This window comes from Mycobacterium intermedium (assembly GCF_002086275.1).
GTDB lineage: Bacteria > Actinomycetota > Actinomycetes > Mycobacteriales > Mycobacteriaceae > Mycobacterium > Mycobacterium intermedium.
Genome location: NZ_MVHT01000055.1, coordinates 1 through 43,926, shown reverse-complemented (window position 1 = coordinate 43,926; position 43,926 = coordinate 1). Strand labels below are relative to the sequence as shown.

Here is a 43,926-nt window from a genome sequence, read left to right as displayed (position 1 = left end):
GTCCTGGCCCGCCGGCCGCGCCGGCGGCTAGCGCATCGGTGGCTGCGCTGCCGGCCGCGCCGTGGCCACCGGCTCCGCCCGCACCGCCGTGACCTATCAGCAGGCCGCCGTTGCCGCCGCGCCCACCGTCCGCGCCGGATTGGCCAGGGCTGCCGCCGTCGCCGCCAGCCCCGCCGGCTCCGCCATTGCCGGCCAGCAGCCCCGCGTCGCCGCCCGCGCCTCCGGCACCGAACGTGCCCCCGGCTCCGCCGTGACCGCCGTTGCCGAACAGCCAGCCGCTCACCCCGCCGTCGCCGCCGTTGCCGCGGTTGCCGCCGTTGCCACCGTTTCCGCCGTCGCCGTACAGGAACCCGCCGTGGCCGCCCTCACCGCCTGCCCCGAAGCCGTCACCGGCGCCCCCCGCGCCGCCGGTGCCGAACAACCCCGCAGCTCCGCCGTGGCCGCCGTTACCGCCGGTGCCGCCGTCTCCTCCGGAACCGCCCCGGCCGAATAACCATCCGCCGGCTCCGCCGTTCCCGCCGGGCGCACCGCTACCGCCGGACCCGCCGGCGCCGCCGTTGCCGATCAACCCGGCGGCTCCGCCGCTGCCCCCGCGCTTGCCTGCCGCGTTAGGGGAGTTGTCCTGGGAGTAGCCCTTGCCGCCATTGCCGTAAAGCAGCCCACCGGGCCCGCCGTCGGGGTGTTCGGCGGTCCCGTCAGCTCCGTTCCCGATCATCGGGCGCCCCAGCAGCTTCTCGCTGCGGTCGTTGAGCGCGGCGACCACGATGGCTTCGGTGTCGGCGTATGCAGCTGCGGCGGCGTTCAATTGCGCGACGAAGTCGCGGTGAAACGCCGCGGCTTGGGCGCTGATCGCTTGATAGGCCCCGGCATAGTCGCCGAACAACCTCGAGATCGTGATCGAGACCTCGTCGGCCGCCGCGGGCAGAACCTGTGTCGTCGCGCCGGACGCCGCCGCACCGGCAGCCTCCACCGCCCGCTGGATCCCGGCGAGTTCCGTTGCCGCGTTTGCAAGGATCTCGGGACTTGCGACCACGAAAGACGACATACCGGCCTCCAACGACGAGGCCAGCACGACCTCATGACGAAACTTCTGACCGTCGCGAATCGTCGGTCCCCGGAGGTGTGGCGAGCCCCGTAGTCGACTACCTCACCCCGACCCCTCGACGCACCGGCGACTACCTCATTTCGGCTCGGCGTCGGCGCTCGACACAATGTTTTGAATGCTTCACAAAATCGCGCAAATGTGGGAATTGGCAACTACATTCGTCGTGTGATGGTCAGCCGTCCCATAGTCGGTCGGGGCACCGAACTTCGGGCGATCGCCGATGCGCTGGCCGCAGAAGACTGTCGCGGCGTGTTGCTGGTCGGCGATGCGGGGGTGGGCAAAACCAGGCTTGCCGAGGAAGCGGCCGACGCAGCCGAAAACCTGGGGTGGGTCGTCCATCGGGTCGTGGCAAGTGCCTCCGCGCAGCCGATCCCATTGGGCGCCTTCACCAAGTGGTCATGCCGGAAACGGGACGATCCGCACGCCGCCGCCCGCCGGGTGGTCGCGGCGATGACTGACGTCGGCGCCGCGGACCGGGTACTGGTCAGCATCGACGACGCGCACCTGCTGGACAATTTGTCAGCCTTCGTCGTGTACAGCCTTCTGCAATGTTCCAACGTCAAAGTGCTTGTCACCGTGCGGGGCAACGCCCGCGCGCCCGATTCGGTGATGAACCCGTGGAAGGAAGGGATCCTGCGCCGGATCGACTTGTCGCCACTGTCGCAATCCGCGAGCGTGGACGTGATCCGAGGCGCACTGTCCGGTGAGGTAAGCGGCGCTAGTGCCGAGCAATTGTGGGATTTGACCCGCGGCAACGCCGCGTATCTGACGCAGGTGATCGATCACGAACGCGCAATGGGAAACCTGGTCGAGCGCGACGGCGTGTGGAGTTTGCATGCGGCGCCGACGGTTTCGCCCGCCATGCGAGACCTGGTGGAAATGCAATTCGGTGTTCTCGACGAGTCGATTGAGGCGGTCCTCGATCTGATAGCCGTCGCCGGATCGATCAACCGGTCCTTGCTCAATTCGTTCACCGACCCCGAAGCGTCCGCTGAAGCCGAGCGCCTTGGACTGATCTGCGCAGACGAAGCAACGCCGGACGTTATCCGGGTGGCTCATCCGCTGTATTCCGCTATTCGGCTGGCCCAGTGCGGCGAGCTGCGGCGAAGTCGGCTGCGCGGTCGCCTCGCCGAGGCGATGGCCAGCCCGCACAACATGGCCCCGGTCGATCCCGTGCAGCTCGGCTGGCTCTGGCTGGAGTCGGATCTGCCGCCGAACGTCGAAATCTTGGTGAACGCCGCGGAGGGCGCGCTTGCCCAGCTCGACGTCGAGTTCGCCGAACGCTGCTTGCGCGCCGCGGTCGACGCCGGCGGGGGCATCGGGGCGAAACTCCGGCACGCCTACTCCCTGTTTCTGCTTGGCCAAAAGGGCGATGCCGTAGCCGAACTGAGCCGCATCCAGCCCGTCGAGCTGCGCGGCAATGACTTCCTCGACGATTTCAGCCTGATGGCGATGAATCTGCTGTTCGGGTTCGCCGAGCCGGATGAAGTTCTCCGCCTGGTCGAGCAGGCATTGCAGGGTTCGACGGGAGTCCGCGTACACCAACTCAATACGCTGCTCGGGCTGCATCTCGGCTTCACCGCGAACCCGACCGGCGCACTCGAGGCGTTGACCCGCGCCGATCCCGGCGAACTGGACAACTACGGTGCCGTCGTCTGCCTCGGCATGCGGACGTTCGCCCATGGCGAGCGCGGCCAGTTAAGCCAGGCGTGCAGGGAGGCGGCGCGGTGCTGGGAAATGCTGGACGACGTACCCGACGCGTTCAACATCGCCAACCTCGCCAAGCTGCACACCCACGTGCTGGTGCTCGCGGGCGACCTCGCCGAGGCCACCGAGGTGGCAGAACAGGCCTACCGCCGGTCTGCCGAGATGGCGCCGATCGCACGCAGGTTCTGCTCCGCCAACCTGGGGGCGGTGGCGTTGGCCGCCGGCGATCTCATGACGGCTCGGCAGCGTCTGCATCCCGGCCAGCTTGATCTGGGGCAATTCGGGCTGATCATGGGCCACACGTATCGGTACCAGTCGCACTACACCGCGGCTCTGGCGCGATCGGGGAACATCGATGAGGCTGTGCGCTCGCTGGAAACGGCGGCCGAAGTCCGTCGTCCCCACCTGCTGTATATCGAGATCATCTACCTGCTCGCACAAGCCTGGGTTGCCGCCGCGCAGGGTCAGGCCGAGCGTGCGCGTGAGATCGCCGCGCAGGCCGCATCATTCGCCCGTGCGCACGGCATGCTCGCGAGCGAAGTCCTATGCCTGCAGACCTCGGTCCAGTTCTGCGACACCACCGTTGGGGAGCGCCTCGCGGAGTTGGCCACCCTGGTCGAAGGGCCGCGCGCGCCGATCGCGGCCCGGTACGCCAAAGCGCTCGCCGACGACGCCGCCACCGAACTCGAAGCCGTGTCCGCCGACTTCGAGACGATGGGTGATCTGCTTGCGGCTGCCGATGCCGCCGCCCATGCCTCGTCGGCTTATCGACTGGCCGATCGTCGTGGCAGCGCCTTGAGCGCCGGTGCTCGCGCCGAGAGCCTGGCCAAGCAGTGTGGTGGCGCGACCAGTCTGGCACTCGCAGGCGCCCGATTCGCCTATCCGTTCAGCCACCGGCAGCGCGAGATTGCATTGTTGGTGGCCAAGGGACTGACCAACCGGGAGATCGGTGAGGCGTTATCGCTGTCCGTCCGCACGGTAGAAGGACACATCTACCGCGCTACCTTCAAGGCCGGACTGTGCAGTCGCGCCGAATTGGCGAAACTGGTGCAGCAGTTCGATGGGTGATGGACGAGTGATGTCGGCCCTGCTAGTCGACCTACTAGACGGTATGAGGGCTGGGGCCTCACGCACATGTGGTCAAAAGAAGCGGCGGCCACGGCGACGGTCGCGGCGCCGCTTCACCTTGCCCCTTGACAAACTGACGTACATATCAGTCGCGCACCGCGGCCAGCACGCCGTCACCCAACGGCACCAGCGCCGGAGTCAGTTGCTCGTCCTCCGCGATGATTCGGGCCGCTTCGCGCACGGCAAGAACCTCAGCGTCGCGGGCCGACGGGTCACCCGCCCGCCCGCCGAGGGCGGCCCGGTGCACCACGACGACTCCGCCGGAGCGCAACAGGCGCACGGCCTGGACGACGTACTCGGGCTGATCGATCGGGTCGGCGTCGATGAAGACCAGGTCGTACGACTCGTCGGCCAGCCTGGTCAGCACCTCCTGGGCGCGCCCGCTGATCAACCGCGTGCGCGACGGCCCTATGCCCGCCTCGAGGAAGGCCTGCTTGGCCAGTCGGATGTACTCGGGCTCGATATCGATCGTGGTCAGCACACCGTCTTCGCGCATGCCGGAGAGCAACCACAGGCCGCTGACGCCGGCACCGGTGCCCACCTCAGCGACGGCTTTGCCGCCGCTGAGCTTGGCCAGCAGGCTGAGCAGGGCGCCCACCGCCGGGGTTACCGCCCCCGCGCCGATGTCGACGGCGCGCTCGCGGGCGCTCGCCAGGATCGCGTCCTCAGATATCGACCCTTCGGCATGCGCGGAGATCGCATCGGCTCGACTGGGGGACCGAGTGGGCGTTTCCTGGCCCTGGGTGTCGTCGCCCGGGGTGTCGTCGCTGCTGGCCATGTCCGCAGCGTATGCCAAGTTGCGGTGCAGTCAGGCAGAATGCGCCCACCGACACGCCCGACGCCGGAGACGCGACAAAGGTCACATCGGCACTAGATAAGCGTGAAAAAACCCTGGGCAGGGTACGTAACAGTATGGTTTCTCAGCTAAACCTCAGTTTGCTCATACGTCTCGCACACTCCGGTAAGTGACGGTAATGCGTATGGATCGCGGAGGACGCTGGGCCGGGAATACCGATTGGCAGCGTCGCGTTGCCGAAACTGACGAAATATCAACCCTTGGACGCAAGGCGAACTCGGAGGAATCGATCATCACCACCTTGAGCCCGACCACTATGTCTCACCCACAAGAGTTTCGGGACGACGAGTGGGTGGAGCCCGTTGACGGATTGCAGGGAACCGCGATTTTCGACGCGACCGGCGACAAGTCGGCGATGCCGTCGTGGGATGAACTCGTGCGCCAGCACGCCGACCGGGTGTACCGGCTGGCTTACCGGCTGTCCGGAAACCAGCAGGACGCCGAGGACCTGACCCAGGAGACGTTCATTCGAGTGTTCCGGTCCGTCCAGAACTACCAGCCCGGAACGTTCGAAGGCTGGCTGCACCGGATCACCACCAACCTGTTCCTTGACATGGTTCGCCGGCGTGCGCGTATCCGGATGGAAGCGCTGCCCGAGGACTACGACAGGGTGCCCGCCGACGACCCGGACCCCGAGCAGATCTACCACGACTCGCGGCTCGGCCCGGACTTGCAGGCGGCGCTGGATTCACTGCCGCCGGAGTTTCGCGCCGCGGTCGTGCTGTGCGACATCGAAGGTCTGTCCTACGAGGAGATCGGGGCCACCCTAGGCGTCAAGCTCGGCACCGTGCGCAGCCGTATTCACCGTGGACGCCAGGCGTTGCGCGACTACCTCGCCGCTCACCCTGAGCACAACGAATTCGCCCGGCCCACGGTAAACGTCGCTTAAGACCGCAAAGGGGCCCGATCCATCAGTTCGGCTACCACATGGTTGCCAGAAGGTCCCAAATCCTAGGGTTTTAGTTGCTGAACATGGTTATCAGGCACCGCTCCGCGCTACATTCGAAGTCTGAGGGTTTGATAAGGCCCCTGCAGACGGGGAAGGAGCGGGTGATGGTCGAACGGGGACATGTGTTTCGGCGCGCGTTCTCGTGGCTTCCCTCGCAATTCGCCTCGCAGAGCGATGCGCCGGTAGGGGCGCCGCGGAAATTCCGGTCCACCGAGCACCTGTCCATCGAGGCCATCGCCGCCTTTGTTGACGGCGAACTGCGGATGAACGCACACTTGCGGGCCGCCCATCACCTCTCGTTGTGTCCGCAATGCGCGGCCGAGGTCGACGATCACACGCGCGCACGTGACGCGCTGCGCGATTCGCACCCGATCCGGATCCCGAGCACGCTGCTCGGCTTGCTGTCAGAGATTCCGCACTCACCGATCGATGAAGCGACGCCCATTGCCGGCCAGTTCGCCGAGCGCGACGCTCGTGACGAGCGGAAACGTCGCTAGCAACCAGGCATTGCCGCGAACACGTGGATACTAGGGTGGACACGGGATGCGGCGTGCTGCTCAGCGCCGCGCACCCGGCCGAATCCCAAATGGCTCAGAAGAGGATCACGTGACGTCCGACCAAGGCAACAACATCGGCCAAGACGGCAACCCTCGCCTGGCGCCGCGTCCGATCTTCCGGCCCCCCGTCGATCCGGCATCTCGTCAGGTGTTCGGGCGCCCGCCGGGCTTGCAGGGCTCTTTCGTCGCGGAACGGGTGCGACCCCCGAAGTTTCAGCACCAGAGTGAGTTCAGGCCGCAGGAAAAGCCGGCCGACCCGGTGCTGGAAGAGGCATTCGGCCGCCCTTACGACGGCGTCGAATCGCTGCAGCGCCATCCCATCGACGCGGCCGCGTTGGCGGCCGAAAAGGACGGCGAGCAGGACGAGCCCGACGACCCCTGGCGCGATCCTGGGGCCGCGGCCGCGTTGGGGAGCCCGGCAGTAACGCCGCCCCCGCCGCGGACCGCCCCGGGCTACACGGGCAAGCTGGGCGTGCGAGACGTGCTGTTCGGGGGCAAGGTCTCCTACCTCGCCCTGGCCGTTCTGTTGTTGATCGCATTGCTGATCGGCGCCGTCGGCGGGGTCATCGGCCGCAAAACCGCGGAGGTCGTCGAAGCCTTCACCACATCGAAGGTGACCCTGTCCACCTCCAACAACCCCGAGGGGCCGGCCGGCCGGTTCACCAAGGTGGCGGCCGCGATCGCCGACTCCGTGGTGACGATCGAGGCAAAAAGCGACCAGGAGGGCATGCAGGGTTCCGGCGTCGTCATCGACGGCCGCGGCTACATCGTCACCAACAACCACGTGATCTCCGAGGCAGCCAACAACCCCAGCCAGTTCAAGATTTCGGTCGTGTTCAACGACGGTAAGGAAGTGCCCGCCAGCCTGGTCGGCCGTGATCCCAAGACCGACCTGGCGGTACTCAAGGTCGACAACGTCAACAACCTGAGCGTGGCCCGGCTGGGCAATTCCGACAAGGTGCGGGTGGGCGACGAGGTGATCGCCGCCGGAGCGCCGCTGGGCCTGCGCAGCACGGTGACGCACGGCATCATCAGCGCGCTGCACCGTCCCGTGCCGCTGTCGGGGGAGGGCTCCGACACCGACACCGTCATCGACGCCCTGCAGACCGACGCCTCGATCAACCACGGCAACTCGGGTGGTCCGCTGATCGACATGGACTCCCAGGTCATCGGCATCAACACGGCCGGCAAGTCGCTGTCCGACAGCGCCAGCGGGCTGGGCTTCGCGATCCCCGTCAACGAGATGAAGGTGGTTGCGGAGACCCTGATCAAGGACGGCAAGATCCTGCACCCGACGCTGGGCATCAGCACCCGCTCGGTGAGCAATGCGATCGCCTCGGGTGCACAGGTGGCCAACGTCAAGGCCGGTGGTCCCGCGCAGAAGGGCGGAGTCCTGGAGAACGACGTGATCGTCAAGATCGGCGGCCGTACGGGCGCCGACTCCGACGAAGCGGTCGTCGCCGTGCGACAGCTGACCATCGGGCAGGACGCGCAGATCGAGGTCGTGCGCGAAGGACGTCACGTCACGCTGACCGTCAAACCCGAACCGGATACGAGCTAGTGATGAGCGCGGCGCAGCCGGGCGCAGCGGGTCATCACAAACTGATCTGATGTTCGCCAACATCGGCTGGGGAGAGATGCTCGTCCTGGTGGTGGTCGGGCTGGTCGTGCTTGGGCCGGAACGGCTTCCCGGGGCCATCCGCTGGACGGCAGGTGCTTTGCGGCAGGCGCGCGACTACCTCAGCGGCATGACCAGCCAACTGCGTGAGGACATCGGCCCCGAATTCGACGACCTGCGGGGCCAGCTCAGTGAGCTGCAGAAGCTGCGCGGCATGACACCACGCGCCGCGCTCACCAAGCATCTGCTCGACGGCGACGACTCGATCTTCACGGGTAACTTCGACCGGCCAACGAACTCCGCGCCCTCGCCGGTCGGGGAACCCAGGAAGCCTGCGGACGCGCCCGGACCTAACGGGCCGACCACTCGAGCCGCGCGACCCGACGATGCCACCGACGCCGACCAGACGACACAGGTCCCGTTCGACACCGACGCGACCTGACGCAACCGACCGGCGCGACAACGGCGGGTCAGTGCCGCGTCGGGTCCAGCCCCAGCGACATGCCCGCCAGGCCGCGTCGTCGTGACGACAACGTGTCGGCAATGCGGCGCAGTTCTTTGCCCACCGGCGAGTCGGGCGCGCTCAACACCTGCGGTACGCCCGCGTCGCCCGCGGCCACCAGCGCAGGGTCCAGCGGGATCTGACCCAACAACGGCACCTCGGCGCCCACCGCGCGGGATAGCCGTTCGGCGACCTGCTTGCCACCGCCCTCGCCGAATACCTGCAGCGTGGTGCCGTCCGGCAGCGTGAGGCCGGACATGTTCTCCACGACGCCGGCGATGCGCTGGCGGGTTTGGATGGCGATGCTGCCGGCGCGTTCGGCGACCTCGGCGGCGGCCGCCTGCGGGGTGGTCACGACCAGGATCTCGGCGTTGGGCAGTAACTGGGCCAGGGAGATGGCGACGTCGCCGGTGCCTGGCGGCAAGTCGAGCAACAATACGTCCAGGTCGCCCCAGTAGACGTCGGCCAGGAACTGCTGCAGCGCTCGGTGCAACATCGGCCCGCGCCAGACCACCGGCGCGTTGCCCTCAGTGAACTGCGCGATCGAGATGACTTTCACGTCATGCGCGACCGGCGGCAGGATCATCGACTCGACCTGGGTGGGTCGGTCGGTCGTGCCCATCATCCGCGGGATCGAGTGGCCGTGGATGTCGGCGTCCAGCACGCCGACGGCCAAGCCGCGTGCGGCCATCGCAGCGGCCAGGTTGACGGTGACCGTCGACTTGCCCACCCCGCCTTTGCCGGAAGCGACCGCGTACACCCGGGTCAGCGAATTCGGCTGGGCGAACGGGATCACGGGTTCGGCGGCATCCCCGCGCAGCTGCTTGCGCAACTCGGTGCGCTGCTCGTCGCTCATCACGTCGAGACTGACTCGTACCGCGCCGGTACCCGGAACGTCGGCGACCGCCTGGGTGACGCGCTCGCTGATCTCAGCCTTCTTCGGACAGGCGGCGGTGGTCAGGTAGATCCCGACGTGCACATCCCCTCCGGGTGCGACGTCGATGCTCTTGACCATCCCGAGTTCGGTGATCGGACGCCGTAGTTCGGGGTCAATCACCTTGGCCAACGCGCTGCGAATCGCGTTGGGAAGGTCAGCTACGGCGTCACTGTGGGTTCCAGACATCACCGCCGAGTGTAGGCGGCTCGGCTAGGGGAGCAGGCGTCTGGTTGGTCAGCTCACCGGAGCCAGCGCCGGCTCACCGGGCGCGGGCGGGACCGGTGCCGGTGCCCGCGGGGCGGGGTTGGCCGGGTTCGGCGGTGCCGCCGGGGCCGGCGGCGCGGCAGGCGCCGGGGCCGCCGGAGGCGGAGCGAACGGGTCCGGGAACGGCGGTGCGACGTTCGGCGGCGGCGGCGCGATGACGATGCCGCCGTTGGGGGGCGGCGGGGCGCCCGGCCCCGCCGCCGGCGCCTCAGCAGGAGTCTGCGAGCGGATACAGATCAGCGTGCAGCCGGGCTGCGGCGTCACGGGCTGTGGAGTGGGCGTCTGCTGCATCCACGGAGGCTGCTGCATCCACGGAGGCTGCTGCATCCATGGCGGCGCCTGCTGCATCCACGGCCACTGCGCCATGCTCGCCGTGTCGGGCGGCCCGAATTCGATCAACGGAGCGCGTTGGGCGAACGGATCGTAGTTGGCGCCGGGTCCTTTGACGGCAAACGGCAGATTCGGGCCCAGGCCCTCCCCCTCGCCGTGCTCGAGGTGTGCGTCGCCGATCGGCGGTGGCGGTCCGGTGATCGGCGGCAGGTCCACCGGCACCACGCCCGTCGCGTACGCCGCGGCCCAGCCCAGCACGTTCTGGGCGTAGGACATCGAGTTGTTGTAACGCAGGATCGCGGCCATGACCTGGCTCGGGTCCCGCAGGTTCAACCCGCCGCTGCACAGATACTGGGCGGCGGCCAAGGTCGAGTCGAACAAGTTCTGCGGGTCGGGCACCCCGTCACCGTCGCCGTCGGCGGCGTACCGAGCCCAGGTGCCGGGCAGGAACTGCATCGGCCCCAGCGCACGGGCGTAGGTGACCGTGTTGCCGACATTGCTCTGAACGATGACCTCGTTGCCGGGCAGCGAACCGTCCAGCGCAGGACCATAGATCGGGTTGATGGCGGTGCCACGGGAATCGGTGGCGCCCCCGTTGGCATGCATCGACTCGATGCGTCCGATCCCGGCGAGCAGGTTCCAGCTCACTCCGCACTCTGGGGCCGCGCTGGCCATCTTCTGCTCGGCATTGCGGTACGCCGATAGTGCCATGACCGGAATGCCCAGTGTGCCAGGAGAATTCACGATCCGCGGCGGCGGCGGTGCGGAGCTCGCGGCGACCGCGACGTGGAAGCTGGCGGGCGGGCGGGCGATGGCGACGACGGTCGGTCCGCTCATATCGATGCGCGGGGCGGGGGCACTTCCGGTGGCAACCGCGGCCACATTGTTGATCGCCGTCCGCGCCGTTGCCGGAAGCCGCGGGTGCAACGAGGGCGCGGCACCGGCGACGGCGCCGGCAAAGACCAACGGAGTAATGACGGCCACGCCGAATGCTGGTGATCGCGTAACGCGAGTAGTGCCTTGCCGCACCGCAGCAGCGGCCGGACGGGCACCCCAGCGACCCCCTATGCGCACCTGGCCGTCCTAGTTGCTTCGTCGGTTGTTTCGTCGGAACTACAACGCTTCTTAGCTTCGTGAACTAGATCACCATACATAACTCTCGTAACGGGAGTTGCGCAATGGTCGGACTCTTTCTCAGCCCGATTTCTTAGCACGCCGCGTGATCTCGTCGGCCACCACCCGCGCTGGCGCATCGTCAGATTCGGCGGGCTGCAGTTCTGCCAGCAAGGCCCGCAGGCTGTCCAGCTCGTGCCGCAGGTAGTCCCGGGTGGTCACCTCGCCGATGGCCAGGCGCAGCGCCGCCAGCTCACGCGCCAGATATTCGGTATCGGCCTTGGTCTGCGCAGCGCGTTGCCGATCGTCTTCCAGCGCAACACGGTCGCGGTTCTCCTGACGGTTCTGTGCCAGCAGAATCAGCGGCGCGGCGTAGGAAGCCTGCGTGGAAAAAGCCAGATTGAGCAGGATGAACGGATACGGGTCCCAGCGCAAGCTCACCGCGAACACGTTCAGCAAGATCCAGACCGTCACAAAGATGGTCTGCACCAGTAGGTATCGGCCGGTGCCAAAGAACCGTGCGATGGACTCCGTCGTGCGTCCCACCGCATCGGCATCGAAGCGCGGAGTGAACGTGCGCGAGGTGCGCGGCGTGTACAGGCCCCGCGACGGCGCCTTGCTCACAGCGAACCTCCGGATCTCGCGGGCCTGCCCGCGGGGTCGAGTTGCTGTACGTCCACCCGCCAATCCTGGGGCAGCAGGTGATCGAGCAGGTCGTCGACCGTGACCGCACCCAAGAGGTGCTTTTCGGCGTCGACGACCGGCCCGCAGACCAGGTTGTATGCGGCGAAGTAGCGGGTGACGGCCTGTAGGGGCGTCTCCGGGTCCAAGGTGAACAGATCGGTGTCGACCAAGGCACCGACCAGTTCGCCGGGTGGCTCACGCAGGAGTCGCTGCAGCGGCACACAACCCAGGTAGCGTCCCGTCGGAGTGTCTGTCGGCGGACGCGCCACGAACGCCATCGACGACAACGCTGGGGTCAGATCGGGATCGCGCATCCGGGCCAGTGCTTCGGCAACCGACGTGTCTGGCGTCATCACCACCGGCTCGGACGTCATCAACCCACCCGCGGTGTCGGGGGAGTGCTTCAACAGCCGTCGCACCGGGTCGGATTCGTCGGGATCCATTTCGGTGAGCAGCGTTTCGGCGTCGGTGGGACTCATCGCTCCCAGTAGGTCGGCGGCATCGTCGGGATCCATCTCTTCCAGCACGTCGGCGGCGCGTTCGGTGCCCAGTTGCGACAGCACTTCCGCCTGGTCCTTCTCGGGGAGCTCCTGCAGGATGTCGGCCAGGCGTTCGTCGTCGAGCGCCTGGAAAACCTCGTAGCGGCGTTTCGACGGCAGCCCGCGGATGACGTCGGCGACGTCGACCGCACGCCGACCCTCGAACTGATGCAGCAGCTGGGCCACGTCTTGGCCCGGCATCGCCAAGGCCGACGGGGTCAAGCCCTGCACGTGGTGCCAGTCGACGACGTGCACCGGGCCGCGTCGCCCCAATCGGCGCTGGCTGCGGACGGCCACGCGGGTCACCACCCAGTCGCGGGTTCGGGTCTGCTCGATGCCCAGGTCGGTGATGACGAGGTCGACGTTCGCCAGTTCCGGCAGTTCGGGGTCGGTGACCCGGACCGGGGTATCGAGCACTTGGCCCAGCGCCAGCACCTCACCCGGGCGCTGCTCGAAGTGGCGCAGGGAGACCTTGCCGGTGTTGAGGGTCACCGCCTGGGGCTCGATGGCCGTGACCCGCAGGATCGGGATGAAGATGCTGCGACGGGTCGCAAGATCGACCACCAGCCCCAGCACCCGTGGCTGCTGTCGAACGATGCTGATACTGATCACGACATCGCGGACGCGGCCGAAGGATTCGCCGTAGGGGCCCAGCACCATCATGCGCGAGAGCCGCGCGACGTACACCCTGTTGACCGATGCCATGGTTATTCAGCGTAGGAGCGCCGCTCGGGCTTGGCTTGTCGAGCCTGTCCTAATCGCTGCCCAAGGAGCCGTCGTCAGCGACTGTTCGCCGCGATCGCCGCCACGCCGATGATGAAAAGGAGCACCAGCAGCCCCAGCGTCACCGCACTGGTCCAGATGCCCGCGAGGGCCAAGCCGCGGCCCGGCTGTTGGGACTGCTTGATCTGATTCAGCGCGACGATGCCGAGCACGAGCGCGACGACGGGGATCAGGAAGCCGATGTAGCAGAAGACGCTGAATGGAATCCCGATCACCACACCGGCGATCGCGGTGACCAGCGACGCGATCGCCATGCCGTTGTTGCCCGATGACGGCCCGGAGTAATACGGATTGCCCGCGGGCCCGCCCGGATACTGCGGGTAGCCGGCGCCCGGATACAACGGCGGCGGGGGCGGTGCCGCCGGATACGGTGCCGCCGGATACGGAGCTGCCGGGTAGTCGGGTGTGGGTGCGCCGTACGGCTGCTGACCGAATTGCCCGTAGCTCGGTTGTGGTGGGCTTTGTGGTGGCGGGTAGCCGGCGCCCGGTGGGTTGGGCGGATATGGCGTCGGCCCCGACTGGTAGCTCGGTGGCGGCGGTGGCTGTGAGGTTGGCGCCAGCCAGGTAGCGTCCGGATCCTGCTCTCCCCCGGACGGAGGTGGCCAGGGCGAGCCGTCATCGCGGGGAGCCGTCATGAACTCAACCTAGCCTATGGACGGCCGCGCAGTACTTCATGATTTGATTGCCCGCACGCTGCCCGATCGGTCCTTGGCCAGCACCAATACGGCCCAGCGGGGTCGCTCGCAGCGGTTCGCAGCGAGCGAACGGGTGCTGGCCTTGACTGGACGTGAAACTATGTTCCAGGCAGAGGAGAATGAGGATCGATGAGTAGCCCATTCCAACCCGGGCAGGGTTCCGGTGCATCGTCCACACGCGGCGCGGCAGGTCGCCGCGCCGTGCCCAGTTTGCCCACCCCGCCCAAGGGTTGGCCGGTCGGGTCCTATCCCACGTATGCCGAGGCGCAGCGCGCCGTCGACTATCTGTCCGACCAGGACTTCCCGGTCCAGCAGGTGACCATCGTCGGCGTCGACCTCATGCAAGTGGAGCGCGTCACCGGCCGGCTGACCTGGGGGAAAGTGCTCGGTGGCGGGGTGCTCAGCGGCGCGTGGCTGGGTCTGTTCATCGGTTTGTTGCTTGGTTTCTTCAGTACCAACCCGTGGGGTGCTCTGATCACCGGCCTGGTTGCCGGGGTGTTCTTCGGGCTCATCACCTCCGCGGTTCCCTATGCCATGGCGCGGGGCACCCGGGATTTCAGTTCGACGATGCAACTGGTGGCCGGCCGCTACGACGTTCTCTGCGATCCCCAGAACGCGGAGAAGGCGCGGGATCTGCTGGCGCGCCTGGCGATCTGACGCGGGAAAGCTCACGAGGGCCGCTGCGTTGGTGGGTCGTGTGCGCAGGCTGGGTGCTGCTGCGCTGATGCTGGCGGCTGCGGTCCTGGGGGCGGGTTGCGGGTCGAGCAACCGCGGGACGGTGATCACCCTCTATACGCCGGCTACGGACGGCTCGACATTCACCGCGATCGCTCAGCGCTGTACGGAGCAGGCCAACGGCCGCTATGCCATCCAGCAGATCAGCCTGCCCCGCTCGCCCGACGTGCAGCGGTTACAACTGGCCCGCCGGCTGACCGGCAACGACGACACCCTCGACGTGATGGGCCTCGACGTGGTCTGGACGGCCGAATTCGCCGAGGCGGGCTGGGTGTTGCCGCTCTCGGACGACCCGGCCGGCCTGGCCGTCGCCGACGCCACCGCCGACACCCTGCCCGGCCCGCTCAAGACGGCGACGTGGGGCGGGAAGCTGTATGCCGCTCCCGTCATCACCAACACCCAATTGCTGTGGTTCCGGCGTGATTTGATTCCCGAACCGCCGGACAACTGGGACGCCATGGTCGCCGAGGCGGCCAGCTTGCATGCCGCCGGCCGGCCCAGCGGGATCGCCGCGCAAGCCAACCCGGGTGAGGGTCTGGTCGTCTGGTTCAACACCGTGCTGAACAGCGTGGGCGGTCAGGTGCTTTCCGACGACGGCAAACGGGTCACCCTGACCGACACCCCCGGGCATCGGGCGGCGACCGTCGCTGCGCTGCGCGTGCTGAAAGCGGTGGCCACTGCGCCCGGAGCCGACCCGTCCATCAGTCGCGCGGAGGAGGGAACCACTCGGCTGGCGTTCGAACAGGGTAGGGCGGCCATGGAGGTCAACTGGCCGTATGTGTTCGCTTCCATGTTGGAGAACGCGGTCAAAGGCGGGGTGCCGTTCTTGCCGCTCAACCGGATTCCCGAACTGGCCCGCAGCGTCAACAACGTCGGCACCTTCGTGCCCACCGACGAGCAGTTCCGCATCGCCTACGAAGCCAGCCAGAAGATGTTCGGATTCGCGCCGTACCCCGGGGTGGTGGCCGGTCACCCGGCCAGGGTGACGCTGGGCGGGCTGAACTTGGCGGTCGCCAAGACCACCCGGCACAAGGCCGAGGCGTTCGAGGCCATCCGGTGCCTGCGCGACCCGCGAAACCAGAAGTACCTCTCCATCGAGGGCGGCCTGCCCGCGGTCCGGGCGTCGCTGTACTCCGACCCGCAATTCCAGGCCAAGTACCCGATGTACGACATCATTCGTCGGCAACTGACCGATGCCGCGGTGCGTCCGGTCACCCCGGCCTATCAGGCGGTGTCCCTGCGGCTGTCCAGGGCGCTGAGCCCCGTCACCAAGATTGACCCGGAGCGCACCGCCGACGAACTCAGTGTCCAGGTGCAGAAGGCCATCGACGGCAAGGGCCTGTTGCCGTGATCGCTTCCTCCGCTGACACCGCTCCCACCGGGAACCGCCGGGGCGAACGGCGATTGGCCTTGGCCCTGGTGGCGCCGGCCGCGACATTGATGCTTGCGGTGACTGCCTATCCGATCTGCTACGCGGTGTGGCTGAGCCTGCAGCGCAACAATTTCGCCACCCCGCATGACACCAAGTTCATCGGCCTGGACAACTACCACACCGTCCTGACCGACCGCTATTGGTGGACGGCGCTGGCGGTGACCCTGGCGATCACGGTGGCCTCGGTTTCGGTGGAGTTTGTGCTGGGCCTGTCGCTGGCCCTGGTGATGCACCGGACGCTGGTGGGCAAGGGGTTCGTGCGCACGGCGGTGCTGATCCCGTACGGCATCGTCACGGTGGTCGCCTCATACAGCTGGTACTACGCCTGGACGCCGGGGACCGGCTACCTGGCCAATTTGCTGCCGCAGGGGAGTGCGCCACTGACCCAACAGATCCCATCCCTGGGGATCGTGGTGCTCGCCGAGGTCTGGAAGACGACGCCGTTCATGGCGCTGCTGCTGCTGGCCGGTCTGGCGCTGGTCCCGCAGGACCTGCTGAACGCGGCGCAGGTGGACGGTGCGGGTCCCTGGCGGCGGCTGACGAGGGTCATCCTGCCGATCATCAAGCCGGCCGTGGTGGTGGCATTACTCTTCCGCACCCTGGACGCGTTCCGCATCTTCGACAACATCTATGTGCTGACCGCGGGGGAGAACGACACTGGTTCGGTGTCGATCCTGGGCTACGACAACCTGTTCAAGGGTTTCAACGTCGGTTTGGGATCGGCGATCAGCGTACTGATATTTGGCTGCGTGGCACTGATTGCGATCGTCTACATCACGTTGTTCGGCGCCGCAGTTCCGGGGAGTGACGTCGATGCGCGCTGAATCGGTTGATGCGCGGCGCAGGACGTTCTGGGTTGTCGTCGATACCTTGGTGGTGTTGTACGCGTTGCTGCCGGTGCTGTGGATTTTCAGCCTCTCGTTGAAACCGACCTCAACGGTCAAGGACGGCAAGCTGATTCCGTCATCGGTGACCCTGGACAACTACCGCGGCATCTTCCGGGGCGATATCTTCAGCTCGGCGCTGATCAATTCCATCGGAATCGGATTGACCACCACCGTGATCGCGGTGGTGCTCGGCGCCATGGCCGCCTATGCGATTGCCCGGCTGGACTTTCCAGGTAAGCGGCTGCTCATCGGGATGACACTGCTGATCACCATGTTCCCAGCGATCTCGTTGGTGACGCCGTTGTTCAACATCGAGCGTGCGGTCGGGCTGTTCGACACCTGGCCTGGGTTGATCCTGCCGTACATCACCTTTGCGTTGCCGCTGGCTATCTACACGCTGTCGGCGTTCTTCCGGGAAATCCCTTGGGATTTGGAAAAGGCGGCCAAGATGGACGGCGCGACGCCCGGTCAGGCCTTCCGCAAGGTGATCGCCCCGCTGGCGGCTCCGGGACTGGTGACCGCCGCGATCCTGGTGTTCATCTTCGCGTGGAATGACCTGCTGCTCGCACTGTCGCTGACCGCCACCAAGGCAGCGATCACCGCGCCGGTGGCGATCGTCAACTTCACCGGCAGTTCGCAGTTCGAGGAGCCGACGGGATCGATCGCGGCCGGCGCGATCGTGATCACGGTCCCGATCATTGTCTTTGTCCTGATTTTTCAACGACGCATAGTCGCCGGGCTGACCTCTGGCGCTGTGAAGGGATAGCGCGATGGCCGAAATTGTGTTGGAGCATGTGACCAAGAGTTACCCCGACGGTCACATAGCGGTACGTGACCTCAACCTCACCATCAACGACGGTGAGTTCATGATCCTGGTGGGGCCCTCCGGCTGCGGCAAGACTACGACGCTGAATATGATTGCCGGGCTTGAAGATATCTCGTCGGGCGAATTGCGGATCGGCGGTGAACGGGTGAACGAGAAGGCGCCCAAGGACCGCGACATCGCGATGGTCTTCCAGTCCTACGCCCTGTACCCGCACATGACGGTCCGGCAGAACATCGCGTTCCCGCTGACCCTGGCGAAGATGAAGAAGGCGGACATCGCGCGCAAGGTGGAGGAGACCGCCAAAACCCTTGACCTGACGGACCTGCTGGACCGACGGCCCGCGCAGTTGTCCGGCGGGCAACGACAGCGCGTCGCGATGGGCCGCGCGATCGTGCGCCATCCCAAGGCCTTCCTGATGGACGAGCCGCTGTCGAACCTGGACGCCAAGCTGCGGGTGCAGATGCGCGGCGAGATCGCCCGTCTGCAACGCAGGCTGGGCACCACCACCGTATACGTGACCCACGACCAGACCGAGGCGATGACGCTGGGCGACCGCGTGGTGGTGATGCACGGCGGCGTCGCGCAGCAGATCGGCACTCCCACCGAGCTTTACGAACGTCCGGCCAACCTGTTCGTGGCGGGCTTCATCGGATCGCCGGCCATGAACTTCTTCCCCGCAACGTTGACGTCGGTCGGGCTGACGCTGCCGTTCGGCGAGGTGACGTTGGCCCCGGAGGTCCGGTCGGTGATGGAGGCGCACCCGAAACCGGCGAACGTCATCGTCGGCGTGCGGCCCGAGCACATCGGCGATGCCGCACTGGTCGACGGGTACCAACGCATCCGGTCGCTGTCCTTCGAGGTCACCGTGGATATGGTCGAATCGTTGGGCTCGGACAAGTACGTGTACTTCAGCAATGCAAGCTATGACGCACACGCGGCGCAGTTGGACGAGCTGGCGGCCGAATCGGAGGCCAGCGAACACGAGTTCGTGGCGCGGGTGCCCGCGGAGTCCAAGGCGGCGATCGGGAAGTCGATCGAGCTCGCTTTCGACACCACCAAGCTCACCGTGTTCGACGCCGATTCCGGGGTCAACCTGACCAGGCCGACGCCGTGACGCAAGTCCTGCAGCAGGTGCGCTCGTACTTGCAATCCCACTTCGCTACCGAGCCCGCCTCGGCCAGCGTGACATTTCTGGGCGCCGATCCCATCGAGGTGCTCCGGTTCCGCTCCGCCGCAGCGGGTTTGGTGCATTACGTATCGTTGGGCTGCTCGCGGCATCCGATGGTCGACCCTACTGCGCTGCTCGCCGACCAGGTGCAGGGTCCACGCGCCGAAGTGGTGTTGTCGCTGCGTGACCCGCAGCCGGCTCGGCCCGTCAAGGGGCTGGCGCGCAGCCTCGCGGTGTTGGCTGCGACGCCGGTGGTCGACGGCGTCGTGCTGGTCGCCGACGCGCTGATCGACCTCGGCTCGCCGCTGTGGGTGCAGGCGCCGTTCACGGCGGTGTTGTTGGGCCGCAGCGACATCGCGGATTTGCCGCTGCAACCGCCGCGCGACCCGGTACAATTCCTGTCGGCAACGCCCATCACCGCGACCGAGGCGGCCTGGGTGCGACTCAAGGGGGCCGAGGCGATGCGCCAGGCCTGGCAGGATGACGGTGTGGACGTGCTCGACCCCAATCGCCGTGCCGCACAACCGCGTTGAGGCCGTCGCCCGATACCCGCGAGCATGCAACCACCTGACAGGCCGAACGCAGAAACCGCCTGATTGAGATCGAAAACGCAGTGCCTATGGCGTGTTCGTTCGCGACAACTCTGCGATTTCTTATTGCGTCACCCGTTTGCTCATTGCAAAGATGTTGGCCACGTCCGAGGGTCTGGTGGAGCGAGAGGCGGAAGCCCGCACAGTATCGGAATTTCTCGCACAGGCTCAGACCGACCCGGCGGGTCTCGTCGTGGAGGGCGAGGCAGGTATCGGCAAGACCGTGCTGGCGCTTGAGGCCGTCAGCCAAGCGGCGGCTCGTGGTTTTCAGGTGTTGTTGACGCGAGGATCACCAGCCGAGGTGAGCTACGCGTACGCCGCGGTTGCTGACTTGTTGAGTGGAATTGGCGATGACGCTCTGGCGGGACTGCCGAAGATCCAGTGCATGGCGCTGACGCGGGCGCGGTCAGGTGAAGTCTCAAGCGGTCCAGGCACCGACGAACGACTTGTTGCTGCCGCTTTTTCTGCGTTGATTGAACACCTCAGTGGCAAGGAACCGGTACTGCTCGTGATTGACGACGCGCAGTGGCTGGACCCCTCTAGCAGAGCTGTTATCGGTTTCACGGTCCGTCGACTGAGTGGGCGGGTCGGGATGTTCATTACGATCCGCACGGGCGACCCCGACTCGTCCGACATGCAATGGCTGCAGTTCCGGCGACCGGATGCTGTTCTGCGAGTACGGTTGCGGCCACTCACCCTGGGCGGCGTACATACGCTGGTCGCGAGGCGTCTGGGCCGAACATTGCCCCGGCCCAACATTGTCCGTATCCACGAAATCTCTGGCGGCAACCCGTTTTTCGCGATGGAACTCGCTGTCGCCACAGCCGAGGACGCTTCAGCGGCCACGGTCGTACTCCCCGACAGCCTGGCTTCCTTAGTGCACCGCCGCATCGGACAGGCCGACCCCGCCACGAACGCGATATTGCTGGCTGCGGCCTGCTTGGCGGCACCGACCGTGGAGTTGCTCGCCGCCGCCACCGGCATGATCGTGACTCGAATCGTCGAAATGCTCGAACCCATGGAAGATCTGGGCGTCATCGAAATCAGCGCTGACAAGGTGCGCTTCACCCATCCGCTGTACGCCACGGGCGTGTACACAGGCGCGACACCCGCCCGTCGGCGAGCCATGCACCGAACTCTTGCCACGATCATCGAACAACCTGAACTTAAGGCGCGACACTTGGCGCTGGCCGCCACCTCCGCTGACCCCGCCACCGTCGCCGCGCTGGACGCCGCGGCGGAGGCTACCGCCGCCCAAGGAGCGCCGGTCGCGGCCGCAGAGCTTTTAGAGTTGGCGATGAAGTTGGGCGGCGACGAGCCGGCGCGCCGATTACGCACCGCCGAGCACCACTTCCGTTCGGGCAACACCGTTCGCGCCGACGCTGCCCTCGACGATGCGACGCTTCGCCAGCTCGAAGGCTTCGCCCGCACCCAAGCGCTGATCGTGCGTGCCGGCATCCGCATCTACACCAGTAGCCACCTGGAAGCAGCCGATCTGCTTGCGCAGGCGGCCAAGGACGCCAAAGGTATACCGGCGATGCTGGCGGCGATCCTGGTGTTCCTGTCGCACGCCCAGCTGAACGCCGGGCAGTACCACGCGGCCCTGGACAGTGCAGAGCAAGCCGTGACGCAGGCCGAGGAATGGGGACATCCGGGGTATGTCAGTCAAGCCCTCGCGGCGCGAACCTACGCCCGCTTCCACTGTGGCCACGGCGTGGACGAACACAGCCTGCGACGCAGCCTAGAGCTTCAGGACCATGCCGCGGACATGGTGGTTCCGCTGAGCGCTGACGCAATCAGCGCCATGATCCGGGCTTGGTCCGGCCAACTCGACGAGGCGCATGCGCTGATGCAGCAAGTCCGCACACGTTGCACTGAGCGGGGTGCTGACACGGAGATGCTGTGGGTGGAAATAAACAGCACATTGATTGCCATCTGGCGCGGGCATTTCGCCGAGGCGGCAAATGCGGCCGACGAAGCGGTGCAACGCGCTCAGCAACTCGGCGGCGACCCCGTAATGGCCGTGGCGTTCACCGTTCGTACTGCAGTAGCCGCCTACGCCGGAAGGGAAGAAGACGCCCGCGCCGACGCCGCAGTTGCTATCGCACTTGCGCAGAAAAGCAAGTCCGCTGTGGAAGTCCAGCGCCCTATCGAAACTTTGGCGTTCCTGGAAATTTCCGGTGGCCGCCACGCAGAGGCATTGGCCATCATGCAACCTCGTCTGGAGGGGTGGAACGAACTGCCCGGAACAGAATTTGTGACTGCGGCTTTCATTCCGTACGCGGTGGAGGCGCTGACGGCACTTGGCCGCCATGAGGAAGCCGAACCGCTCCTCGCAACGCTAGAAGAAAACGGTCGCCGACTCGACCGGCCATGGATGTTAACCACCGCCGCGCGTGGGCGCGCGCAGGTCTTCGCCGCGCGGGGCGACCTCGACGCCGCTGAAGTGGCTGCCGAACGAGCAATGGCGCACCACGATCGACTTCCGATGCCGTTTGAACGAGCCTGGACCCAGCTACTGCTGGGCGGCTTGCAACGGCGTAAGCGTCGAATCCGATCGGCCGCAACGAATTTGCGCGCAGCCCTAGAGGCCTTCGAGCAACTCGGCACGCCACTGTGGGCCGCACGAGCACAAGCGGAACTTGTTCGCCTCGAACAGTCTCGCGGTAGCGGCACGGGATTGACTGTGTCTGAGCAGCGAGTGGCCGACCTAGCGGCGGGCGGCTTGTCGAACAAGGAGATCGCGGCCGAGCTGTTCATTTCGGCCAAGACCGTCGAGATGAACCTCAGCAGGGTGTACCGCAAACTGGGCATCCGGTCACGCGGCGGATTGTCGGCAGCGTTGGTTGAGGCCAAACTCCAGGGAAATCCCTGATTCACCGTGGCGGCTGTGACGCTACGGTCGGTTCGATGATTGATGACGTTGCGGCCTCGTGCTTTCTGGTGGAGTGGTACCAGGGAGAGCCGATTGCGCTGTCCGCCAACGCTGTTGCCGAACGTCTTCGTCGCGCAGCGGCTGTCTCCGCGGAACATTTGGCTCAGGTCACGTTGATGATGGTGGTGGCGGTCCCCAACGACCACACTTTGTTCGCGGTGTTTGCTGCCTCGAGCGCTGCCGCGGTGATTCACGCCTGTCAGCACACCGGTTGGCCCGTCGACCGGATCAGCAGCGACGTGCATCCCTGGCTCACGTCGGGACACGCATAGGGCAGTTGGCCGATCGGCCGGCGGTCAACAAATTAGAGCCAGCCGCGTCGGCGGAAGCTGGCGTACAGGACCAGGCAGATCACGACCATGAAGCTGACCACCGCCGGGTAGCCCCACCTCGAGTCCAGCTCGGGCATGAAGTGAAAATTCATCCCGTAGATTCCCGCCACCATGGTGGGTACGGCGATGATGCCGGCCCAGGCCGAAATCTTGCGCATGTCCATGTTCTGCTGCGCTCCGACGCGGGCCAAGGCGGCCTGCACCAGCGAGTTGAGCATCTCGTCGTAGGCGACTATCTGCTCCGCGGCCTGCGTCTGATGGTCGGCGACGTCGCGCAGGTAGCGCCGTAGTTCCTTCGATATCAGGTCCTTGTTGTCCAGCTGCATGCGCTGGAAGGCGTTCGACAGCGGGGCGACGCAGCGACGCAGCTCGACAACTTCACGCTTGAGCATGTAGATCGGCTCGACATCCACGTTGCGGCCAGGCGCGAATGCCACCACCTCGATGCTGTCGATGTCGTCCTCCATCAGGCTGGTCACCTCGAGGTAGTGGTCCACCACGTAGTCGGCGATCGCGTGCATCACCGCAAACGGCCCCAGTCGCAGGTGCTCCGGGTTGGCGTCCATGCGTTTGCGCACCTCGTGCAGCCCCCCGTGTTCACCATGGCGGACCGTGACCACAAAACCCTTCCCGACGAAGATCATGATCTCCCCGGTTTCGACGATCTCGCGGGCCAGCACCACCGATTCGTGCGGGACGTAGTTGACCGTCTTCAACACCAGGACCAGGGTCTCGTCGTAGCGCTCGAGTTTGGGCCGCTGATGAGCATGCACGGCGTCCTCTACGGCCAGCGGGTGCAGCCCGTAAACGTCGGCCACTTCCTGCATCTGAGCCTCGTCGGGTTCGTGCAGCCCGACCCAGACGAACGCATTCGGCTGGGTCGGTGCGAGTTCGCGGACTTTGGCCAGCGCCTCCTCGGGCGTGTACTTGCCGGGCAGGCGATGGCCGTCGACGTAGACGCCGCAATCGACCAGCGTCTTGGCCGGCGAATTGGGAACGGGTTGCACCTGCGCCGTCCGAGTCCGAGCGACCGGTCGCAGTGCTTCGGGTAAGGCATCAAACCCTGGGAACACATCGACCTCCTAACACAGCTCAGGTTGGCCGGGCGGTGCTCCATGGTACGCGCCGCGGCCGTGACGACGGCTGACGAGTTTTGGACCGGAGGACTCGGTTCGGCGGGCGTGCGATAGTTTCGACCCGAACGAATGTTTCTGACTTTCCAAGAGGAGCAAACCGACGTGAGCGCAAGTCCCCTCAAGGTCGCCGTCACCGGTGCCGCCGGCCAGATCGGCTACAGCCTGCTGTTCCGTCTCGCCAGCGGTTCGCTGCTGGGTCCGGACCGCCCGATCGAGCTGCGACTCCTCGAGATCGAGCCGGCGCTGAAGGCGCTCGAAGGTGTCGTGATGGAACTCGACGACTGCGCCTTCCCGCTGCTGGCAGGCGTCGAGATCGGCGCCGACGCCAACAAGATCTTCGACGGCGTCAACCTGGCCCTGCTCGTCGGTGCCCGTCCCCGCACCAAGGGGATGGAGCGCGGCGACCTGCTCGAGGCCAACGGCGCCATCTTCACCGCCCAGGGCAAGGCGCTGAACTCCGTCGCCGCCGACGACGTCCGCATCGGCGTCACCGGCAACCCGGCCAACACCAACGCGCTGATCGCGCTGAGCAACGCCCCCGACATCCCCAAGGAGCGGTTCTCCGCGTTGACCCGCCTCGACCACAACCGGGCGATCTCGCAGCTGGCCAAGAAGACCGGTGCCAAGGTCACCGACATCAAGAAGGTGACCATCTGGGGCAACCACTCGGCCACCCAGTACCCCGACATCTTCCACGCCGAGATCGGCGGCAAGAACGCGGCCGAGGTCGTCAACGACCAGGACTGGATTGAAAACGACTTCATCCCGACGGTCGCCAAGCGCGGCGCCGCGATCATCGAGGCGCGTGGTGCTTCGTCGGCCGCGTCGGCCGCCTCGGCCACCGTCGACGCCGCCCGCGACTGGCTGCTGGGCAGCCCAGAGGGCGACTGGGTGTCGATGGCCGTTTACTCCGACGGGTCCTACGGTGTCCCCGAGGGAATCGTGTCGTCCTTCCCGGTGACCACCAAGGACGGCAACTGGTCGATCGTGCAGGGTCTGGACATCGACGAGTTCTCCCGCGGCCGCATCGACGCGAGCACCGCCGAACTTGTCGACGAGCGCAATGCGGTCACCGAGCTTAAGCTGATCTGAATTAGGTCGACTAATCGGTTATCAGTACCCTAGGGGCCGTGTCGGAAACGCTCGAGCGATCCCAGGTTGTTGTTACCGATGAAGAAATCTTTGAGGCGCACGAAGGCGGCAAGCTCTGCGTAGGCCTCACGACGCCGCTTGACACCCAGCGCGCACTGTCGATCGCCTACACCCCGGGCGTAGCCCAGGTCAGCCGGGCGATCGCGGCGGACCACAATTTGGCGGCCCGCTACACGTGGGCGAACCGGCTGGTGGCCGTCGTCAGCGACGGCAGCGCGGTACTGGGCCTGGGTGACATCGGGCCCGCCGCCTCACTGCCCGTCATGGAGGGCAAGTGCGCGCTGTTCAAAGAGTTCGGTGGACTGAACGCGATCCCGGTCGTGCTCGACACGAAGGATCCCGACGAGATCGTCGAAACGCTGGTACGGCTGCGCCCGACGTTCGGCGCCGTCAACCTCGAAGACATCGCCGCGCCGCGCTGCTTCGAGATCGAGCGCCGGGTAATCGAGGCGCTGGACTGCCCGGTCATGCACGACGACCAGCACGGCACGGCGGTCGTGGTGCTGGCGGCGTTGATGGGTGCCACCACCGCGCTCGGTCGCGACATGTCGTCGTTGCGAGTGGTGGTGTCGGGCGCCGGCGCCGCAGGCGTGGCGTGCACGAACCTGCTGCTGGCCTCGGGTGTCTCGGACATCACCGTGCTCGATTCGCGCGGGATTCTGCACACCGGGCGCACGGACATGAACGCCGTCAAGGTCGACCTGGCCAGCCGCACCAACCCTCGCGGTGTGGTCGGCAGCGCGGCCGAGGCGCTGGCCGGCGCGGACGTCTTCCTCGGGGTGTCGGGTGGCGTCGTCCCCGAAGAGTTCATTGCCGCGATGGCACCCGGCGGGATCGTGTTCGCCCTGTCCAACCCCGACCCGGAGATTCATCCCCAGGTAGCGGCCAAGTACGCGGCCGTGGTGGCGACGGGTCGCAGCGACTTTCCCAATCAGATCAACAACGTGCTCGCCTTCCCCGGCATCTTCCGCGGAGCACTGGATGTCGGGGCACGCCGGATCACCGAAAAGATGTTGGTCGCGGCGGCCGAGGCGATCTTCTCCGTGGTGCGCGAGGACCTCGCGCCCGACCGGATCGTTCCGAGCCCGCTGGACCTGCGTGTCTGTGAGGCGGTGGCCATGGCGGTCGCCGTGGCCGCATCCTCAGACGACTAAGTGTGAGCATCGCCAGGCTGGCTGCGCCGCTGTTGGCGCTGCTGCTGGTCGTGACCGGATGTTTCGGGCAGCACGGCGGTCACTCCGCACCGCCCGGACCGGAGTTGGTGGTCGGGTCTAAGGCCGACCCCGAGTCGAGGCTCCTGGCCAGCTTGTACGTGTCGGCGCTGCGGTCGTACGGCTTCCCGGCGCGCGCCGAAACCGCCGACGACCCGATGGCCAAGCTGGACTCCGGCGAGTTCACCGTCGTCCCGGCCTTCACCGGTCAGGTGTTGCATTCCCTGCAACCGGACGACTCGGCACTGTCGGACAAGCAGGTCTACCAGGCGATGAACGCGGCCCTGCCCGAGGGGGTCGCATCGGGGGACTACACCACGGCCGCCGAGGACAAGCCGGCGTTGGTGGTGACGCCGGCCACCGGGCAGGCGTGGGGCGGCCAGGATCTCAGCGCCGACCTCGCCCTGGTGCAGCGGCACTGTGACGGGCTGACCGTGGGCATCGTCAAGGGCGGCCACGCCCCCGCGGCGGTGGGCAGCTGCAAGATGCCGCGTCCGCGTGAATTCCCCAATGGCGCAGCGCTTTTCGCTTCGCTACGGTCCAACGAGCTGACCGCGGCGTGGACCACCACCGCCAACCCGGACATTCCCGGGGACCTGGTGGTGCTGGCCGACGGCAGCAAGAACGCCCTGATCCGCGCCGAGAACGTGGTGCCGCTGTATCGCCGAAACGCCTTGACCGCGCGACAACTGCTGGCGATCAACGAAGTGGCCGGCGTGCTGGACACCGAGGCCCTGACCGACCTCTGGCGCAAGGTGGCCGGGGGTGCGGATCCGCAGGCGGTGGCCGACGGGTGGCTCGGGGAACATCCGCTGGGCCGTTAGGTGCGGTCTGCGCTCAGGGCTTCATCGGGACGACTCGACTGACGAACAACTCGGTGATCCGCTGGTATCCCGAACCGGTGACGCGCACCATCAAATCCAGGACCTTGGCATCCGGACCGACAAGCACGCGCGCCTTGTTCTTGCGCACCGCACCCAGGATGATCCGGGCGGCCCGCTTCGGGCTGGTGTTGGCCAGTCGCTTGTCGAACAGCTCGGCGAGGGCGTCGCGGTCGAGTCCCTCGGCCACGGTGGCGTTGCGAGCGATGGCGGTCTTGATGCCGCCCGGGTGCACGGTGGTGACCCCAACCGGGTGGCCGTGCAGCCTCATCTCCTGACGCAACGCCTCGGTGTAGCCGCGCACGGCGAACTTGGCCGAGTTGTAGGCGGAGTAGCCGGGCACCGAGAACAGGCCGAAGATGCTGGAGATGTTGATGACGTGGCCGTCGCCGGAGGCGATCAGGTAGGGCAGAAAGGCTTTGGTGCCGTTCACCACGCCCCAGAAGTCGATGTCCATGACCCGCTCGATGTCTTTGAACTGCTCGACCTCGACGTCACCGGTGTGGCCGATGCCGGCGTTGTTGTAGATCTGATTCACCTGGCCGAAGTGCTCATTGACCTCGTCGGCGTACAGCAGGAAGCGCTCACGTTCGGTGACGTCGATTCGATCGGCCTTGACCGGCGCGCCGATGGCCTTCAGCTTCGCCTCGGTCTCCGCCAACCCTTCGGTGTCGACGTCGCAGATGGCCAGCTTGGCGCCCGAGCGACCCAACTCGATGGCCAGTGCCCGTCCAATACCCGATCCGGCACCCGTCACCACGGCTACCTTGCCGGCGAAACCCTCCATGAACGCCCCTCCCTAGTTTCGGCTCAGCGTCGAGGTTAGCCGGTACCGGCGGTCTCGGGTACCCGGCCTAGGGATGTGATGGCGGGGTCACGCGGCGCAACACGGATAGAAACAGCGCCTGGTAGCCCGAACCCGTCAACCGGATGACGGCGTCCAAGACCTTGGCGTCGGCTCCGACCAGAACCCGAGCCTTGTTTTTACGTACCGCGTCCAGGATGATCCGGGCGGCTCGCTCCGGGCTGGTGCGGGCCATCCGCGTGTCGAACGCCTTGGCCATCTCCTCGGCGTCGAGGCCTTCGGCGGCGGTGGCATTGCGCGCGATCGCGGTCTTGATGCCGCCCGGGTGCACGCAGGTAACCCCTACCGGATGGCCGGCGGTGATCATCTCCTGCCGGAGCGCCTCGGTGAAGCCGCGCACGGCGAACTTGGCCGCGTTGTATGCCGCCTGCCCCGGCACCGAGAACAAGCCGAAGACGCTGGAGACGTTGACGACGTGTCCGTCCCCGGACTCGATCAAGTACGGCAGGAACGCCTTGGTGCCGTTCAACACGCCGCCCCAGTCGACGTCCATCACCCGATCGATGTCCTTGAAGTGGCAGATCTCGATGTCGCCGCTGTGTGCGATGCCTGCGTTGTTGTAGATCTGGTTCACCTTGCCGAAGTGCTGGTTCACCGCGTCGGCGTAGGCGACGAAGGACTCGCGCTCGGCGACGTTGAGTCGGTCCGCCTTGACGTGCACACCGATGGCCTTGAGCTTCTCCTCGGTCTCCGCCAGTCCTTCGGTGTCGATGTCGCTGATGGCGAGCTTGGCGCCGGAGCGCCCCAGCTCGATGGCCAGCGCCCGTCCGATACCCGAACCGGCGCCGGTCACCACCGCGACCTTCCCGGCGAAACCCTCCATGAAGCACTCTCCCCTTGTCTCGGCTCTCGTCTTGGGATCGAGATCGAGGCTATCCGCTCCCAGTTTGTGGGCCTTCCGTACCTGCGTATCTCCGTCGCGAGCGCGCGCAAAATGCCGGCCCGCGCGGCGTGTCGACGTGCAAACACGCACGCTCGCGGATCGGGGGCTGAGCGTCAGGCGAACGCCTTGTCCAGGATCTCCTGCTGCTCGACGGCGTGCACCTTGGACGAACCCGAGGACGGCGCCGACATCGCCCGGCGCGAGATCCGCTTGATCCCGGTGAGCTTCTCGGGCAGCACCTCGGGCAACGTCAGGCCCAGTGACGGCCAAGCGCCCTGGTTGGCCGGCTCCTCCTGCACCCAGAAGTACTCCTCGGCGTTCTCGTAGCGGTCCAGCGTCGCTTCGAGCCGGCGCCTGGGCAGCGGTGCGAGTTGCTCGAGCCGCACGATCGCGATGTCGTCGCGCTTCTCCTTGGCCTTGCGCGCCGCCAACTCGTAGTAGATCTTGCCGCAGGTGAGCAGGATCCGGGTGACCTTGCTGCGGTCGCCCACGCCTTCCTCGTAGGTGGGCTCCTCCAACACCGAGCGGAACTTCATCTCGGTGAATTCCCGGATGTCGCTGACCGCGGCTTTGTTCCGCAGCATCGACTTCGGCGTGAACACGACCAGCGGGCGCATGACGCCGTCCATCGCGTGCCGACGCAGCAGGTGGAAGTAGTTCGCCGGCGTCGACGGCACCGCGATCGTCATCGATCCCTCGGCCCACAGCTGCAGGAAGCGTTCGATCCGGCCGGAGGTGTGGTCGGGGCCCTGCCCTTCGTGCCCGTGCGGCAGCAGCAACACCACCGTGGACAGCTGGCCCCACTTGGCCTCGCCGGAGCTGATGAACTCGTCGATGATCGACTGCGCGCCGTTGACGAAGTCGCCGAACTGCGCCTCCCACAACACCACGGCGTCCGGGTTGCCCACGGTGTAGCCGTACTCGAAGCCGAGGACCGCGAACTCGGACAGCGGCGAGTCGTACACCAGGAACTTGCCCCCGGTGGGGGTGCCGTCTTTGTTGGTCGCCAGCAGCTGCAGCGGGGTGAACTCCTCGCCGGTGTTGCGGTCGATGATCACCGAGTGCCGCTGGGAGAACGTGCCGCGGCGACTGTCTTGCCCCGACAGCCGCACCAACTTGCCTTCGGCCACCAGCGAGCCCAGTGCCAGTAGCTCGCCGAACGCCCAGTCGATCTTGCCCTCGTAGGCCATTTCCCGGCGCTTTTCCAGCACCGGCAGCACCCGCGGGTGCGGGGTGAATCCCTCCGGCAACGCCATGAACGCGTCGCCGATGCGGGCCAACAGCGACTTGTCCACCGACGTGTCCAGCCCGGCCGGGATCATCTGGTCGGCCTCCACCGACGCGCTCGGCTGCACGCCGTGTTTTTCCAGGTCACGGACTTCGTTGAAGACCCGTTCCAGCTGACCCTGGTAGTCACGCAGCGCGTCTTCGGCTTCCTTGATCGAGATGTCGCCACGGCCGATCAGCGCTTCGGTGTAGCTCTTGCGGACGCCGCGCTTGAGGTCGACGACGTCGTACATGTACGGGTTCGTCATCGACGGGTCGTCGCCCTCGTTGTGCCCGCGGCGGCGGTAGCACAGCATGTCGATGACGACGTCCTTCTTGAACCGCTGGCGGAAGTCCACCGCCAGCTGCGCCACCCACACGCACGCCTCGGGGTCGTCGCCGTTGACGTGGAAGATGGGCGCGCCGATCGTCTTGGCGACGTCGGTGCAGTACTCGGTGGAGCGCGAGAACTCCGGCGCCGTCGTGAAGCCGATCTGGTTGTTGACGATGATGTGGATGGTGCCGCCCACGCGGTAACCCGGCAGGTTCGTCAGGTTCAGCGTCTCGGCGACGACGCCCTGGCCGGCGAAGGCCGCGTCACCGTGCAGCATCAGCGGCACCACCGAGAAGGCCTTCTGGTCGTCGGTGTCGGTGTCGCCGTGGTTGAGCAGATCCTGCTTGGCCCGGACCAGACCCTCGAGGACTGGGTCGACGGCCTCCAGGTGCGACGGGTTGGCGGTCAGCGACACCTGAATCTCGTTGTCGCCGAACATCTGTAGGTACGTGCCCGTGGCACCGAGGTGGTACTTGACGTCACCGGAACCGTGGGCCTGCGACGGGTTCAGATTGCCCTCGAACTCGCTGAAGATCTGCGAGTAGGGCTTGCCGACGATGTTGGCCAGCACGTTGAGGCGACCGCGGTGCGGCATGGCGATGACCACCTCGTCGAGGCCGTGCTCGGCGCACTGGTCGATCGCGGCGTCCATCATCGGGATGACGCTCTCGGCTCCTTCCAGCGAGAACCGCTTCTGCCCAACGTATTTGGTCTGCAGGAAGGTTTCGAACGCCTCGGCGGCGTTGAGCCGGCTCAGAATGTACTTCTGTTGCGCCACAGTCGGTTTGACGTGCTTTTGCTCGACTCGCTCTTCCAGCCAGCGCGTTTGTTCCGGGTCGAGGATGTGCGTGTACTCCACGCCGACATGGCGGCAGTACGCGTCGCGCAGCAGGCCCAGCACGTCGCGCAGCTTCTTGTACTGCGCACCGGCGAACCCGTTGACCTTGAACACGCGGTCGAGATCCCACAGCGTCAGGCCGTGGGTCAGCACCTCGAGGTCGGGGTGGCTGCGGAAACGCGTCTTGTCCAGCCGCAGCGGGTCGGTGTCGGCCATCAGGTGGCCGCGGTTGCGGTACGCCGCGATCAACTCCATGACGCGGGCGTTTTTGTCGACGATCGAGTCCGGGTTGTCCTGACTCCACCGCACCGGCATGTAGGGGATGCTCAACTCGCGGAAGATCTCGTCCCAGAAATCGTCCGAGAGCAGCATCTCGTGGATCGCGCGCAGGAAGTCGCCCGATTCCGCGCCCTGGATGATGCGGTGGTCGTAGGTCGAGGTCAGGGTGATCAGCTTGCCGATGCCCAGTTCGGCGATGCGTTCCTCGCTGGCGCCCTGGAACTCGGCCGGGTACTCCATGGCGCCGACGCCGATGATCGCGCCCTGGCCGGCCATCAGTCGCGGCACCGAGTGCACGGTGCCGATGGTGCCTGGGTTGGTCAGCGAAATCGTCACGCCGCTGAAGTCTTCGGCGGTCAGTTTGCCGTCCCGCGCCCGTCGCACGATGTCCTCGTACGCCGAGACGAACTCGGCGAAACGCAGTTCTTCGCAGCCCTTGATGCCGGCCACCACCAACGAGCGTTTGCCGTCCTTGCCCGGCAGATCGATGGCCAGACCCAGGTTGGTGTGCGCCGGGGTGACCGCGGTCGGCTTGCCGTCGACCTCGGCGTAGTGCCGGTTCATGTTGGGGAACTGCTTGACCGCCTGCACCAGTGCGTACCCCAGCAGGTGCGTGAACGAGATCTTGCCGCCGCGGGTCCGCTTGAGCTGGTTGTTGATGACGATGCGGTTGTCGATCAGCAGTTTGGCGGGAATGGCCCGGACGCTGGTGGCCGTCGGCACGTCCAGCGATGCGGACATGTTCTTGACGACGGCTGCCGCGGCGCCACGCAGCACCTGCACCTGGTCACCCTCGCCGGGTTGAGGACCGGCGGGCTTGGCCGGAGCCGCCGCGGGCGCGGGGGAGCCGTTGCCCGCCGCGGGAGTGGCGGCCGGCTTGGTGGGTGCGGGCGCGGGTTCTGCCGCTTTGGGCTGCGCCGGCGGGGTCGCGGGCTTGGCGGGGGCATCCTGGCCCCCGTCATGCACCGTCTCGGGGTTGTAGTCAACCAAGAATTCGTGCCAGCTGGGATCCACCGAAGAGGGGTCGTCGCGGAACTTGCGGTACATCTCCTCGACCAGCCATTCGTTTTGTCCGAATGGTGAACTTATGTTGGCCACGGCCGCTGTTCGCCTCGATTCCTTTGTCTTGCAAGCGCTTTGCCGGCAACCCTGCCCGACACCTGCAACTTTTTGCCGTCCGGTTGGCGGTCGACCTCGCACCTCGCCAACCGGTGCAGATTACCGCCCCATAAAGGCTAACTCTTTGCTGACCATCCGCTAGTGAGTCCGGCAGAAGCCAGCCCGCTTTACGGCCGGGCGTGGCTAGCCCGCATCCCGCACGGGTGGCAGCAGGTGCAGCGTCACCGGCCAGCGCGCCGGCGGGTTACCGAAGGCCGACCGCGCGTTGCGCACCAACTTCTTGCCGATCATCCGGTTGCCGATGGCGCCGATGATCGCGCCGATGCCGACCGGCATCAGCTTGCCGAACATGAGCGCCCCGCGCTTCAGCGTGAATCGCTTGACGAAGTACTTGAACATCCGCGTGTTCAACTTCGAGATCGCCGGCAGCGGCAGCGAGGCCATGCTTTCCGACACCCAGCCGCCAGTGGTACGCCCGGGACCGATCAGTTCTGACACGGCGGTCTTGCTGTTGTCGCCGACCAGGACGGCCAGGATGAGCGCGCGCCGCCGGTCCCGGTGGTCGAGGGGAATGTCATACACCGACGCCAGCGCCAACACGAACAGTGCGGTGGCCTCGAGGAACACCGCGGTTTCGCCGGCGGCCGCAGAGAGGGCGGCGATGGTGCCGATACCGGGGAAGGTCGCCGCAGCGCCCACGGCGGCACCGCTGGCCGTCACGACGGACAGGAACCGCTTCTCGAGTTTGCTCACGATCTCGGCCGGGCCGGCACCCGGGTGGGCGCGCCGCAACCGGGCCACATAGGCCTCCGCCGCCGGACCTTGGATGTGCGAGCTGCGTTCGATGATTTGAGCCAGTGCGCGGGTAGACGCTTTGGGCTTGCCCGTGAGGCCATTCTGCTGAGAGTCGAGCTCAGGCTTCTTGGTTCGACCGATCATGTTGCCTCTCTTCAGAACGTCGTCCTACCAGGCTAGCGTCCGCTGCCGGTATCGCGGGCTCATTGGCATTTACCCGCTAGGTCGACGAGCGACCGGCACGCCCGGCCGGGATAATGCAAGGCTGGGCCTGATGCCCTCCCAATACCCGTTCTCAATGCCCGTTCAACGGGAGCCGAATCGAGGTGTGGACATGACCGCGGCGACGAGTCGGACTCTCGGGGGCAGCTACCCCGGTGATCCCTGGCACGCGCTGTGGGCGATGATGCTCGGCTTCTTCATGATCATGCTGGATGCGACGGTCGTCGCCATCGCAAACCCGACCATCATGGTGCAGCTGAATATCGGTTACGACACCGTGATCTGGGTGACCAGCGCCTACCTGCTGGGGTACGCGGTGGTTCTGCTGGTCGCCGGCCGTCTCGGCGACCGATTCGGTCCGAAGAATCTGTATCTGCTTGGCCTGTTGGTGTTCATGGTCGCCTCGGCGGGATGTGGTTTGGCCAACAGTGCGGCCATGCTCATTGCCGCTCGCACTGTTCAAGGTGTGGGTGCCGGACTGCTCACACCGCAGACGCTGTCGGCGATCACCCGGATCTTCCCCGTGCAGCGCCGCGGTACGGCGATGAGCGCTTGGGGTGCGACCGCAGGCGTCGCCACCTTGATGGGCCCGCTGGCCGGTGGCGTACTGGTGGACACCCTGGGCTGGGAGTGGATCTTCTTCGTCAACCTCCCTCTTGGCGTCGCCGCCCTGGCATTGGCGGCCTGGCTGGTCCCGGAGTTGCCGGTCGACGAGCGACGCTTCGACCTCATCGGCGTCGGGTTGTCCGGGGCGGGCCTGTTTCTCCTGGTGTTCGGGCTGCAGCAAGGCCAGTCCGCGCACTGGCAACCCTGGATCTGGGCGGTGCTCGTCGCGGGCGTGGGGTTCATGTGGGCATTTATCTATTGGCAGTCCATCAACCGGAGGGACGCGCTGGTCCCGCTACGGATCTTCCGCGACCGCGACTTCAGCCTGTGCAACATCGGAGTGGCCGTCACCGCGTTCGCGTCGACGGCGATGATGCTGCCGCTCATGTTCTATGCGCAGGCGGTGTGTGGCCTGTCACCCACCCGATCGGCGGTGCTGCTCGCGCCGTTGGCGATCGTCAGCGGTGTGTTGTCCCCGTTCGCCGGCAGGATCATCGACAGGGCCCATCCGCTGCCCGTGCTCGGCTTCGGCTTTTCGGTGCTGGCCATCTCCATGACATGGCTTTCGATCGAGATGCACCCGAGCACGCCGATCTGGCGACTGGTGTTACCGCTGTGCGTCATGGGTGCCGGGATGGCGTTCGTGTGGTCGCCGCTCGCCGCCACTGCCACCCGCAAGCTGCCGACCGAACTGTCCGGCGCCAGTTCGGGTGTCTACAACACCACCAGGCAGCTGGGTGCGGTGCTGGGTAGCGCAGGTATGGCCGCGTTCATGACATCGCGGATCGGTTCCGAGATGCCGCCCTCCTTCTTGGCGGGATTAGCTGGGTCCGGCTCCGGCGACGCCGGCGTACTCGAGGACGAGGGCGTCGGCCTGCAACTGCCCGACTTTGCTCGCGAGCCATTTGCCGACGCGATGTCGCAGTCGATGCTGCTGCCCGCGTTCATCGCCCTGTTCGGGATCGTCGCCGCGCTGTTCCTGGTCGGCATCGCCGGCTCGATGCACTCCGACGAGCCGCCTTACGACGAAGACCCGCATGACGACTACCAATACGACGACGACTTCGACGACGACGAATACGTCGAGTACATCCTTCGTCGCGAACCGGATGACCAGCCGGCACCGCGAGTCCCACAGCGGGTGCCCTCGGAAGCCGCTGTCGACGGCGTCGACCCGCAACCGTTGGTGGCCCCGGGGCGACGAGCGCGTGCCGCAACCCCGTACGCCCGTTCTGAAGCGCCGATCGGCTCCGGGAGGGACGGCTTTCAGACGACCCACGCTCGTCGTTCGTTCGGCCGCTAGGACGGCTGCCGCCTTAGGGGAACGTTATGCCGTGTGTAGGCGGTCGACACGTTTGGCGGAACCGGTACCGGCGGAGTCGCCGACAACGGCCAGAACGGAACCGACGGCCAAGTCGGCGGCACGCCCGCCCGGCACCAACGGCGGAACCGGGGACAATTTCCCGACGCGGTAACCGTTTTGCCTAGCCTAGGTCCGGCTAGCCGTGGGTCAACGCGAGGAACGCGCCCAGGTCCACCAGACCGGCGGGCGTGGCCGGCAGGTACTGGGTCAGCAGTTCCGAGCGCACGATCACGGCCGCGAACTGTGCCCTGCTGATGGCGACGTTCAGCCGGTTCCTGTTGAGCAAAAAAGCGATCCCGCGCGGCACGTCATCGATGGATGAGGCCGTCATCGAGATGAAGACTATCGGCGCCTGCCCGCCCTGGAATTTGTCGACGGTGCCGACCCGCACCTTGGCCAGGCCGGCCTCGGCCAATCGGTGGCGCAACAGCGCTACCTGCGCGTTGTACGGTGCCAGCACCAGCACGTCGGCGGGCTCCAACCGGCGGGGACCATGCTCATCGGTCCACAAGCTGCCTTTCAGGCGCCGAATCTCGTCGACGATCGCGTCGGACTCTTCGGGACTTTCCACCGAATTGCCTTGGTGGCGAACAGAAAGCACCCGCAGGCCGGGTTCGCATCCGGCAAGGCGACGCGCGCCGGTGCACTCGTCATGGGAGTGCAGCCTGCCCCCATACGACAACGCCGACACCGCAGCGCAAACCGCAGGGTGCATGCGATAGGAGCGGTCGAGGAAGTAGCCACGCTCGTCGGGCAGGGTGGGCTGGCCGTCGACCAGCCAGTCGAGTGCGGACCTGTCGACGGGTTCGGGGTGGGTGCCCTGGCTGACTTGCGGTAGTTGCTGAGGGTCCCCGAGCAACAACAGGTTTGCGGCCGCCGGGGCCACGGCAATCGTGTTGGCGAGGCAGAATTGGCCGGCCTCGTCGATGACGAGCAGATCCAGACTGCCCGGGGGCACCCGGTTGCTGTTCGCGAAATCCCATGCCGTGCCGCCGATCACGCAACCGGCATTATCGGCGATGAATGTCGGGTAGGCGTTTTCACTGATCTCTTGCCAGCGTGGGTCATCGCTGCCGGAGCGCTTCTTGGCCACTTGCTGCGGGTCCAGGCCGGCGTCGATCACGCAGCCCAGCAGATTCTCGACCGTGGCGTGTGACTGCGCGACCACACCGATCCGCCAGCCGTGCGCGGTGACCAGGTGCGTGATCGCCCGAGCGGCGGTGTAGGTCTTGCCCGTTCCGGGCGGGCCGTGCACCGCCAGGTAAGACGAGTCGAGATCCAGCACCGCCTCGGTAATGTTGGCGACGATGTCCCCACCGCGCGGCAGTGCCGCGCCGCTGCGAGTGCGCGGCGCGCGGCGCAACAACACGTCCATCAGCGCGGTCTCGGGTAGCTGCGGCAAACCTTCGGCGACGCCCGCGGCCGTCGACTCGATGGATGCGCGCAACGCCCCCGTCGGCACCGGAGGCCCGGGCGTCAGAGCGAACGGAGTCTGGTGAAATATGTTGCCGTCAGCGCCCGTTCGCTCGAGAATGACGACCTCGGTGGGCACGACGGGGTCGTCGACTTCAACGACGACGGCCTTCGCCGCCGCCCGGCGGTCGGGGTCGTCCGTCATGCCGGGCGGAGCCGGAGGTTCGTACAGGGCGTAGACCTTCGTCTTCAGGTCACCGCGCGCCAGCTCACCGGTGAGCCGCAGGCGGCGCTGTTGCTTGCGCGCACGGGGAGGCGTGTGCCAGTCGGCGACGACGGCGAATTCGCTGACGAGAAAAACGTCGGTGTTGTCCGACCATTCTTCCGCGGGATAGTTCAGCCGGTCGAAGTGCGCCCACCAAAATGGCTTGTCCTCGCGGCGGTGATAGCCGCGGGCGGCGGCCACCAAGGCAACCGCGATCTGCTCTGGCGTGCGGTCCGCCGCCGCGGTGTCCCCGCTGAACTCCGACAGCGTCGCGGCCAGTTGGTCGTGGTCTTCGATGGCGGCGCCATCCGGAATCGGTTGCACCCCAACCGGAGTGACACCGGCCTCCCAGGCGCGCATGAGCAGCCAGTCACGCAGTTCGCGGGTCGACAGGCAGTCGTAGTGGTTGTAATCCTCGATCTCTTTGAGAACGGTCGCGGCCTCGTCGGCGCGACCTGCGTCGCGCAGTTCGCAGTACCGTGCGTAGGAGGTGATCGAGTCGGTGGCGGTGGTGACGTCCCCCGAGCGCAGCTGGGCGCCCATGTAGAGGGGTTCCAGTGCCTTCAGGCTGAAGGACTCCGCACCAACGCGAATGCTCTTGCGCACCAGCGGATAAAGGTCTACCAGGACACCATTGCGCAACAAGTCGTCGACGTCGTCCTCGCCGACGCCGTAGCGACCGGCGAGCCGCAGCAACGCGGTCTTCTCGTACGGCGCGTAGTGGTAGATGTGCATGTTTGGATAGCGCTTGCGGCGCTTGGCCACCATCGCCAGAAACTCTTTCAACGCATTGCGCTCGTCCACCCGGTTGTGCGCCCACAATGGGCGGAAGGTGCCCTTCCGCCCGCCCTCCAGCACGCCGAACAGATACTCTAGCCCCCACTCCGTGCCGTCCGCCGTCCACAGCGGGTCACCTTCGAAGTCGAAGAACAGGTCACCCGGGTTCGGCTCAGGCAACAGCGACAGCGGCTGGGGGTCGGCGATCTCGAATTGCGGAGTGCCGGTATCGCGCTGGCGGACCTGTATTCGCGCCTGGGCGGTGAGCTTGGTCAGGGCGCTCGCGGCCAGGTTGGGTACCGGGCCGGAATGCTCGGCGAGTTCGGTGATGGTGGTGATGCCGGCGTCGATCAGCTTCTCCCGGTGGCTCACTCGCATGCCGGCGACCAGCAGCAGGTCGTCGGTCGCGCGCAACTGCTCGACGCACAGCGGGCAGCGGAAACACGCTTGCACCCCTTCGTCATCCCAGCGCACTGCCGCCCCGGACGCGTAGTGGCCGTCGAGCAGACGCTGCAAGCTCGCGCGCTGGGTGCGGTAGACCGGGATCAGGTCCTCGACGCGGTAAGGGACCACGTTTCCGTCGCCGAGTTCCAGTTCGGCCTCGGGAGCCACTGGCACGCCCGAAGCGGTCAGCGCGTCCGCGTAGGCGGCCAACTGCAACAGCGCGGTGACCTTGGGGGACCGGGCCAGCTTGGTGTCGACCACCCGATACCGTTCACCGTCGCGGATCAGAAAGTCGGCGAACCCGACGAAACGGCCGTCGAACATCGCGGCCTGATACACCACCGGCGCGCCATTGGCGATCGCGCGCTGGGTCGCCTTGGCGGCCGCCGTGAACCCCGCAACCGTGTATGCCGGACGACCGATGACGGCGACTTCGTCCCCGAACTCTTCGCGCAATTGGTCGAGCCGACGCCGCTCATGCTCGTCGCCAAGGGCAGCGGTCCGTGCCAGCAGTTCGTCCTCGACGGTGGCGGCGGGACCCCGGCCTAATCGGGCGTCGAAATCCCGCAACAGCGCGTACTCGCAGCGCGCCGCGGATGCCAGATCCGAAGCGCTGTAGACGACGCTGCCATCCCCGATGAACACGGTTGCCACTGTAGGGGAATGGTCTGACAACTAGGCGGTGCCGCTTGGCGGCGGCAGGCTCAACCGGCTGGCTCAACCGGCTTGATCAACCTCGCGTATTCCCGATGACCTCGACGGAGCTGCCGTTCCAGTGAAACTTCACCACGCTGGCCAACCCGACACCGTTGGTGTACGTCATCGCCACCGTGTCGCCGGTCGTCTGAGAAGGGTCAATGCCGTTGAATCCGTATGTGTCTGGCACACCCTGCGGGATGAACTTGCCGAGGTGGAACAGCACCGCTCGGGTTGGCGGGTTGCCCGCGTTCGTGTTGGCCTTGATGATCACGGCCGACAGCTGCGCGCACTCGTTGTAGTTGCCGGCCAGCGGTTCAGGATTCCAAGGCTGCGCGGTGCGCGGCTCGCGGGGCAATTCCGAGACGACTTTCGCGATGGTGGGCGAGGCGAGATTGACCTCACACGGGTCCTTCGGTGCTTCGCTGGTGGGCGGGGCAGCAGTGGCGGGCGTGGGGTCTGCTGTCCTTTCGGCGCTGCCGGCGGGCGTCGTCGCGGTGCTGGGTTTGGCGGTTGGTGTTTTTGCGACGGTGGAGTCCCCCGATCCGCAGCCCACCAACGTCGCTGCGGCTAGGGCGAGGACAGCCACGCCTGCCAGCGGCGTGGCGCGAGAGGATAGCGACCACACATCGCGCACGGTACCGCTGTGGGCCCCGTGGGTGTGGCAGGCGTGGCCGCAAAGCGCCGTCGGGTGACACCGTGATGTTGGCGCGCGGCGACTCGCGATGCGCGCCGTTGCAGGCATGCGCCGGACGGTTGCCACTGCTTCCGCCGCGAAACCCGCGGGTTCATCCAAGGCAATTTGTGAAAATCGTTCCGGAACTCACATGAAAGGCCTAATCTCATTTGCGTTCGGCAGGAGGTTCTTCGCGGTAGGCGGGTTGCGTGCAGCGGGGAGCCGCTTTTTCGCCTGTTCTGTGGGTTCGCCAGTTTGGCGTTTTTGCGCACGGATCAACTTGGGAGCCGGTTACTAGCAGGTGGGGTCCACCACCTAGCTGGCAGCGTCGACCCAGGGAAGCGGTGTCTGCTTCCCCGCGCGCGTTTGAAGGGACTCGCAGAGCTGTGATCTGGTCGCTGGTGCACACGAAGGGCGGCGTCGGAAAGACGACGACCGCAATGTTCTTGGCGTCGGCCGCGGTGCGCCGAGGGCTCCCGGTGCGGGTGATAGATGCCGATCCGCAGGCATCGGCATCTTCGTGGGCCGACCGGGCGGCGCATCGGGGTACTCCGTTGCCCTTTGAGGTCATTCCGGGGACGGGGTCGGTTGTGCGGGCGCTGTCCAGCGGACCCGGAGAGCTGCTGTTGGTAGATAGCCCGCCTGGCGTGGCGGCGGCGATTGACGCGGCGGTTGATGCAGCCGATCTAGTGATCATTCCGACGGGAACTCGTGCCGCGGACATCGATCGGATTTGGCCAACGTTGGACATCACTGCACACCGTCCCACGACGATTCTGTTGACCATGCTCGACATGCGGAAGGCAGAGGCGGTAGCGATGCCCCATGCCTTAGTAGCTGCGGGTGCTCCGTTATTGCGATGCACTGTGCGGTCAAAGATGGCGATTGAGCGGGCATTTGGCCGTGATGTCTCGCAGGGGTTGGGGGACTATGCGGCAGTGTTCGACGAACTCATTGCAGCGGCGATCGATGGGGAGGTCGCGGCACTGTGACTCGAAAAGCTTTGGACGGCGGATGCGGTACGCGACGCCGTGATCCGCCGACCAACAGTCAGCGCAGTATGTGCTCGTGGTGTGAGAATCAGATTGAGACTGAAACGTTCAGTGTGCTGATGCATCAACAGAAAAGCCATGGCAATCGGGGTACGGGCTGCTTGTCGTCGCATGCACCGGGCACAACGGGCACCGACTTCGAAGCGGATTCCTTCCGGCGGGGCGATCTGGCTCCGCGTCGCCGCGCCGGGGCCAGCCGCCCTGTTGAGATGTCATGCCGCCGCATCCGGGTGGGGGATTACACCTCGAGCACGAAGCTTCTAGATCAGGGTGCTAGCCACACCGGCGAGGTCACGGGCGCGAGCCCTTTGTTTAGGCGTTTTCCCCTCGCGTTGATTTTCCGCACGTAGGCTCCTTCCGGAAATATTCTTCAACAATCTTGTAGCGTCATATGCACGAAAATAAGGGGTCCGTGAATTTGCCCGCGCAAATAACACAAGCTGGTCCTGTACGCGCTGATCGCGCCTTCGCTGCAGATCACGCCATCATCGACGAAGAAGGCGCCCCGCAAAGCTATTACTGATCCACTATGGCTAACCCGATCGGCTGCACCCGCCTTCCTTAAACGCCTCCACGACACTCTCAACCGGCGACCTAGGCCCACCCTCAAACTCGACACCCTCGCACGACGCGTCGCCGCGCTCATCGCCCAAGCCGTCAGACGCAGTTGTTGCACTGATCGCTTGGGATTGAAGAGGTTTGGATGCAGGGGCCAATACATACTTTTAGGTACGTTTTGATCAGTTTTTGATGCCTTTGAGTCACGATACGGCCCGATCAAGCTACGGAAGGTGTCGTCAGATGCGAGGTCAGAGCCATTTGATTCCTGCTTTTTGTGGAATGCCCGTAATCTGCTCAGAACTGGCGAAGAAACAACCCCCCGCCAATGCAATGACATTGTCGTCTAGTCATATGTACTATGTGCGAACCGACTGAGGACCTCGAGGGTCCGTGTGGTGGTGCATCTTGAGCAAGGAGGCTTCCTACGTCGTCCGTGGTAGACGCCGCGACCACTTGGTAGGTCGCAGCGTCCAGAAGATTTGAGCAGCGGCTTTGTTTCGCGCGCGAGATGTACGATATCTATTCGGGGTTGTTTGGAGAACTGTGATCTGGTCACTTGTGCATACCAAGGGCGGCGTCGGGAAGACGACGACGGCGATGTTTTTGGCCGCGGCTGCGATGCGGCGTGGAGTTCCGGTGCGTGTCGTTGATGCGGATCCGCAAGGATCCGCGGAGTCGTGGGCTGATCGTGCGGCACATTTGGGAACGCCGTTGCCCTTCGATGTCGTCCCGGCGACGCCGGCTGACGTGCGTGTGCTGTCGCATGAACCCGACGAATTGCTCCTGATAGATACCCCCCCCGGAACGGCCACGGTGATCGATGCGGCGGTTGATGCAGCCGATCTGGTGATCATTCCGACTAGGCCTTGCGCCGCGGATATCGACCGGGTTTGGCCGACGCTAGATATTACGCAGCACCGTCCCACGACGATTCTGCTCACGCTGGTGGACATGCGGAAGGTGGAGGCCGTGGAGATGCCGCGCGTCTTGGCGGAGGCGAATGCTCCTGTGCTGCGGAGCGTCGTGCGGGATCGAGGCGCGATCGAGCGGGCGTTCGGTCGCGGTTTTCCACAGCATCTGGGAGACTACGCAGGCGTATTTGATGAACTGATGGCAGCGGTGCGGATCGTGCGGGAGGCTGTGACGTTATGACGGAAAAGCTTTCGACGGCCGACGCAGTGCGGGACGCGGTGATCCGCCGGCCGACTGGAGCCGCGGCGATAGCGCGGGCTGCGAGTGGATTGCAAGCCGGCGTCGCCCCTCGGGCCACTCCCCCTCCCTCCCCGACACCGGTGGTGTACGAGGCAATGCGCACGACGCTGCACCTCTCCCCGGCCATGCGTACCGCCCTCAAACGGCGGGCACTGGACCTGGAAACTACTATGGGCGACCTGATCCGCGCCGCTATCAACTCGGGGTTGCAGGACCCCGCGGCGCTGGCTCGCGCGTCGATGGCGCACCGCGGCGCTGGCGGTGGTGTTCGGACCACCCTCGACTTGCCACGGCCTGTGCACCGGACGCTTAAGCGGGTAGCCGCGGATGAGGAGACGAGCCTGCAAGCGCTCGTCGTCGCGGCTGTAGTTCAGGCCTACGCTGACCTTATTTGATGGGTCAGTAAACGCCGGAGCATCTGAAGTCATTACATCCGCCTCACGCCATCGATGGTTAGTTGGGCGTGTGGCCGCGACTGGTAGCAAACAACCGACGCCTTTTGCGTCCAGTCCTACCGATCCAGCTTGAGCCAGCCTCGCACAATTTGTTGTCTCACGTCGATTAGGTCGTGTGCCTACGCACTGCCGTCGGTGTACTGCGTTCCGCAGCGCGCAGCGTCGTCAGCCGTGCACCTCCAGCGGAAGTGAGAGGATTCCAGCCCCGCTAGTAACCACAAACACCCAACGGCCATTCACCGGCAGCGTTACCTCGACGTTGAAGAAAGCGAATCCCATTTCGCCCTTGGCTGCGGCTTCTGGCAGCTCGTACTCGACGACCAGTGAGTCGTCATCGGTCGGGGGCTTGATCTCTACCTCAACGCCCTGAAAGGGACTATCCGTCTCGGCCTGGGTCAGCACCACGAGCACGAAGACGGCTTGTCGGTCAGGCCCGACGAAGTATCGCGACAGCACGCCGCCCGAGACGTTGAGTTTGTTATCTACGACCGAAGCCGCTTCGGCAAGGAAGGCCCCGGTAATCACCCCGCCTAAGGTACATCAAGCTCTAATGGGCTGTTCAACGATGCTTTAGTCGCACCATGCCATGCCAATCGACTTGTCGTTGATCGCGCTTACATCGTCGTCGCGGCATACACCGACCGCATGAGCGGCCTCTCAGGCGCCACCGTTCTAGCCCGGATTTTTCGTGAAACGTTGTGAGTTTCGGGGTGTAGATATGCGAAAGTGCCTGTCCTGCAAGGAATAATTGGA

Annotated in this window: 35 protein-coding genes; 20 read left to right on the top strand and 15 right to left on the bottom strand. The window is 66.0% G+C overall.

Annotated elements, in window-relative coordinates:
* Positions 1 to 1,045: PE family protein (locus BST27_RS32490; RefSeq protein ID WP_083148584.1), on the bottom strand; the 1,045-nt coding region annotated here is incomplete at its 3' end.
* Positions 1,046 to 1,273: 228 nt separating this feature from the next.
* On the opposite strand from BST27_RS32490, the gene BST27_RS18875 reads away from it, so the two are divergent.
* Entirely contained in the window at positions 1,274 to 3,880 is a 2,607-nt protein-coding gene (locus tag BST27_RS18875) for a helix-turn-helix transcriptional regulator (RefSeq protein WP_069422531.1), read from the top strand.
* 145 nt (positions 3,881 to 4,025) lie between these two features.
* Here the strand turns inward: BST27_RS18875 and BST27_RS18870 are convergent, their stop codons facing one another.
* A complete protein-coding gene (locus tag BST27_RS18870; protein ID WP_069422526.1) occupies positions 4,026 to 4,718 on the bottom strand; it encodes an O-methyltransferase in 693 nt (230 codons plus the stop codon).
* Positions 4,719 to 4,920: 202 nt separating this feature from the next.
* Between BST27_RS18870 and sigE the strand changes: the two genes are divergently transcribed.
* The 4 genes from sigE (at position 4,921) to tatB (ending at position 8,362) form a co-directional block, all read left to right on the top strand.
* Positions 4,921 to 5,685, top strand: coding sequence for an RNA polymerase sigma factor SigE (gene sigE, locus BST27_RS18865; RefSeq protein WP_069422532.1), 765 nt, complete (start codon positions 4,921 to 4,923; stop codon positions 5,683 to 5,685).
* A 164-nt stretch (positions 5,686 to 5,849) separates the two neighbouring features.
* Positions 5,850 to 6,242, top strand: a complete 393-nt coding sequence (gene rseA, locus BST27_RS18860) for an anti-sigma E factor RseA (protein WP_069422527.1) — start codon at positions 5,850 to 5,852, stop codon at positions 6,240 to 6,242.
* 109 nt (positions 6,243 to 6,351) lie between these two features.
* The gene (gene htrA / locus BST27_RS18855) at positions 6,352 to 7,863 is read left to right on the top strand and encodes a serine protease HtrA (RefSeq protein ID WP_083148583.1); all 1,512 of its coding nucleotides are present in this window, start codon (positions 6,352 to 6,354) and stop codon (positions 7,861 to 7,863) included.
* A gap of 49 nt (positions 7,864 to 7,912) precedes the next feature.
* Positions 7,913 to 8,362: a Sec-independent protein translocase protein TatB gene (gene tatB / locus BST27_RS18850; protein ID WP_069422529.1), complete on the top strand. Its 450-nt coding sequence runs from the start codon at positions 7,913 to 7,915 to the stop codon at positions 8,360 to 8,362.
* Between the two features lie 28 nt (positions 8,363 to 8,390).
* Here tatB and BST27_RS18845 read toward each other — a convergent pair whose 3' ends face one another.
* The 5 genes from BST27_RS18845 to BST27_RS34535 all read right to left on the bottom strand — a co-directional run bounded on the left by BST27_RS18845 (position 8,391) and on the right by BST27_RS34535 (position 13,707).
* Positions 8,391 to 9,545: an Mrp/NBP35 family ATP-binding protein gene (locus BST27_RS18845; RefSeq protein ID WP_139805237.1), complete on the bottom strand. Its 1,155-nt coding sequence runs from the start codon at positions 9,543 to 9,545 to the stop codon at positions 8,391 to 8,393.
* A 48-nt stretch (positions 9,546 to 9,593) separates the two neighbouring features.
* Positions 9,594 to 11,027: a lytic transglycosylase domain-containing protein gene (locus BST27_RS18840; RefSeq protein WP_083148582.1), complete on the bottom strand. Its 1,434-nt coding sequence runs from the start codon at positions 11,025 to 11,027 to the stop codon at positions 9,594 to 9,596.
* Positions 11,028 to 11,147: 120 nt separating this feature from the next.
* Positions 11,148 to 11,690: a DUF1003 domain-containing protein gene (locus BST27_RS18835; RefSeq protein ID WP_069421870.1), complete on the bottom strand. Its 543-nt coding sequence runs from the start codon at positions 11,688 to 11,690 to the stop codon at positions 11,148 to 11,150.
* Positions 11,687 to 12,994, bottom strand: a complete 1,308-nt coding sequence (locus BST27_RS18830; RefSeq protein ID WP_069421869.1) for a magnesium transporter MgtE N-terminal domain-containing protein — start codon at positions 12,992 to 12,994, stop codon at positions 11,687 to 11,689. The genes BST27_RS18835 and BST27_RS18830 overlap by 4 nt, the downstream gene beginning before the upstream one ends.
* 74 nt (positions 12,995 to 13,068) lie before the next feature.
* Positions 13,069 to 13,707: a DUF4190 domain-containing protein gene (locus BST27_RS34535; RefSeq protein ID WP_079220010.1), complete on the bottom strand. Its 639-nt coding sequence runs from the start codon at positions 13,705 to 13,707 to the stop codon at positions 13,069 to 13,071.
* A gap of 189 nt (positions 13,708 to 13,896) precedes the next feature.
* Here BST27_RS34535 and BST27_RS18820 point away from each other — a divergent pair, with 189 nt between their 5' ends.
* From BST27_RS18820 to BST27_RS18785, 8 genes are all read left to right on the top strand, one after another.
* Positions 13,897 to 14,424 carry a YflT domain-containing protein gene (locus BST27_RS18820; protein WP_069421867.1) on the top strand — a complete coding sequence of 176 codons (528 nt, stop codon included), beginning with the start codon at positions 13,897 to 13,899 and terminating at the stop codon, positions 14,422 to 14,424.
* A 67-nt stretch (positions 14,425 to 14,491) separates the two neighbouring features.
* The gene (locus BST27_RS18815) at positions 14,492 to 15,853 is read left to right on the top strand and encodes an ABC transporter substrate-binding protein (protein WP_069421866.1); all 1,362 of its coding nucleotides are present in this window, start codon (positions 14,492 to 14,494) and stop codon (positions 15,851 to 15,853) included.
* Positions 15,850 to 16,758, top strand: coding sequence for a carbohydrate ABC transporter permease (locus tag BST27_RS18810; protein WP_139805236.1), 909 nt, complete (start codon positions 15,850 to 15,852; stop codon positions 16,756 to 16,758). Before BST27_RS18815 ends, BST27_RS18810 begins: the two co-directional genes overlap by 4 nt.
* Positions 16,748 to 17,587 carry a carbohydrate ABC transporter permease gene (locus BST27_RS18805; protein WP_069421865.1) on the top strand — a complete coding sequence of 280 codons (840 nt, stop codon included), beginning with the start codon at positions 16,748 to 16,750 and terminating at the stop codon, positions 17,585 to 17,587. The genes BST27_RS18810 and BST27_RS18805 overlap by 11 nt, the downstream gene beginning before the upstream one ends.
* Before the next feature lie 4 nt (positions 17,588 to 17,591).
* The gene (locus tag BST27_RS18800) at positions 17,592 to 18,761 is read left to right on the top strand and encodes an ABC transporter ATP-binding protein (protein ID WP_069421864.1); all 1,170 of its coding nucleotides are present in this window, start codon (positions 17,592 to 17,594) and stop codon (positions 18,759 to 18,761) included.
* On the top strand, positions 18,758 to 19,348 hold the full coding sequence (locus BST27_RS18795) for a suppressor of fused domain protein (protein ID WP_069421863.1): 591 nt from the start codon (positions 18,758 to 18,760) through the stop codon (positions 19,346 to 19,348). The genes BST27_RS18800 and BST27_RS18795 overlap by 4 nt, the downstream gene beginning before the upstream one ends.
* A gap of 151 nt (positions 19,349 to 19,499) precedes the next feature.
* Positions 19,500 to 22,280 (top strand): ATP-binding protein, encoded by a 2,781-nt coding sequence (locus BST27_RS18790; protein ID WP_069421875.1) that lies wholly within the window; start codon positions 19,500 to 19,502, stop codon positions 22,278 to 22,280.
* Between the two features lie 35 nt (positions 22,281 to 22,315).
* Positions 22,316 to 22,612 carry a hypothetical protein gene (locus tag BST27_RS18785; RefSeq protein WP_069421862.1) on the top strand — a complete coding sequence of 99 codons (297 nt, stop codon included), beginning with the start codon at positions 22,316 to 22,318 and terminating at the stop codon, positions 22,610 to 22,612.
* Between the two features lie 32 nt (positions 22,613 to 22,644).
* Here BST27_RS18785 and corA read toward each other — a convergent pair whose 3' ends face one another.
* A complete protein-coding gene (gene corA, locus BST27_RS18780; RefSeq protein ID WP_069421861.1) occupies positions 22,645 to 23,745 on the bottom strand; it encodes a magnesium/cobalt transporter CorA in 1,101 nt (366 codons plus the stop codon).
* 165 nt (positions 23,746 to 23,910) lie between these two features.
* Between corA and BST27_RS18775 the strand changes: the two genes are divergently transcribed.
* Genes BST27_RS18775 through BST27_RS18765 form a run of 3 tightly spaced genes read left to right on the top strand, consistent with a single transcriptional unit; the run spans position 23,911 to position 26,995 of the window.
* Positions 23,911 to 24,900, top strand: coding sequence for a malate dehydrogenase (locus tag BST27_RS18775; protein WP_069421874.1), 990 nt, complete (start codon positions 23,911 to 23,913; stop codon positions 24,898 to 24,900).
* Between the two features lie 38 nt (positions 24,901 to 24,938).
* Positions 24,939 to 26,114 carry an NAD(P)-dependent malic enzyme gene (locus tag BST27_RS18770; RefSeq protein ID WP_069421860.1) on the top strand — a complete coding sequence of 392 codons (1,176 nt, stop codon included), beginning with the start codon at positions 24,939 to 24,941 and terminating at the stop codon, positions 26,112 to 26,114.
* A gap of 2 nt (positions 26,115 to 26,116) precedes the next feature.
* The gene (locus BST27_RS18765; RefSeq protein ID WP_069421859.1) at positions 26,117 to 26,995 is read left to right on the top strand and encodes a glycine betaine ABC transporter substrate-binding protein; all 879 of its coding nucleotides are present in this window, start codon (positions 26,117 to 26,119) and stop codon (positions 26,993 to 26,995) included.
* Positions 26,996 to 27,008: 13 nt separating this feature from the next.
* Here the strand turns inward: BST27_RS18765 and BST27_RS18760 are convergent, their stop codons facing one another.
* The 4 genes from BST27_RS18760 to BST27_RS18745 form a co-directional block, all read right to left on the bottom strand.
* On the bottom strand, positions 27,009 to 27,839 hold the full coding sequence (locus tag BST27_RS18760; RefSeq protein ID WP_069421858.1) for an SDR family NAD(P)-dependent oxidoreductase: 831 nt from the start codon (positions 27,837 to 27,839) through the stop codon (positions 27,009 to 27,011).
* A 67-nt stretch (positions 27,840 to 27,906) separates the two neighbouring features.
* Positions 27,907 to 28,740 (bottom strand): SDR family NAD(P)-dependent oxidoreductase, encoded by an 834-nt coding sequence (locus BST27_RS18755; protein WP_069421857.1) that lies wholly within the window; start codon positions 28,738 to 28,740, stop codon positions 27,907 to 27,909.
* Between the two features lie 173 nt (positions 28,741 to 28,913).
* Positions 28,914 to 32,615: a multifunctional oxoglutarate decarboxylase/oxoglutarate dehydrogenase thiamine pyrophosphate-binding subunit/dihydrolipoyllysine-residue succinyltransferase subunit gene (locus BST27_RS18750; protein ID WP_069421856.1), complete on the bottom strand. Its 3,702-nt coding sequence runs from the start codon at positions 32,613 to 32,615 to the stop codon at positions 28,914 to 28,916.
* Between the two features lie 204 nt (positions 32,616 to 32,819).
* Complete coding sequence (locus BST27_RS18745) at positions 32,820 to 33,575, bottom strand: hypothetical protein (protein ID WP_069421855.1); 756 nt, start codon at positions 33,573 to 33,575, stop codon at positions 32,820 to 32,822.
* A 190-nt stretch (positions 33,576 to 33,765) separates the two neighbouring features.
* Here BST27_RS18745 and BST27_RS18740 point away from each other — a divergent pair, with 190 nt between their 5' ends.
* Positions 33,766 to 35,562, top strand: coding sequence for an MFS transporter (locus tag BST27_RS18740; RefSeq protein WP_079220011.1), 1,797 nt, complete (start codon positions 33,766 to 33,768; stop codon positions 35,560 to 35,562).
* A 196-nt stretch (positions 35,563 to 35,758) separates the two neighbouring features.
* On the opposite strand, the gene BST27_RS18735 is transcribed toward BST27_RS18740, so the two are convergent.
* Together BST27_RS18735 and BST27_RS18730 are read right to left on the bottom strand one after the other, a co-directional pair.
* Entirely contained in the window at positions 35,759 to 39,166 is a 3,408-nt protein-coding gene (locus BST27_RS18735) for a TM0106 family RecB-like putative nuclease (protein WP_069421873.1), read from the bottom strand.
* A gap of 85 nt (positions 39,167 to 39,251) precedes the next feature.
* A complete protein-coding gene (locus BST27_RS18730) occupies positions 39,252 to 39,854 on the bottom strand; it encodes an LppP/LprE family lipoprotein (protein ID WP_069421854.1) in 603 nt (200 codons plus the stop codon).
* Between the two features lie 425 nt (positions 39,855 to 40,279).
* Here BST27_RS18730 and BST27_RS18725 point away from each other — a divergent pair, with 425 nt between their 5' ends.
* The 3 genes from BST27_RS18725 (at position 40,280) to BST27_RS18715 (ending at position 43,113) form a co-directional block, all read left to right on the top strand.
* Positions 40,280 to 40,885, top strand: a complete 606-nt coding sequence (locus BST27_RS18725) for a ParA family protein (protein ID WP_232007424.1) — start codon at positions 40,280 to 40,282, stop codon at positions 40,883 to 40,885.
* A 1,179-nt stretch (positions 40,886 to 42,064) separates the two neighbouring features.
* A complete protein-coding gene (locus BST27_RS18720; RefSeq protein ID WP_249025706.1) occupies positions 42,065 to 42,658 on the top strand; it encodes a ParA family protein in 594 nt (197 codons plus the stop codon).
* Positions 42,655 to 43,113: a hypothetical protein gene (locus tag BST27_RS18715; RefSeq protein WP_139805234.1), complete on the top strand. Its 459-nt coding sequence runs from the start codon at positions 42,655 to 42,657 to the stop codon at positions 43,111 to 43,113. The genes BST27_RS18720 and BST27_RS18715 overlap by 4 nt, the downstream gene beginning before the upstream one ends.
* Before the next feature lie 225 nt (positions 43,114 to 43,338).
* On the opposite strand, the gene BST27_RS18710 is transcribed toward BST27_RS18715, so the two are convergent.
* Positions 43,339 to 43,698 (bottom strand): hypothetical protein, encoded by a 360-nt coding sequence (locus BST27_RS18710; protein ID WP_069421851.1) that lies wholly within the window; start codon positions 43,696 to 43,698, stop codon positions 43,339 to 43,341.
* Positions 43,699 to 43,926 lie beyond the last annotated feature (228 nt).

Excerpts from the sequence above, each read along its gene's own strand:
- BST27_RS18875 (WP_069422531.1), top strand. The coding sequence starts at position 1,274 with ATGGTCAGCCGTCCCATAGTCGGTCGGGGCACCGAACTTCGGGCGATC.
- BST27_RS18870 (WP_069422526.1), bottom strand. The coding sequence starts at position 4,718 with ATGGCCAGCAGCGACGACACCCCGGGCGACGACACCCAGGGCCAGGAA.
- sigE (WP_069422532.1), top strand. The coding sequence starts at position 4,921 with ATGGATCGCGGAGGACGCTGGGCCGGGAATACCGATTGGCAGCGTCGC.
- rseA (WP_069422527.1), top strand. The coding sequence starts at position 5,850 with ATGGTCGAACGGGGACATGTGTTTCGGCGCGCGTTCTCGTGGCTTCCC.
- tatB (WP_069422529.1), top strand. The coding sequence starts at position 7,913 with ATGTTCGCCAACATCGGCTGGGGAGAGATGCTCGTCCTGGTGGTGGTC.
- BST27_RS18845 (WP_139805237.1), bottom strand. The coding sequence starts at position 9,545 with ATGTCTGGAACCCACAGTGACGCCGTAGCTGACCTTCCCAACGCGATT.
- BST27_RS18830 (WP_069421869.1), bottom strand. The coding sequence starts at position 12,994 with ATGGCATCGGTCAACAGGGTGTACGTCGCGCGGCTCTCGCGCATGATG.
- BST27_RS34535 (WP_079220010.1), bottom strand. The coding sequence starts at position 13,707 with ATGACGGCTCCCCGCGATGACGGCTCGCCCTGGCCACCTCCGTCCGGG.
- BST27_RS18820 (WP_069421867.1), top strand. The coding sequence starts at position 13,897 with ATGAGTAGCCCATTCCAACCCGGGCAGGGTTCCGGTGCATCGTCCACA.
- BST27_RS18815 (WP_069421866.1), top strand. The coding sequence starts at position 14,492 with ATGCTGGCGGCTGCGGTCCTGGGGGCGGGTTGCGGGTCGAGCAACCGC.
- BST27_RS18805 (WP_069421865.1), top strand. The coding sequence starts at position 16,748 with ATGCGCGCTGAATCGGTTGATGCGCGGCGCAGGACGTTCTGGGTTGTC.
- BST27_RS18800 (WP_069421864.1), top strand. The coding sequence starts at position 17,592 with ATGGCCGAAATTGTGTTGGAGCATGTGACCAAGAGTTACCCCGACGGT.
- BST27_RS18790 (WP_069421875.1), top strand. The coding sequence starts at position 19,500 with ATGTTGGCCACGTCCGAGGGTCTGGTGGAGCGAGAGGCGGAAGCCCGC.
- BST27_RS18785 (WP_069421862.1), top strand. The coding sequence starts at position 22,316 with ATGATTGATGACGTTGCGGCCTCGTGCTTTCTGGTGGAGTGGTACCAG.
- BST27_RS18760 (WP_069421858.1), bottom strand. The coding sequence starts at position 27,839 with ATGGAGGGTTTCGCCGGCAAGGTAGCCGTGGTGACGGGTGCCGGATCG.
- BST27_RS18755 (WP_069421857.1), bottom strand. The coding sequence starts at position 28,740 with ATGGAGGGTTTCGCCGGGAAGGTCGCGGTGGTGACCGGCGCCGGTTCG.
- BST27_RS18745 (WP_069421855.1), bottom strand. The coding sequence starts at position 33,575 with ATGATCGGTCGAACCAAGAAGCCTGAGCTCGACTCTCAGCAGAATGGC.
- BST27_RS18740 (WP_079220011.1), top strand. The coding sequence starts at position 33,766 with ATGACCGCGGCGACGAGTCGGACTCTCGGGGGCAGCTACCCCGGTGAT.
- BST27_RS18715 (WP_139805234.1), top strand. The coding sequence starts at position 42,655 with ATGACGGAAAAGCTTTCGACGGCCGACGCAGTGCGGGACGCGGTGATC.